A 57,671-nucleotide genomic window follows, 5' to 3' on the forward strand; every position below is an offset into this window, starting at 1 on the left:
ACTGGATGGTACCAAAAACCATGCATAATGATGGCAACTACGTCATCTCGCTGGGCAATGTCGTACGCTGGCTGGGTGCCAAGGCAGAGGAGCTGGAAGTCTCGATCTTCCCGGGCTTTGCTGCATCAGAAATCCTCTACCATGAAGATGGTTCGGTCCGCGGAATCCAGACCGGTGACATGGGCATTGGCAAAGATGGACAGCCAACCCATAACTTTATGCCGGGCTATGAGTTGCTGGCTAAATATACCCTGTTTGCTGAAGGCTGCCGTGGCCATTTGGGCAAGCGTCTGATCCAGAAATTCAACCTGGATAAAGATGCCGATCCGCAGCACTACGGCATCGGTATTAAAGAGCTATGGGAAATTGATCCTGCCAAGCACAAGCCGGGTCTGGTGATGCACGGTGCCGGCTGGCCATTATCAGAAACCGGTTCGTCTGGGGGCTGGTGGCTATACCATGCCGAAAATAACCAGGTGACGCTGGGCATGATTGTCGATCTGTCGTACAAGAATCCGCATATGTTCCCGTTTGCTGAAATGCAGCGCTGGAAGACTCATCCCCTGATTAGACAATACCTCGAAGGCGGCAAGCGGATTTCTTATGGCGCGCGTGCAGTCACCAAAGGTGGCCTGAACTCATTGCCAAAGCTGACCTTCCCGGGCGGCTGCCTCATCGGTGATGATGCGGGTTTCCTGAACTTTGCCAAGATCAAGGGTTCACACACTGCCATGAAGTCCGGCATGCTCTGCGGTGAAGCAGTGTTTGAAGCGATTGCCCGCGGTGTAGAAAAAGGTGGTGAAGTGGGCTATGCCCGTGCGGCTGAAGGCGAAGACTTCTTTGAAAAGGAACTGACTGCCTATACCGACAAGTTCAACCATAGCTGGCTGAAAGAAGAGCTGTACAGCTCCCGTAACTTTGGTCCGGCCATGCACAAGTTTGGCCAGTGGATTGGCGGTGCCTTTAACTTTATTGACCAGAATGTGTTCAAGGTTCCTTTTACCCTGCACGACCTGCTGCCCGACTTCAAGGCCCTGCAAACTGTAGAGGCAGAGAGCTTCAAGCCCAACTATCCGAAACCGGATGGCAAGCTGACCTTTGATCGTCTGTCTTCCGTCTTTGTATCCAACACGGTACATGAGGAAAACCAGCCGTCCCACCTCAAGCTGGCTGATGCGTCTATTCCGGTTGAGGTCAACCTGCCGAAATATGACGAGCCGGCACAGCGTTACTGTCCGGCCGGGGTTTACGAGATTGTTCAGGAAGAGACTGGACCACGGTTCCAGATCAATGCAGCGAACTGTGTGCACTGCAAGACCTGTGACATCAAGGACCCTTCACAAAACATCACATGGGTAACACCGGAAGGTGGTGGTGGTCCTAACTACCCAAATATGTAATAAGAAAAGCCCGCTTCATGAAGCGGGCTTTTTTATAGAGATTGATAACAGGTATATATTTTTATAGAAAAGATCAGGCTTTAACGATCAGTGAAGCTGCAATTAGCCACATAATCATACCAATTATAATATCCAGAATTTTCCATGCCTTGGGCTTTTCAAAAACGGGCTCCAATAATCTTGCACCAAAAGCCAAACTGAAAAAGAATATAAAGGATGCAGATACTGCGCCGCTGGCAAAGGCCATCTTATTACTATACTGGGATGAGATTGATCCGAGCAGAACCACGGTATCTAAATAAACATGGGGATTAAGCCAGGAAAAAGTTAAACATAACAGTATAGTCTGACGCAGAGAAGCAGTTTTCTGTTTTGAAGCATGTAAACCTTCCTGTGCTCTATAGGCCTGATAAAAACTGCGTAGTCCGTAACCAAACAGAAAAATGGCGCCAAACCATTTCATCGCCTGAATGAGACCTTCCTGCTGGCTTAAGAGATGGGCAAAGCCAAAAACACCAAGAGAAATCAGTAGTGCATCGGACAGCGCACAAACTAGAGCTACTGCAAATACATGCTGACGGAGCAACCCCTGTTTTAACACAAAGGCATTTTGTGCCCCAATCGCCATAATCAAGGAGAACCCTAAAACCAGGCCAGATAAATAACTACTCACGCACCATTAACCCTTACGTACCAGGTAATGATATTCCTTATGCTGTTCAGTATCTGTTAATTCTTCCTGAAGCAGTAGCTCGTGACCCAGGTGCATACAGAATTTCGGGATATCCCAAGAGGTTGAAGGATCAGTTGCGAATACCTCGACGACATCACCCGTTTTTACTTTTCGAATAGCCTGATGCAGCATCATTACTGGCTCTGGGCAACGTAACCCACGAGTATTTAACTGGATATCAGGCGTTAACGCAGGTTCAGACATGCTCTATCTCGAATGACATAAACCGCTCTATTTTAACATAAAGCGCTCAATACTCTGACTGATTTATTTGTAGGGTGCATTTTACTGGACCGTTTAAAACATATATACCAAAGCTATACATGCTTATAGTTTGTTACAGCCTTATAGCAATAGCACTGCACTGTTTTTTAGATTATTGCTAAGCTTATTATTCGCTCTTATTAATTGATTGTTCTTACCTCCCACTTTTCTCTATAGCAATAGCAGGAGTGAATAAGATGCTTCATCAGGAAATGCAAAAAATATTACAGGACTTGCAAAAGGTTCAGGCGAAACCGGCGGTCAGTATCTTTGTCAAAACTCACCGTACTTTTCCAGATAATGAAAAAGATCCGATTGCTTTAAAAAATCAACTCAAAGCTGCTGAAGATTGCTTGAAGAAAAAACATGGTGCAGAAATTACCCAGCAGGTCATGCGAAAAATTCACCAGGAGTTGAATGACTTCAGACCAAATTATAATCTTGATACGCTGGCTATTTTTGCCTCGCCGGAACAGGCGCATGTATTACGGTTTCCATTTGATACAGTGGAGCGTGTAGTAATCAATGATCAGTTTGCTGTACGTGATATTTTAAAAAGTCTATCTTCTGCCGTGCATTATTATGCACTGGTCATTACCCGTGAAAAGGGCCGTCTGATTGAGGCAATTGATGACAGGGTTATTCACGAATTTAATCCAGAAGATACTGATTTACTCGAAAATCTGCCTTATGGTGCTTTTCCGGTAGTAACTGACAGTTTGGCCACTACCAGTGCTGCTGAACGTTCTATAAATGAAGATAAATATCTCAAAGAGTTCTTGAATCACATTGACAAGAACCTGCAGGCAGTTTTAGGCAGACGTAACTTGCCTGTAATTCTGATCGGTGACAAACGTAATATCGGTTTTTATAAAGAAATTTGTGACCAGCCTAATGTAATAATCGCCACTGTTGATAATGTAACTTATCTGGATAACGGTGATGCTCAACATATTGTTAACAGTATTCAGCCTGCGCTACAGCACTACCAGCAGCAGCGGCAATTACAGGCACGACAGAATATGCAGTCCCTTTATGGCACCCCAAGAATTCGGACAGATCTCCAGGAAATTTATCGGGCAGCATTAGAAGGTAATACTGCAACGCTTTATGTGCGTCAGGGTCACACACTATCGGGCCAACTGGCTCCTGAACAGCAGAGCGTTATACTAAATGATGCAGGCGATATAGAACCCCAGACTAATGATCTTATTGATGACCTCATTGAACTGGTCAGGAAAAATAGTGGTCAGGTTATGTTTCTAGATCAAACCATGATGGAAGGTCATGACCCTCTGGTTTTGGCTACCCGTTATTAATTTGACGCCCCAGCCATAGTCCTTGAGGGCTATGGCTCTTTTGAATCTTTTTTATATAAAACCGGGGCTATTTTTAGATTTATCTATAAAAATTGGAATTTTTCTAAAATAAAACTTCTGACTCTGCCGTTTGCAACTTTTATCCTTTCGCTGATGTTTGTAGATGCACAGGTTTATTTTCTTCGGTATGATTAAATTACTTTTATTAGCTACCAAGAGTCTTTAGGAAAGATCATGCACGAGGAATCAGGCCCGTCGTGGGGTATGCGAGGCTTACGCAAATGGTTGGGCACCGCCCCCGGCACCCGCGATGAACTGTTAAAACTAGTACAAGATTCACGTCGTTTTTTGGAACCCGATACTGTCGCCATGCTTGAAGGCGTACTTGACCTGCCAGCCACTAAAGTTCGTGAAGTTATGACTCCACGTACTGCCATTATTAGCCTGCAGGAAGACGATCAGTTACTTGATATCCTGCATGTCCTGATTGAATCGGCACATTCGCGCTTTCCGGTATTTTCATCTGATCAGCCAGATAATGTAGTCGGAATTTTGCTGGCCAAAGACCTCCTCCCGTTTATGACCACGCCAACACCTAAAATTGATGTACGTGCACTCATGCGTCAACCGCTGTTTGTACCTGAAAGTGCACGCTCAGATCAGGTATTGAGAATGCTCAAGAATACCCAGACCCATATTGCAATTGTTATTGATGAATATGGCTCGACTTCTGGTCTGGTAACACTTGAAGATATTCTGGAAGAAATTGTCGGCGAAATTGAAGATGAACACGACAAGATTGATGAAGAAGCACAATATATTATTCCAGACCAGACACATAGCACAGCCAATGCATGGATTGTTCAGGCACTTACACCAATCGAACACTTCAACACAGTTTTAGATGCTGATTTTTCTGATGATGAGGTAGAAACTGTCGGCGGTTTGCTGCTACAGGAAATCGGTCTGGTGAGTGACCTGCAAGGTCAGGTGATTGAACTTGGAGACTGGGAATTCAGTATTGTAGAAGCAGATGCCCGCACTATTCATCTGATTCGAGCTGTACGTAAATGAGAGCATATTTTGACAAGCTGTTATCCACTTCAGAACAAAAAAAACAGCTCCCCCTTATTTTTCCTTTATTAATTTCTTTATTTGCCGGCGCTATTTTTAGCTTTGCGCTGGCCCCTTATTACTGGTGGTGGCTGGCGATACTCTCACCAGCACTCTTGTATGCGTCATTACGTCATCGCTCAGCCAAGCAGGCGTTTGTACTTGGCTGGGCCTATGGTTTCGGCTTATGGTTTGTTGGTGCATTCTGGCTGTTTACCTCAATCCATACATATGGCGATACCAATGCAATCCTCAGTGTACTGATGATTGCCATTATGGCACTGGTTATGGGACTGTTTAGTGCCTTGCAGGCTTGGGCTTATCGGCGCTTTTTCCCTGAAACTCCTCTCACTTTTGCACCTCTTTGGGTATTTTCAGAATGGGCCAAAACTTGGGTGTTTACCGGGTTTCCATGGCTATTCGCCGGATATGCCTTTACTGAACGCTTCCTAGACAGCTATGCCCCACTTTTTGGTGTGTTTGGGGTCTCTTTTGTTGTTATTACTCTGGCCTGTGCCTTGGTTGAAGTTCTAAATCGACGGGTATTCTGGGTGGTTCCCTCTACCGTGCTATTGCTGGGAGCTTGGGGTGCTGCACAGTTTCACTTTGTTGAACAGAAAGCAACCAAACCGCTATCAGTTTCCCTGATTCAGGGCAATATTCCACAGGACCTAAAATGGCTGACTGAATACCAGGCCAAAACCCTCATGATTTATGTAAATTTGAGCCGGACCGAATGGGGGCGTGACTTGATTGTCTGGCCGGAATCCTCGATTCCAATGTTCCAGAGTGATATTGAACCGTTTTTAAAAGCTATGCAGGCTCAGGCAGAAAAAACTGATACTGCCTGGGTAACTGGTATTCCCTATTGGGATTTGAAAGAATCCAAACAGACCGGTTATCCGATGTATTATAACAGTATTATGGCTTCTGGCAGTGAAGCAGAAGGTCTGTACAAAAAACAGCGACTGGTTCCATTCGGGGAATATATTCCGCTTTCAGGCTTACTCAGCTGGGTTTTACCAGGTGTACAAAATGATGTCATGCTCAGTGGTTTTTCCCGTGGTTCAAGCGAACAAAAACCACTGATGATTAAAAACCATCCCTTAGCATCAGCTATCTGTTATGAAATTGCCTACCCCAACCTGACTCGCCGCAACGCCAGCACCAGTGACTTTCTGGTGACTGTCTCGAATGATGCCTGGTTTACTGGTACAGCTGGACCTTGGCAGCATTTACAAATGGTTCAGATGCGGGCCAAAGAAAATGGACGCTGGTTTATCCGGGCAACCAATACAGGTGTAACAGCATTTATTGATCATACCGGTCATATAGTAAAACAGGCTCCAACTGATCAGGAGTTTGTACTGCGCGGCGAACTGCCGGCCATGCAAGGCCAAACTTGGTATAACCGTTTTAGTGACTGGCCGATTCTGGGCTTTTCACTTTTTCTTCTGGTCTTGGGCTGGATCTATCGTCCACGTAAAGTAGATGTTTCATTTAAATCGCGACGCTAAGGCCTTAAATTCTTATCCTAGATAAAAAAACCGGATTTCATCATCCGGTTTTTTGTACATTTTAAATAGGCATTAAAATCAAAGCTGAACACTCAGATAAGAAAGTATGACAGCCAGAACACTCATTGGCAGATGGCGATATAATTTGAGCATACACTGCTCCCAGCGATTGGGTATTTCCATTGTGAGCTCTACAGCACTAGTTTTTAAAGCAGCCCAGAAACTTAAAAAAATTAAAGCACCTATTAAACTGGTTGCGAAGAAACCCACCATAATCTGACTACTGCCCTCTACGGTTTGCCAGAAGTCTAAAATGAAATGGCTGACAGGTAATAAGCTCAGCACCAAAAGCACAGATTTAAGCATGGTTAAATGCAGTGAGTTTAAATTATCTGAGAATAAGACTGCTTTCATATTTATGACTCCCTGACATTTACTGTCTATAAATATATTATTCAATCTTTTTTTAAATAAGAAGTTTATTTTTATTCATGTTTCACTATTATTGTAACTATTCGATATGAAAATAATTCTTATTATTAACATTAAATAAAATCATATCATAAAATTAATTAAAAACAATTATTTAAATAATATTAAATATCAAGAATTATTATCACTTCACTTAATATTTACTGTCTATATTAAGTGAAGCTATTTATTTACTATTTATATTTTAAATTTAACCCCATCATTCTATTCCTTTCGCCATACTCATTTTATTTATACTCGTATTAAATATTATAAAACTTACGGCTGGTAATAAATATCGGCATCTGTACCTTCACCACCCTGTTTACCATCTGCGCCAAATGAATACAGGTCATAGCTACGGCCTTCTGAACCGGGAATTACATACTGGATATCATTATCCCAGCTATCTTTAGGGTAGCCCCCTTTTACATAACCTCCCGGTAGCCAGTTCTTGGCTGTCGCTGGCTGATTAACCAATGCATCCAGTCCCCCATCCTGCATTGAAGGAAATTGGCCATTATCGAGTTTGTATTGATCCAATGCCCCTGCTACACCTTTTAAGGTAATGACTGTGGTATCAATCTTGGCTTTTTCACCTCGTCCCATTACATTCGGTACAATCAGCGCTGCCAGTACACCTAAAATCACAATTACCACCATGACTTCAATCAGGGTAAAACCAGACTGACGGGTTCGATAACTCTTGTTCTGCATTAAAATTTTCTCACTTTACTTATAGTCTTTAAAAAAATTAAACCATATTGTTCATATTCACGATAGGTAACATCACTGCAATTACTATTACCAGCACAATACCGGCCATGAGAACCAGCATCAGCGGTTCCAGCAAAGCCAGTAACGTAGATATAAAAGTAGCCACTTCACGGTCCTGCATGGTAGATGCCCGCTCCAGCATGCGGTCCAACTCACCGGATGCCTCGCCACTGCGAATCATCTGTACCATCATTGGTGGAAAATAACCGGCACGTTCAAGCTGGGTCGCTAGGTTACCGCCTTCTGTTACTTTTTCTGCGGCAAGATTGACAGAATCCCGGATTACCCAATTATTACTGACCGCCGCACCAATTTTAAGCGCATCAACCAAAGGTACGCCGGAGCGGGTTAAAATAGACAGGGTACTGGCAAAACGGGCAGCATTGATACCACGAGCCAATTTACCAAAGAGAGGCAACTTCAGTACAAAGCGGTCAAAGGTATAATGGCCGGCTGAAGTCTTTAAAAAACGTATCAGCAGCATAATACCCACTACACTGATCACCAGTAAAAATGGCCAAGCCTGACGGATAAAATCACTGGTCTTCATTAAAATAACCGTAATGGCGGGAAGTGCCTGCTTGCTCTGATCAAATGTTTTTACAATATCCGGCACTACATAGGTCATTAATCCCATTACGATCGCAAATGACATCAGCATCAAGATAATCGGATAAATCATTGCCCCCTGAATTTTCTTCTGCATGGCAAAGCGGTTTTCTGTATAGTCGGCCAGCTGATCCAGAATTAGGTCCAGATGCCCTGAACGCTCACCCGCTGCGATGGTGGCAATATAAAGATCAGGAAAACGCCCAGACTGTTGTATAGCCTGAGCCAGTGAATGGCCTTCGAGCACCTTGGAACGTACCGACATCAGTAAATTCTGTACATGTACTTTTTCACTTTGTTTGCCTACAGCCCGAATAGCTTCTTCTAACGGAATTGCGGCCGCGACCAGCACTGAAAGCTGACGGGTCATAAGTGCCAGGTCATAGGCATTTAAGCCTTTTTTGCGCCATGATCTGGTCTGACCTTTTTCTTTATTTTCTACTGGTTCGACACTGACCGGAATCCATGCTTTATCACGCAGCTGCTGTCGTATCTGACGTGCGGAATCGCCTTCCAGTATGCCTTTTTGCTGCTTTCCCGAAGCATCCATTGCAGTAAATTGATATGCTGGCATTGTAGTTTTCTAGTTTTTCCCAAAATTTATCATCATTGCTGTTGCATCAGGCAATACAGATCATTCATATTCATGTTGTTGTCCGCTTGCTCACTGTAATATAACCGAGTCGATAGCATGACGCCATTTTATCTAAAACCTTTAACGAAATTTATATGCCTAGCTCGTCCCATAATAACTGCTGTATATACCGTGTCCGGGTAGCTGTACCTGTTCATCTCTATGATAGTTTTGACTATCTGCTTAGTGCCGAACAATACTTACAGGCAGAAGTCGGTGCGCGGGTAGCAGTATCTTTTGGACGGCAGAATCTGATTGGTATCATTGTAGAGAAAATCTCTCCCGATGTTATGCCTGATCCGCGTATCAAGCTTAAGACTATTACTGAGCTGCTCGACAAGGAAGCCATTATAGACAACAAAGTTTTAAGTTTGTTGACATGGTCTGCACAGTATTATCAATTTCCTTTGGGTGAGGTAATGCAATGTGCTCTACCCGGCCTGTTGCGTCAGGGTAAACCGCTAAATCTGCTGGCTCGAGTCTGGAAGGTGGTACAGCCTGATGCAGAACAGCTGCTCAAGCGTTCAATCAAGCAGCAAGATGCTTATAAGATTTTAAAATTACATGCAGCCGGTACAACAGAAGACATTCTGAATTTAAGTGGTGTTGAAACTGCCACCTTAAAAACTCTTGAAAAAAAAGAAATTGTTCGCTGTGAATTAACAGCAATAAATACCACGCCTGAACCGGTGCAGCTGGCGCAAATGCCACTCACACCCAATGAAGAACAGCACAAAGCAATTCAGCGTATTTTAAAATCATTGAAGAAATTTCAGGCCTTCTTACTTGATGGTTTGACTGGTAGCGGCAAAACAGAAGTTTATTTGCAGGTGATGTACGAAGTACTAAAACAGGGCAAGCAGATATTGGTTCTGGTTCCCGAAATCGGGTTGACACCTCAAACCATTTCCCGGTTTAAATCACGGTTTAATGTAGATATTGTACTATTACATTCTGGTTTGAGTGAATCCAAACGTTTGCAAGCATGGCAGCATGCCCAAACCGGCAAGGCTTCCATTATTCTCGGAACCCGTTCAGCAATTTATACGTCGTTGCCCCGGCTGGGACTGATTATTCTGGATGAGGAGCATGATCTGTCATTCAAGCAACAGGAAGGCTTTCGCTACCATGCCCGTGACGTAGCTCTCTACCGTGCCCATCTGGAAAACTGTCCGATTATTCTTGGCTCAGCCACACCCAGTCTGGATAGCTATCATCTGGTAGAACAGAATAAACTGACACGACTGGAACTTAACCAGCGGGCTGGCAATGCGGTCTTACCCAAAATGCAGTTAATAGATCTGAAAGTAGCCAAAAAACAGCATGGAATTAGTGAACAGCTCATCAAGCAGATTCAGCAGCGGCTGGACAAAAAAGAACAGGTGCTGGTTTTTTTAAACCGGCGTGGTTATGCGCCGGTACTGGTCTGTAATCATTGTGGCTGGCAGGCCAACTGCCCCCATTGTGATGCGCATTTTACTCTGCATACACAGCCCTATAATCATCTGCACTGTCATCATTGTGGTTCCATTCATCGTGTACCGGAAAGCTGTCCCGAATGTCAGCAAACGACCTTAAAAACGCTCGGGATGGGCACTGCCAAGGTTGAAGAAACCCTGACCGAGCTCTTTCCAGATTTTGATGTAATTCGTGTGGACCGTGACAGTACCAGCCGGGTTGGCCAATGGGACCGTATCTATCAGCGGATTCATCAAAGCCAGCCTGCTATTTTACTCGGTACCCAAATGTTAGCCAAGGGCCATCATTTTCCCTACGTGACCTTGGTTGCGATTCTGGATATTGATGCCGGACTGCTCAGCTTTGATTTTCGTGCGCCGGAACGTACAGCCCAGCTCATCATTCAGGTGGCTGGTCGTGCTGGCCGTGGAGACCGCAGAGGCGAAGTCTATCTGCAAACTTTAAGGCCTGATCATCCACTGTTAACTACATTGATCGAGAAAGACTACCGTGCTTTTGCCAAACAAGCACTCATTGAGCGCCAGCAGGCACAGCTGCCGCCTTATCGTTATACGGTACTGGTACGAGCCGACTCCAGAAACCAGCAATACAGTCAGGAATTTTTAGCTGAAATTGCTCGTAAGCTACGTGAACTTGCAGGTAGTCAGGTTGATATCTGGGGCCCTATCCCTGCCCCTATGGAGCGTAAGGCGGGTCGCTACCGGGCCCATCTGGTCCTGCTTTCAGCTGACCGGGCACAGCTGCATTTTTATTTACGGCAATGGTGGGTGATGGTAGTACAACAGCCACGACAGCATCAGTTAAAGCTGAGTATCGACGTTGATCCACAGGAACTCAGCTAGACAGATACGAGCGGCCTCTACAGCTTGGCAGTATTTTCAGGTTTAATAGTACAAAGAACAAAACAAACGCCCGGGATAAACTTATGTCTTTGATGTTATATATGACGATTTTTCTTGGAGCATCTTTAATCCTTGTAGCCCTGAGCAGACGTTTAGGCTTGACGTCAGTGCTCGGCTATCTGGTAACAGGCTTAATTCTGGGTCAAAGCGGATTTAATCTGATTGAATTCTCCCTGATTCAGAATTTTATAGTTTATGCATCGATTCTTCTTGTATTTTTAGTAGGACTGGAACTCAGGCCGCAACGCATCTGGTTGATGCGATCACACCTGATTAAATTGGGCGGTATTCAAATTGTTATCACTGCAGGGCTCATCGTAACCTTGGGAATAACTGTATTGCAGTTACCGCTGCTGAACAGTTTTATTGTCGGTTTTGCTTTAGCCCTCTCTGCCATGATTCTGGCCCTGCAGTTACAGACACAATATGAACAGCTTAATACCACTACTGGTCAATACACGCTTGCAGTTACTCTGGCACAGGCATTGGTCGCTATATTCCTAATTGCCTTATTACCCTTATTTACCCGTACTGAAAGTTCACAGCATGGGATTGCCTATTTTGCTGCAACTCTTGCAACTATTAGTGGCGTTTTTCTTTTTGGCCGTTATCTGATCCAGCCATTTTTAAATTATCTGGCCAAACAAAACAGTATCGAACTGATGGCCGCTACAGCCCTGTTTACCGTACTGGCCATTTTTCTTACCGTAGATGCTTTAGGGCTGCATGTGCTGATTGGTGCATTACTGGCAGGGATGTTACTGGCAGATACTCCTTTTCGACATGCGTTTGAAACCATGATCAAACCTTTTCGTAGCCTGATGTCCGGTTTTTTCTTTCTAAGTCTTGGTTTATATGCTTCATTCGCTGTGATTACACAGTCCCCAGTCTTTATTGTCTCTCTGGTTGCGGCCCTACTGATCATTAAGTCAATTGTATTAGCTATACTTGGACATTACTCGCGCCTGAACTGGAGTAATGCAAGTTTGTTGGGTTTAGGACTTTGTCAGAGCGGAGAGCTAACTTTTCTAGTGCTGTATGCGGCATTAAAAGAACAGTTAATTGGACAGGTTATAATGAACCAGCTAACCGCAGTTATTGTATTGTCAATGTTGCTCAGCCCATTTATCTATTTACTGGCCCAGCACATTATAAAACAGCGACCCGAACGAACCAGACAAGATGATGTTAATACTGAAGCCTCTCCAGCACTGATCATTGCCGGTTTTGGCCGTTTTGGTCAAATTATTGCCCGAGTTGCCCATCAGCAGCTGCTGCCCTTTACCATCATTGATAATAATCAGCCTGGAGCAGAGTTTATTGAAGCGTATGGCGGACGGTTTATTGAGGCAGATATTACTGATTCTCAAACCCTGCAACAGGCCGGTATTGAACAGGCCAAGATACTCGTTATCGCCATTGATGATGTAGAAGACTGTATGAATGCAGTACGCTATATACGGCTGAACTATCCTGAACTAAAACTATTGGTACGGGCTCGCGACCGCTATCACGTACATTTGCTACGTGATATGGGAATAGAACATTTCTGGCGGGAAACCCAGCTTTCTGCATTAGATATGGCAGAATATATGTTACATGCTCATGGTTTATCCTTAGAAGAAGCCCATGAGCAAGTAGATGCATTTCGCCAGCACGACTTAATACTGCTTAAACAGCAACAACGTCTTAATCGTGATGATCATAAAATTTATGAAACCCATGGCAATGCTTTAGCAGAGCTCAAACATTTGTTTGCCTATAATGAGCAGGTACAGGCAAGATATGAAGAATCTGATTTAAACCCGAATGTGGAAAATTATCGTAGTGATGTTACACAGGGTGGTCAAAATTAACTTGTATTTTAAAATAAAGACACCATAAAGACAGGGTTTGGAGAAATTTATGTCTGATTTACGTCAACGCTTCTATCTTGAGAATAGCCCTGTTCGTGGTGAAGTTGTTCATCTTGAAGAAGCCTTACAAACTATTCTGGCACAGCGTCCCTATGCACCCGCCGTACAACTGTTGATTGGCGAAATGCTAAGTGCGACTGCTCTGCTGGCCAGTACCCTGAAAATTAAGGGCCGTATCAGTTTACAAATTCAGGCTGCCGGTACTTTTAAATGGGCTATGGCTGAGTGTACTCATTTAGGTCAGGTCCGTGCCTTGGCTGAGTATGAAGAAGATCCACGTTTTGGCGAGGCCACAGATAGTAGTGTCGTACTCGGCTCTCTGGTCAATCCAGTGCTATTTATCAATATCGAACCCGAATTTGGCGAACGCTATCAAGGGATTGTACCGCTTGACCGTTCAACTTTGGCAGAATGTCTCATGCAGTATTATGACCTGTCTGCCCAGATTCCGACCCGGTTAGTGTTGGCCAGTAATGAACAGCGTTCCGGTGGCTTACTGATTCAGCTTTTACCACGTAATAGTGAAGAAGAACAGCAAATCGTGGATGAAGACTTATGGCCACGGTTAACCATGCTGACTGAAACATTAAAATCGGAAGAACTGACCGAACTTGGCGCCGAGGAAATACTTTATCGTCTTTATAACGAGGAGGACGTCCGCTTGCCTGAGGTTGAACATTTACGTTTTGGCTGTACCTGTTCAAAAGAGCGTTGTGCTGCTGCTCTGCAACAGATTGGCGTAAGTGCTGTGCGTGAAACACTAGAATTCCAGAATCCAATCGTAATGGACTGCCAGTTCTGCCAGGCACAGTATACTTTCACTGCTGAAGAAGCCTTGGGCCTGTTTGGCGAACATCTCAGTTAAAAATTACTAAGAATCAGAATTTTAAAGCCCTAATTCCTTAGGGCTTTTTTATTATTTTCCTTATTCGCTTACCTGTTTCTCACGCTTTAATATTGAAGTTCTTATATCTTTATCTAAAAATAAGTTTTTGATTAATAAATAAAAAATTTAACTTCCTCTATACCAAAGCTGGCTCAGATTTTATGACTGTCTTACTACTTTCTCCTTATCGCAATATCCTATTGATTTTTTAGTTGAAATTTTAAAGATGAGTCGTTATAAATTAGGCGTTTTACTCTAAAACAAGACTGAAAAAATTATTATTTTATATTTGGGGTTCATTTCATGAAGAAACTATTGTCCTGCATGGCTGCGGGGATCTTTTTTACAACGATCAGCACTTTAAGTTTTGCAAGCGCTGATCCTTTAGTCGGTAAATGGAAAACGGTAGATGACCGGACGGGCTATTCCCGCGCTGATGTAATGGTCAAGAAAAATGCAGATGGTACTTATACCGGCACAATCGTAGAAACTCGTGCAGTACCTGGCCGCCCAAAAATGGAAATATGTGAAAACTGTCCAGGTGATTTAAAAGGTAAGCCTTTTATTGGCCTTCCCTTTATTTATAACTTTAAACAGAATCCAAATAATCCATATGAATACATTGATGGTCGTGTACTTGATCCGATCGGAGGAAAAATTTATAAGGGTAAGGCCAAGGTCAATGCAAATGGCAAACACCTCACGCTAAGAGGCTACGTAGGTGTATCCGTCGTAGGCCGTAGTGTGACTTGGGTTAAATACTAGAATATTTAATTGAAACTTAAATCAAAAAGCTCCAGTTCTCGGGGCTTTTTTTGTCACGCTTTGAAACAATATAACTAATGCTTTACTCTGGCTTTTTTTTATACAACTCCAATAATGAATTAAAACAGATAAATGAATAGACGTAGAGCTGATCTATGGAAAAAAATTATTATGAACAATTGGGTATCTCACGAGATGCCAGTCCTGAAGAAATCAAGAAAAGTTATCGAAAACTGGCCCGTAAATATCATCCTGATGTCAGTAAAGAAGCAGATGCGGAAGCACAGATGCAGGCCATTAATGTTGCCTATGATACGTTAAGTGACCCGGAAAAGAAGGCTGAATATGACCAGATGCTGGATCATCCACAAGGCTTCTCTGGCTTTAATCAGAATGCAGGTCAGGGTGGCTTTGATGGCAGCCGTTTCTATCGGCAAGGTTTTTCTCAAGGAGATGCTTCAGATTTTAATGGTTTTGAAGACCTGTTTGGTCGTTTTGGTACAGGATTTGGTGGAGGCCACTATCAGTACCAGCGCGAGCCTCGTAGTTATCGTGGTGAAGACCAGCACGCCAAGATCGAAATTGATGTAGAAGTCGGCTATCAGGGAGCGACCCAAAATATCACTTTGCAGATTCCGACTGTAAATGCATATGGGGAACCAGAGGTACAGCGCAAAACCTTACAGGTTAAAATACCTAAAGGTATGAAAGAAGGCCAGCAAATCCGCCTAAGCGGTCAAGGTCAGCTCGGTATTAATGGCGGCGAGAATGGCGATTTATATATTGAAATACAATATCGTGATACTGACCGAATCAGAGTAGATGGTACGGATGTTTATTATACCGTCAATGTTACTCCTTGGGAGGCTGCACTAGGCAAAGCGATTACCGTAAATACACCAGCCGGTTCATTGAATGTAAACCTGCCTAAAAATGCCCAGTCTGGCCAACAACTTCGCCTGAAGGATAAAGGAATTCCAAATAAAACACCGGGCCATCTTTATCTTATCTTGAACATTGTAGTGCCACCAGCAACCACTGCACAGCAACAGCAGGCTTATGAATCTCTGGCTGAAGCATTCGTATCTTATCAGCCTCGCGCTTATTAAGGAGCATGGAAAATGGCGATTATTCATTACCGTGAAGTTGTATATCAGGGCCAACATGACTCTGAAATTATTGACGAACAATCTATGCTAGATCTTGAACATTTTGCTCAAGTGTGTGGACAGAGTCAGGAATGGGTTCTGGAATTGCTCGAATACGATATCTTACCAGTACGCTCTCAGCAATCTTCATATCAGTTTCTGGGCGAAGATGTAGCTCGTGCCCGTAAGGCTTACCGTTTACAGCGTGATTTTAATGCCAGTTTATCTGCAGTTGCAGTCATGCTGGATCTGATTGATGAAGTTCAGCATTTACGCAAACAGATTGGCATATTTAAACCCAAATAGCTGTATAACTTGGGCCAGATAAACTATAAAATTTAACTCTGGAGTAGAGAAAAATTAATCGACCGATTTACGTAATTTAAATCTGGCCCGTTTTCTCTGCTGCTGTGCTGAATGATACCTTTCTTCATCGAGTAACCAAGACAGGTTTACATTACGCTGATGATGCTGCTGAGCCAGCAGATCCAGAATACTGCGCTCTCCCCGCCCCAGCAAATGTCGCCGGTAAAATAGATAAATTAGCAAGACTGTGCAAAATAGCATGGCTACCAGCATGAGCCAGAACCCGTTCTCTACACTAAGTCCCGGCATATATTCAAAGTTCATTCCATAAATACCGGTTAATAAGGTCAAAGGCGCAAAAACAGTTGTAATAATCGCCAGAATCCGCATATTTTCATTGGTCTGGTTGGAAATAGCAGAGAAATGTAGGTTAATGGCACTTTGTATGGAGTTTCGAAGCCGGGTAGTATGCTTTTGTACCCGTTCAATGTGGCCAGTTAGATCATCCAGTCGAATCAATAGGATATCCTGAGGATCAACCAGATCTTCTCCCATTAGATGATGATAGTTCTGAACAATTTCATCACGGATTTCCTGCATAGCCTCAATTTGTTCTTCACAGAGATTTTCAATTTGCTGAAATAGAGTCATTTCCTGAAATAATTGATGCCACTGTTTGAAACGTTTTCTGCCCTGCAGCAACTCACGCTGCCAGTATTCAACCCGCCGTGTTAATGGCATTCGGATATCGAGATAGTTATCGATAATGCTACATAAAAGACGTAATGCCAGATCAAAAGGAGAGGTGGCGAGTTTTTGTGGTTTTCCAGGATCATCAATATTGCAACTGAGGCTGGCCTGAAGCCGGTGGATAAAGACTTCCAGTATAGTATTGCCTTTTTCCCGCACTGTAATTAATAGATCAGGGTTAAAAATAAAACTGACTGGCGTGGTAGCCAGACCAAAAGCACTTTCCTGCGGTTCCAGTCCAAGATCAATATTTTTGATCTGGTCATCTGGCGTAACCAGTTTTCTAAGGATCAGTAAATTGTATTCTTCAGTACTATCGAAAGTACATGGATGCTCTACGTTTAAAATATCTTTGACATGATATTCAGACAGGGATAGCTGTGAAAGCTCATGAATTTTATTCTGCCAGTCTTTAACATGATTAATTACATCGTCACGGGTCGAATCAATCCAGATAAACTCAAGCTCGTGGCCTTCTTCGGGTTGATGACTCACAAAAATGCACTGTTCGCTCAGATGTCGATAGAAATAATAAACCTGCATACCTGATAATTATTATAAAAATTTACATATGCATCATGACATAAAAAAAGCCTGCATCAAGCAGGCTTTTCTTTTCATTTCAAATTGATAACAAACTTAGTTAGAAGTTTGCTCAATATCTTTCATCGTCAGTTTAATACGGCCACGGTTATCTACATCAGCAACCTGAACTTTCACTTCCTGACCTTCTTTAAGAACATCAGTCACGTTAGCAATACGCTCATTTGAAATTTGTGAAATATGTAACAGCCCATCAGTACCTGGCATGATATTTACAAATGCACCAAATTCAACAATACGGATAACTTTACCGTCGTAGATCTTGCCTGGCTCAACCTCAGCAGTTAAGGCCTGAATCTTGGCAATTGCAGCGTTCGCAGCAGCTTTAGTTTCACCGAAAACACGAACGGTACCATTATCTTCAATATCAATTGCAGCTTTAGTTTCTTCAGTAATCTGACGAATTGTCGCGCCGCCCTTACCAATAACATCACGAATCTTGTCTGGATTAATTGTAATCACAGCAAATGTTGGAGCATGCATACTAATTTCAGGACGAGCACGAGAAATGACTTTATTCATTTCATTCAAAATATGCATACGACCAGTAAATGCCTGATTCAGGGCAACTTCCATGATCTCTTCAGTAATACCTTCGATTTTAATATCCATCTGAAGGGCAGTAATACCATTAGCAGAACCGGCTACTTTAAAGTCCATGTCACCTAGGTGATCTTCATCACCCAAGATGTCAGAAAGTACAGCGAAACGTTCTCCTTCTTTAACCAGACCCATTGCAATACCTGCAACTGGAGCTTTTAATGGTACGCCTGCATCCATCAGTGCAAGTGAAGCACCACAGACAGAAGCCATAGAAGATGAACCGTTTGACTCGGTAATATCAGATACTACACGTAGAACATACGGGAAGCGGTCAACCGGTGGAAGTACAGCCTGTACACCACGACGCGCCAAACGTCCGTGACCAATTTCACGACGCTTAGGACCAGATTCACGGCCAGTCTCGCCTACTGAATACGCCGGGAAATTATAGTGCAGCATGAAGTTGTCAGTTTTGGTCCCTGACAGTGTATCAACCATCAACGCATCACGGGTATTACCCAGTGTTGCAGTAACCAGAGCCTGAGTTTCACCACGGGTAAACAATGCTGAACCGTGAGCACGTTCCAGTACGCCAACCTGTACATCAAGTGCACGTACAGTCTTAGTGTCACGACCATCGATACGTGGTTTACCTGACAGGATATTGTCACGTACGGTACGATATTTCAGCTCTTCGAACAGTTCATTTACTTCGTCAGCAATACCAGTCTCGTCATTTTCAGGAACAAACTGTGCAATAGCTTCAGCATGTAAGGCATCAAGAGCTGCATAACGCTCCTGTTTTACAGCAATTGTATATGCTTCAGAGATTTTAGCTTCAAAAGCAGTTTTTAGCTGTTCAAGCAGTGCATCATTTTTAGTAGGTGCAACCCAAGTTGAGTCAGTTGCGCCTGCTGCTGCTGCAAATTCTTTAATTGCCTGAATAGCAATCTGCATTTCATCATGACCGAAGAGTACTGCGCCCAGCATCTGGTCTTCTGAAAGCTCTTTGGCTTCAGACTCCACCATCAGTACCGCAGTTTCAGTACCAGCAACCACAAGGTCAAGATCACTTTCTTTTAACTGTTCATGGTTCGGGTTAAGAATATATTCGCCGTTAATTAAACCAACACGTGCGCCAGCGATTGGGCCACGAAATGGTGTACCGGCAATTGACAACGCAGCTGAAGTACCCAGCATGGCAGCAATATCGGCATCCATGGTCTTGTCAGAAGAAACAACGGTCGCAGTTACCTGAATTTCGTTGTAGTAACCTTCTGGAAACAATGGACGAATTGGACGGTCGATCAGACGTGAGATCAGAGTTTCAGCTTCAGATGCACGGCCTTCGCGTTTACCGTAGCCGCCCGGGATACGACCAGCAGCATATTGTTTTTCTTGATAGTTTACAGTCAGTGGAAAAAAGTCCTGACCAGCTTTGGCAGTCGGTTGAGCAACTACAGCAACCAGTACAGAAACACCACCCATAGTGATCAGCACGGAATTCGCCTGACGTGCTACACGGCCAGTTTCCAGTACAACCTGATGCTGACCAAATTGAAATTCTTTACGGACAATGTTAAACATCGACATATATTTTAATATCCTGATTTTATTCTAGTGGAGGCCCCTAAGGTTTGACATTCATATCATTCCCGACAGCAATGATAAATGACAAAGCTTAGAAGCCGCACCTCACTAGTTTTAAACACAAAAGAAGGGACGAACTATTCGCCCCTTCTCACTTTAACCTGCAAAAGCAGATACACTTTCATTCTCAGCAAACGAAAAATCGATCATTCGACTTACCGAAAACAAAATAGGAATTGCCAGATTAACGGCGCAGACCTAGAGCAGCAATCAAATCGCTATAACGTGTAGTGTCTTTACCTTTAAGGTAATCAAGCAGCTTACGACGCTGGTTAACCATACGGATCAGACCACGACGGCTGTGATGGTCATGTTTATGAGCTTTGAAGTGAGTCTGTAAATCATTGATTTGAGCAGTCAGCAAAGCTACTTGAACTTCCGGTGAACCTGTGTCGTTTTCAGCACGAGCAAATTTAGCAACAATCTCTGCGCGATCTTGATTTGTTAAAGCCATTCGATTTCTCCGAGATGCTTTGAAAAGAGTTTTGATACCTACCAGTTTGACCGAGCCAAACTGACTGCCGTGCATCACTACAGCAAGCGTCATATTTTAAGCGAAAAACGCTCTAATTGCAAAAATTGCAGGCTGTTTTTCTGATTTAACCCTTTACCCTGACCGATTTATGATTTTTCTCCGCCTTAAATTTTTTATGAATATCTCTTATGTTTTATAAAATTGAAACTCACAGAATCCCTTAATTATTTTAGTACTTTATTAAACTTTTTAAAGATAATATATTTTGCCAATTCTAAAAATAATTATTTAAAAAAAGCCCAAGCTAGGCTTGGGCTTTTTTTGCGCTGTAGTTTCTTCTTTTCTCGTTATTATTCTTTAATTTATAGTTGTTCTTAACTTCTTTAAGCCAATGTTATTCTGAATGAATTAATAATGTCCTGTATATAATTGTATATTTCCTTATGTGTAATATTTTGTCAGATCTAATTATGTATAAAAGTCGTATTTTACGTATCAATATGTAAGCTAAAACCTACAAATGAGTAAATTTTATCTATTGGTGTATTTATGGTTGAGTCCCTTTGACATTTTAACAGGCAATAAAAAAGCCTTGTAGTCTCTCCCAAAACTACAAGGCTTAGCGGCTGTAAGTTTCCTCTTTTTCACTTACTTCATGCAAGTTCGCTGTCATTCGACTGATTATAGTTATAATGCGATTATTGCTTAGCTTTCCGTGCTAGGCTTTTTATGTGAAGCCATCATCTCAGAAACTCTGCATTAGCTCTAGGCGCTAATTTCTCGAATTGATGTAAGCAAAAACTTACAAGAAGGCTTATTATTAACTTTTATTTCACAAACTTAGTTTTCTATTAATTTTACTAACCAATCCACTTTTACGGGTGGTTTTTACTGTTAAAGACTGGACAAATGCTTCCGGGTCTACTAGTAAACTCACTACTTTCTTAGCTCGAGTAATGGCTGTATAAATCAGTTCCTGACTTAACAAGTTTTTCGCTGTCTGGTCTAATATGACTGCGGTATGAGTAAATTCTGAGCCTTGTGACTTATGGATAGTCAGCGCAAACGCTGTTTCAATATTTTTAGGTAGCCGTGTGGCAGCCACCCATTTGTTCAGACTGGGAAAATAAACTTCAAACTGGTCAGGATGCTCCCGATGTCGAACACAGATACCGATATCACCATTTGAAAGCCCCAGCTGATAGTCGTTATAGGTCATCATAACTGGACGGCCAATATACCAGTCACCGACTGCAATTGTTTTCAAAGCCTGATTCAGCCACTGTTTAGCATACTGATTAAGTTTCTCAAGCCCTAATGCCCCGTGTCGGGTAGCTGCAAGCAGTCGGTAATGGTCAAATGCCTGAACCAGAGGTTTGACTGTATCCTCAGAAGTTTCTTCTGCCTGTAAATAATTTTTAAGTGCTTTAAGATAAGGTAAATAACCCTGCATCAGTTTTTCATAAAATTCTGTCCAATTCAGGCTTTGAGCTGAAGCAGGCAAGAATTCAAGTTGTACCTGATCCTGCATATCATGACTTAATGTAATAGCTGAAAGTTGGTCAGCCGGTACAATCTGTTGCTGGAAATAATCCAGAATCTCTGTATGAGGTTTTCCAGCTTGAAACTGCTGGATAAACTTGGCCATTTTTCCAATAAGTGCATCTTCTGTAAAACGACGGCTATTTACCAGATGGACCCGATGTTCCGCCAAGGCAGGAATCTGTTGCAGGTCAGCAAGAACCGAGCCTACTTCAACTGAGGCTAACTGCTGAGCATCTCCAAGTAAAATAAGCCGGCAGTGATCTGGTATAGCCTCAAATAGTAAGGTTGCGAGTTCCAGGTCAAGCATAGAAGCTTCATCAATAACGATAACATCATAAGGTAACGGCTGCCGGCTATGAAAACGCGGTTGCTGGTTTTGACCCAGCCCAAGCAGCCGGTGAATGGTTTGAGTAGTCTGCATTTGCAGGCTCTGTGTGATCAAACCAGATTCCAGCAGTTTAGGATCTTGAAAAGAATGGCGTAGTGCTTCCTGCATACGCTGGGCAGCCTTTCCCGTAGGCGCTGCCATAGCAATACGAATATCAGGAATAGCCTGGTTAAGAACCGCGATAATACGTGCCAGTGTATAGGTTTTGCCTGTTCCCGGTCCGCCAGTAATAATACTCAGTATTTTTCCGGCAACCATTGTCAGGGCAGATTTTTGATATTTATCTTGTAACAGCCCCGAATAGGCTGTCAGGTCAACCGGAGGAATCTGCTGCTGCCACAGGCGTTCAATCTGCTTTGCCAGTCGGGTTTCCAAGGTCCAGTAGCGGTACAAGTATAATGAGCTACCATCAAATATAAATGGCGCAACCGGCAAGTGCTCCTGCTGCTCAAATCCTACTAGATTATTTAAAACCTTGACCTGATCCTCGGTAGCTTCAATACAGCTATTGCCCTGCTGAAGAGTCTCGAGAACCTGGACAATTATATTAGTAGCATTTTCATGTTTTTCACCGTCATGAAAAGGGGTCTGTGCAATAAAACTGCTCCATGTACTGATCCATTGCTGTTGGGAGTTTTCATGAAGCTGTTTATTTTCCACACAGTTATCCTCATAGTTATCTACAGAGTTATAAACAAATTTATCCACAAGTTAAGTTTTTGTTTATAAAATATTTCAAATAACTTATTAAGCAATTTTACTCATTTTATCTTCAATAAAATAACCTAATAAAGCATCAAGTCGCAGGATAAATTCTGTACTGGGTTTCCAGTAATACACGCCATGATCCGGTTGACCGTTCATGCCACGCAGATAGAGATAGCTTGCTCCGCCCAGATCCCGGCTGATCTCGTAATTTTGCATCTGTATACTCAGATAACGATGCAGTGCAACCAGATAAAGACCAGCCTGTAACCAATAACTTGAATGTGACATACTGGCTCGGATTGAGGCATGATTATAGTCTGACTGATCACTACCCAGAAAATTACTCTTATAATCGGCAATATGATACTGATGACCATCAAAATAAACCAGATCGATGGAACCATTCAGATAACGCGCGGATTCGGCAGGATTTAGTTCAGGCATATCAATCCCGTATTCAGCAAATAGCTGGTGAATTCGCTGAATTGCCAGTACATGATCTGAAAGTGCCAGACAAAATGGAAATTCAGCCAAATGCTGTTCCGGTTGTAAATGCTTTAACTCAAAACCTGCGTGTAACGGAGTCCCAAGTACTTGTTGGAGCCACTCTGCCAGCCAGTTTAACAGTAGCTGTTCATCTTCTGCCTGTTCGGGAAAATCCCGCTGATATTTATCCCGTAATTCATTCCACAGTCCACTATAATCATTTTTAAAACGGCGGCGGATTTCCAGTATCCAGTCTGCCGGCTCCTGAAAATCAATATGCTCAAAAATCTCATGCAGGAAATTACCAGCTACAGTACCCATCGGAAAGTTCTGTTTGATCCAGCTTAAGGGCTGGGTTGCCGGTAAGTACGCTTTATCTACTACATGCAACTCGTCTTCGGCACTTTCTGGTCGCTTTACTTCATTTGCAAGCGGATCAAAGATTTTTCTAGTTTTGAGATGCTGCGCCAGATAGCTAAAGCTGGTTTTGGCCCGAGGATAAAAACGCTGCTGGGGCAGATTCAAGGCTTGGACACTGATTTGCTTTGAGACCGAACTGGCAGAAACTTTTGCCGGTAGCTGCTCTAGAAGCGGCTCATCCATGCAGTGAGGATGTACAAAAGGTTCTGCCCGATTACGCCAGAAAGCCAGGCTGTGCCTGGCTTTACCTTCAGTATCTTGCAGCATGGCATAAACACGGTGACTGGCGCGGGTTAAGGCAACATACCAGAGACGACGGTTTTCTGCTGCTGCACGTTCCTGATGCTGGTTTACTGCATTTTCATCTAGCAGGTTTTTGTCTGCTACCGCAATAACCCGCTGCTTTTCAAGCTGACCTGTTACAGGGTTTAACTGCTCAACTGTAGAGAAATTCAGGGTTTTATTCATTTCCTTAAATGCTTTGTCAGCACCCAGCAAAAATACCACCTTAAATTCTAGTCCCTTTGACTGGTGAATGGTCATCAGTTGTACACCTGCTTCATTAGACAGGCGTCGTTCCAGTTCCCATTCTCGTTCGCTTGGTGACTGTAACTGTTTAAAATACCAATAATACAGATTCTTGGCACCCGGATAAATTTCGCTATGTTGGCTCAGTACTTCGGTTAAATGCCGCAGATTTACCACAGCCCTTTCGTTATCTTTACTGGCAATGGCTACCAGTTTCTGCCAGACCTGAAAATGTTGCAGACAGTACTGCCAGGCACTCAGGAAACCACGTTCCAGCCATAATTCACGGATATCATCAAACTTGTGTATAAAACTGCTCAAACCGTCAGTGCGCTGCTCCAGCTCGACCAGACTTTGCAAATTAAAATCGAGTAACCGGCTCAGTAAAGCCCGTTTAACCTTACCCTCATCATACGGATGCATGATAGCCGTCAGCAGTGCTCCAACATCACGGGCCACTTGGCAGTCAAATACGCTACGCTTAGAGGGCCGGTTAACCCGGATACCTAAAGACTCTAAAGCATACTGGGCTTTGTCTAGCCCATCATGATTCTTGGACAGGATAGCAATATCATTTTCATTTAAAGGACGCTGACCGCCTGACTCGTCAAATAACAACTCTCTGGCTATACCATGATTTAATAATTGACGAATCTTCCAGGCAACCTGTTCGGCCTCTTTGTTTTTATCGCCAAGCTGGACCCAGCGTAGTGGACAGTAGTTTTTACGCTGCTGGTCGGTCAAAGGCGGATGTTGACGTGCTCCTGCCTGAATCGGAGTATAAATAACCTCTTCACCAAAGTTGACTTCACGTTGAAATAGCGCATCGACCACTTCTACCAGTTCAGGAACTGAACGGTGGTTTTGTCTTAAGGTATAGAGTTTACCCTGTTTGATTAAAACATCCTGCCGGGCCTTGATATAAGTCAGCATGTCTCCGCCCCGGAAACCATAAATTGCCTGTTTTGGATCACCGACCATAATCATACAGCTGTGCTGATGTCGCTGTGGATGCCGCCAGATACTGGCCAGCATATTATCTTGATCCTGATTGGTATCCTGAAATTCGTCGACCACAATCAGAGGATAACGGGCTTGGACATACACTGCAAAACGCTGGCCTTGTTCACCCTGCAAAGCCTCAGCCAAAGTCCGGATTTGCTGTGAAAATGTGGTTTCCCCACGCTGCTGCAGTAATTGTGGAAGGCGCTTACGCACTTCCTGACTAATATAAAACTGTAAATAGGTATCTAACCGGGAAAGATCAGTTTTTAAATTGGCTACACATTCGCAAAACCGGCGCAGTCCTTGGATAATCTGATGATTTTCAAAATATTCCAGTACCTCGGCAGCACATTTGTTCAGAACCTTTTTTGTGGCCAGATCTGTAATACACTTAAAGATATCGGTCCAGTGCGCTGCAAATAAGGCATAAGAACGCTGGGTATGTAAAGCCTTAATAAAATCTGGCAGATTCTGACACAGCGTTGTTTCCATTAACTGCTCAGTCCGCCATTTTTTTCCGACTATACTATTGTGCTGTCCATCTGCCCGATAATAATCGGCCAGCCCTTCTACTAAAGATAGATCCAATTTTAATAAGAGATCCAGCTCCGCTTCAAACTGTTCCAAATCCATGACTGGCGCGGCAACAGGCATAAACTGGGCTGAAGAGAAATTCAGGCTGTTTTCTACAATCGCCAGATAACCGTCAGTATTTTTGAGCTGTTTGCTTAACAGTAAATAGTCAATCAAGGGCTGCGGCTGAGCTTGAATCCACTCTCTTAAAATGTCATGGACGATTTGCTGACTATAGGCCTTAGCATCTTCAGTTAACTGTGCCCCTTCAATTTTGCCACTTTCAAAGGCAAACTCACGCAGCAATTTTTGGCTAAAACTGTCCAGCGTACTGACAAACAGTTCATCCAGCTGGTCTATGACCAGTTTAAGTCGTTCACAGACATAACCAACCTGTGTCGAAAATTGTTTACAGAGCACCTGATACAGGGGATCTTTTTCCTGTTCTGCCTTATACAACATTTCAATTTCTGTCAAATCCTGACAATCATTAAAATATTGATAGGCTTCTACCAGACGGCTACGAATCCGGCTTTTTAGTTCAGCTGCCGCTGCTCGGGTAAAAGTGGTAGCAATAATCTGGTTGGGGAGATATTTCTCAATAAGAATACGCACTATCAGGCTAGACAGGGTATAAGTTTTTCCTGTGCCAGCCGAGGCCTCGATCAGATGCAGGCCAGAGAAACACATATCAGCAATCGGATATTCCGAAATAGCCTGTGGCTCATTCATGTTGTTTCAACCCGCTGATATTCAAAAATAGGTGCATATAACTCATAAGAGAAAGTTTTACAGCAATGCTCCAGTAAGGCAGTGGCGTCCTGTTCCTGCAAGATAAACTGCCAGTCACGGTGGAGCCGTACCGCTTCATTTTCTGTTGCGGAAAATGAACCGTACTGATGGGTTTCATTCCAGTCTTTTAACAGCGTATCAAAATTATTAATGACTTTCTGGCCAGCTTCATTTTCAGTCCATTCATGCTTTTTACCCTTTTCAGCCACACTTAATATCAGGGCAGCCGGTAAAACCAGCGGCTGGCTTTGGCCATATTGCCAAGCCTTAAACCAAGGATCAAGCAGCTTTCGTGCTTCCACTGAACAGACACCCGCACAGATTACAGTCTGGTCACTGAAGACGACCACACGCTGTAATTTCCGGCTTGTCTCTTCTGACTGGTTCAGATAAGCCAACCATAAAAGATATTCAAGCCAGACTTTGGCCCGGCGCTTAGCCCGTGCACTAGATGGCTCCATACTGACCCAGTCAGTCATAGCTGCTTGAGGAATATTAATCTGCATATGCAGTTCAGCACTGACCTTCCACATCTGCTGGGTGACTGGAGTGACCTCGGGTGCATAACGTTGCAGACGAGCCTTTAAAGTTTCCTGTTCAGCCAGGCTGATCTGCCAGGTACTATGTGCCACTTTTCCAACCGGTAGCTGGTGCATCAGTATTTGTGGCTCTTTCACACTATTCTGCTGATAGAGAAAATCTCGAATAGCATAGCGGCCTAATCCATCCAGTATTAAGGGTTCATGCTGGGCTGCACTTTCACTCGAACTCAGATTTTCAATCCCTAAGGTCTTTAAATACAGTCGCGCTGGAAAGATGACATCTTGTATCCATTGCTGGCTATGGAGAACCTGAATATTTTCAGTATTTAGCGGGTATGGTATGTTTGCCCACGGCTGGCGTTGTCCACGCGCCTGTAGTAAGTACTGTGCCACATTAAACCATTGATCCTGATAGCGGATCAGCTTTTCAGTGGCAAAACCAGCCGGGTCAAAAGGTTGCAGGTGATGAACGTGATAAAGCTGCTCAAGCTGTCGGGGTACTTCAATCCCATTTAGGGAAATTTTTTGGTCTATCACCTCATCGGGCTGTTCAGAAGCGACAATCAATGCCAGATGCTGTACAAATTCCTGCAGGGTACTCGATGGCTCACGTACTTCCCCGTCATTAACATCAAAGCCATTATAAAACAGCCATAAATTTTCCTGAGCTAACAGTAATGCATCTAGAAATGCACCCTGATCATCTTCCAGTCGTGAGCGGTCGCCCAGCTGTGGACGCAGTATATCCATCAGGTCAAAAGGTAACCGCTGGCTGCGACTTGGAAACGTGCCACTGTCCAGGTTTAGCATAACTACCAAGCGGTACGGTAAAGGCCGGATTTGCCCGATCTGGCTAAAGGTAATCTGGCCGGTAGGTTCCGCCTGCTCAATCTGGGCATCGAGCGCTGTATTAATTTCTTCAATGAGGTATGCCAGGGGTAAACAGATACCGCGTAAATTTTGCTCTTCTTGCTCACTATAAAAGTTGGCCAGTGTCAGCATTCTAATCTGTTTATGAATAATTTCGCGTACCGGTTTCAGTGCAGTAACGCCCTGTTGTTCAAATTCTGCAATATCTTCATTTAAACGCTGCAACCAGCTCTCAACTACTACTCGTTCTCCCAGCTCATGGCACAGTAGCCAGTCCCGGCGCTGGTCAAAGTCTTGATAAATTTCGATCAGCTTCGCGATCAGCTCAAAGTCACTCGGTTGTACCTGGGCAAAGCTTAGGGTTTCATTAAAAATCGTATGGTCAGGAATAGCAATGCCCAGTGCCAGCCGGTCTAGTGCAAATCTGAATGTAAAACGGAAGTCCTCATCATGCCGGCTCAGGCTATATTGTAAATGCCGGGCATCCAGTCCGCGTTTAAAGCCGGCTGCAGCCAGCAGGACCAGCATACGTTCACTGCGATTGACATCCAGTCCGTAACGCTGTTGGGTTGCTGTCAGATTTAACCAGTCTGAAAATTCTTGCAAGGTGAAGCGGCCACGCACCAGCTGAATTCGTTCCAGAACTGCGCGCCAAGCATTACTGGCATCAAGTTGTGCCACACCGGCAATTTTAATAGGCAGATGAACCTGCCGCTCTCTGGTGGCTGCCTGAAAAATATTAGAATCAGTGCTAGATGTACTGTATTTAGGGGCAACAGCAAAAACACTGCGAATTAAAGGTTCAAGTTCTTTTAGATTAGGTACCAGCACTAAAACATCGCTAGGCCTACGCTGCTGGTCTTTTGAGCTTTGCGAGAGCCAGTAAGTCAGCTGGTCTTTTAAGACTTCAAGCTGACGCAACGAAGAATGACAGACATGAATCTGGATAGAATCATCTGTTGCATTTAGTGGATATCGATGTTTCTGCGGTTCTGCCAGATACAGGATATCTGACTGTAATTTACCCAGCAGATTATCAGGAAACTCGTCAACAAAAGCATCTACCCATTGTCCTTCTTCCCCTGAGGATAAACTCGACAGCAATGAAAAATGGTCACGTGCCTGCTTGCCGAAACGGGTCAGCAGCGGATGACGCGACTCTCTGACTTCCGCATTAAAATGCAGAGTGAAATCCTCAAAAAACTTTTTGATATCGACATCGGTTGCCTGCGGATTTTTACTGATAAAACGCTCTTTCACGCGCAGGTCATAACGCTTTTTCCAGACCGGATCGACACTGTCTGCCCAGTATTCCTGCGAAGGGTTGTAGTGCAGAATGAAGACATCAATATATTGTCCCAAACGGCGCAAAAACTGTAACTGGATCGGTGGCAGATCCAGCAATGTAAATACCACCAGTTGCTGAGGCAAACGTTTAAGCGCCTGCTTGCGCGTTGCTTCCTGTTCCAGCTGTTGCCAGAACTCGGCATCAATTTCCTGCATCAGCTCGAAGTCTTCATGAAATACTTCCTGCCAGAGCCAACGCTGCCAGCCTTCCAGTTCATGTGCTTGGTTCAAGGTAAAGGCAGAGATTTCAGTGCCTGTTGTATAAAATAATGCTTCGATATCAAGTGGCTGGTTCCGTCCCCAGGCTTTTAGCCAGTTGGTTGGACAACGACAAACTTCTGTACACCCTTTTTTAGTACAATAGCCACGGTAAACCATATAGTTGCTGAACAGGCTAGAGACCTGCTCAGCTACCCAGTACAGCATGCCTTGTTTCTTGAGCTGCCGGATGATACCCGGTTCAAGTCCTTCGGCGGTATCGTAAATCCGGCAAATAATCGGATATAGGGGATGCTGCTGATCTAGCTGTAATCTTTCAGCTTCAATAAAAGGGCCCAAGGCCTGATAAACCCGCCACTTCATAATCAGGCGCGGAATATTGGCTTTACGGACCTTATCTTTATCAGCCAGTACCTGCTGATAGGCATACCATTGGAAACCGCGTATACGCTGGTGAAACAGCTGGTTGGCACTAATGCCCTGTTCTTCAGCCATTTTCTGGGTCAGCCACTGCTCGATAGCTGGAGTCGGTACCACAAAGTGCTGGGTTTTCAAGACTTCAAGCGGATGTACTGCCGGCTGGCCCAAGGTAGAAAGCACCCCGTGTACCAATACGTCAATACGCTGGCTTTGAATAACATGAATCCCCATATTCTTTTTACCCTAATAACAAATATTCAAGTTCTGTGCACAAAATCACAAAGATAATTCACTGTACAACATCTGCTGGCCATGTCACTTTTAAATCATCCATGGGTACAAAATTTCTTTGAAATACGTATCTTAATAGTGATTCAATTGGAAAATTAACACTTCACTGAATAAGGTATTCATATAATGAAAATAGACAAGATTCCTGATGCCATTGATCCTACCCTGAATTTAGAACAGATTCGTCAAGAATGTCTGGAACTGGTCAAAAAACGTGCTTACGTATCCGCCGGGGCGGCCGTAATTCCAATTCCTTTTTTTGATGTCGTGATTGACATCGGTATTTTATCGCAATTATTGCCGGAAATTAACCATCGTTTTGGTCTGACCCCTGAACAGATCAGTGTGTATGACGCAAAAACCAAACAAATTCATTGGAATGAGCTGCGTAAACGTGGCGTAGAATTTTCTGGCTTGGTAGTTGCCCGTACTGCGGCAAAGCAGTCATTAAATGGAATGGTCGGTAAAGTATTGACTAAACAGGTGACCAAATTTATTCCGCTCGGTGGTCAGATTGTTGCAGCAAGTCTGGGTTATATTATTATGAAGAAGATAGCCGAAGCACATGTTGAGGAAAGCTATAAAATGGCTAAAAATATTCAGCAGAAAATACAAAAAGCTTAAAAATAATCTCTATAACTCAATATTAAAAAACTACAGGCTGACTAATCAGCCTGTAGTTTTTTCAGAATGCCTTCGAGTACCTGTATACGAGCGGCTTCTTTATTATTCGTCGCAATTACCTGCCAAGGTGCCCATGCAGGACTGGTCCGCTCAAACATGTCAGCAGCAGCTTTTAAATATTCATCCCATTTTTCGCGGTTACGCCAGTCTTCATCTGTAATTTTAAAACGTTTATGTGGTGTATCGGCACGGGCCTGAAAGCGCTTGGCCTGCTCGTCTTTACTGATCGCCAGCCAGAATTTGATCACCAGAGTCTGACTGTCAGTTAGGTCTTTTTCAAAACGGTTAATCTCATCGTAGGCTCGTTGCCACTCTGCCGGTTTGGCAAAACCTTCTATACGCTCGACCAGTACCCGGCCATACCAGGAGCGGTCAAAAATCATAATATCTTCATGTTCATCTAGCTTGTTCCAAAAACGCCATAAGTAGGGTCGGCGCAGCTCGTATTTTTCCGGGGCAGCAATGCTATAAATTGTATATTCACGTGGGTCCAGCTTTTTAACAATCCGTTTAATGGCTCCTCCTTTACCAGCTGCATCCATGCCTTCAAAAACGATTACCACCTGACGTTCATCATGACGTAGTGCCGTTGCAACCTGACGACTTAATTCCTTTAAACGACTCTTATACTCATTTTCTGCCAGTTCTTCATTTTGGGGCTCCAGCAATAGTTGCGGAACAGCTGCCTGTTTCCAGTTAGCTGCTCCATTGTCCTGATGGACTGGCAGGCGTTGCATAGCTTCTAATATAGATTGCGCAAACTGCTGGTCACGGATTTTTTCATCCTCTCCATCAATGATCAGCCAGTCATCAGTAAAACGCTGACGTAACTTTTGCAGAGTCTCATACTGTTTTTTATTGCGCCAGTCCAGCCCATGCAGGCGGTGCCAGTGCAATTCTGAAGCATCGATATTGTCCAGACGCTTTTGCAGATTTTTCCAGGGCAGATCAAACCAGACTTTAACAACCTCGACATGATTATTCTGGAGGTTCTGCTCAAAGGCACGCATATTTTCGATATAACTGTCATACATGCCTTGGTCAAGCGGTTCAGAAACATGCATAGCTGTTGCCAGCAGGTCACTGTACCAGTTCCCGAACATCGCCACAATCTGCCCTTCTGCAGGTATGAAACGACTATATGGCTGCCAGAAAGCCAGCTTGGGGGTCAATAGATGTGGAGGATCAGCCTTGACCTGCAGATAACGTGGATCCACCCATTCACGAAGCTGCTTGACTGCCTCGCCCTTACCAGCCAGCTCAATGCCACTTACCAAAATGACCAGACTTTTAGCCTGCGGTGTTCCCCGGCTTTCCCGCAGGGCATACTGGGCATCGATCAGGGCAAGTGATAACTCATCTTCATTCATCAGTTTAAAAGATCTTTTTTCTTGTCCGGCCATGCGTGCCTCATCATTTCTGTTTTGTTCAATATACTGTGATTTACACTAGCGCCCTGAAACTTAATGTATTATTTGTTTCACTTTATTTAGCGCATCTTTTATAGATTGACTGACTATTTTTTAATAAGTCCAGAACAATGTTGTCATAGCACCTGATTTAAACTCTGGCTATGCTTTTCTTTTTTTATATTTAAACTGGGTTATGTTATCTCATGTCTAAACTCGACGCCCTTGACCAGCTTTTAAAACAATATAATGACTTAAGCTATCATCAGGATCCTGCTTTAAAAAAACGTTTATACGAGGCTCAAGCCTGGCTTAAAGCCCGAATCCAATCTACGCATCAGGGACTTTTTAGTCAGCCACAAAACCAGCTGATGGCTACATATTTTCTAAATCGTCTATATGGCGGACCAGAATTTGATGATCTGGCTAAACAGATTGAACGCTTACTCAAGTATGCACATAAAGCAGAGAAGCTATTGCCTGAAAATGCCATCAGAACCGGATTGAAATCCGTCAGTCTGGCAGTATTGGCAATGCAGCTTGATGAACAGGTGGCTGCACAGCTTCTTGAAGACTACCCGGCTGAGGAGCCTATTAATGATGAAATGATGCGTCTGAAATTAATCAAATTAAATCAGTCAGATGCGCGTTACCATCAACTTGATTTACTTGATGAACTGGGGCTAAATCTTGATAAATACATGCGTTCTTTTGTTATGCATACTGCATTCAAAATGTGTAAAGGCGTAGCGCAAAAATACCAGTTCCAGCTGATGTACGATTTTATTGGGGAGGGGTTTGTGGCTATGAAACCCATGAAATCAGCTGCTGCTTTCATTCATAGTTTTACCGAAAAAGAACGGAAAATCATCGACAATGTTCATTCAGGTAAGGCAGATCCGTTTAAAATATAATCTGTGCTAGAAACCGGATAAAAGATAACTCAACAGATTTTTTCTGTATATTATTCCGAGCAATTACAAGATGAACGCTGTAAAAATAGCGAGAATCTGTCATCATGCAATCTACTGCAAGATTTATTATTTCTGTGTTCAGGAGTGACTCGTATGTCTAATGAAAACCCTACATCCAGCCCAGCCACTGAGTCGGTATCCAATACAGAGAAAGTCAGTCCGTTCTTAACCGAGCCTTTACCGCAAGGTGCACCTCAAGGCCAGCAGCAATCCCTACAACAACAGCTGACTGATGCTTCAACCAATACACAGGTACCTAAATATAACCTGCCACGTGGTGCCAATACCGGCAACGTAGGTGAAGTGACTCACTTTGGCTATAAGAGTGTACGTGCTGAAGACAAGGCACAAAAGGTTGCAGAAGTATTTCATTCGGTCGCCAGCAAATATGATGTCATGAATGACCTGATGTCTTTCGGCATTCATCGCTTGTGGAAGCGTTTTGCAATTAACATGTCAGGTGTGCGTCGCGGCCAGCATGTACTAGATATTGCAGGCGGCACAGGTGATCTGGCTAAAGTTTTTAGCCGTGAAGTTGGCCCTACTGGTCATGTTGTTCTGTCTGATATCAATGAATCCATGCTCAATGTTGGACGCGACCGTCTGCTAGATGCGGGTTGTACTAATGTCGATTTTGTACTCGCTAATGCTGAAACACTGGAACCATTTGCAGATAACAGTTTTGATCTGCTGACTATCAGTTTTGGCCTGCGTAATGTGACAGATAAAGATGCAGCGCTACAAGCCATGTACCGCGTACTTAAACCGGGCGGCCGCCTGCTGGTTCTGGAGTTTTCTAAACCGGTATTTGAGCCTTTTTCAAAACTTTACGACCTATATTCATTTACTGCCCTGCCGCTTATGGGCAAACTGGTTGCAAATGATTCTGAAAGCTATAAATATCTTGCTGAATCCATTCGTATGCACCCGGACCAGCGTACACTTAAAACAATGATGGAAAATGCCGGATTCCAAAACTGTGATTACCACAACCTGACGGGTGGTATTGTTGCGGTACACCGTGGATTTAAACTTTAAAAGGTAGAACGGTATGTGGTCGATTTTAGCACTGGGTGCTATCGAGCGTGTCATTCATCACTGGATTGAGCTGGATTCGCTGACACGTATTCAGCTTAACCAGCTACAAGGCAAAATGCTAAGGGTTGTAATTGCTTCACCGCAGCTGTCTGTAGATATCTGCTTCGATGAAGATGAGGTGCGACTGGAACCAACCATTACCGGGCATCCGGAGCAGTCTTCTGTTTTTGAACAGCGTCCTTTTGATCCAGAACATGCTTTTAGTGAAGCGACAGCAACCTTAAAGGTTGAAAATATAGTTGAACTGGCCAAACTTTTTCTGGCAGAAGAGATCGGTAATATTCCGGTACAAGGTGATTATCGCTTGCTACAGGAGTTACAGCGTATTATTCAGCAGGCCGAGCCTGATCTGGCAGCACATCTTTCCCCATGGATAGGTCCGGCCTTGGCACATGAGCTCGGCAAACTCCAGCTTGCACCTAAAATTTTAAAGCGTTCAATGCAAAGTCACTTCTTTTTTGCCGAAGATGCACTCAAAGAAGATAGCGGGCTATTTGCAGGCCGCTGGGAAATGGATGAGCTACATCACTCTACCCGGCAACTTAACCAGAATATTGACCGTCTAGAAGCACGTCTTCAGCAGCTTCAAGCTCAGCTTTTGTCTCAATCAGTCCAAAAACAAGACTAGGTAACACTCTCTATGATTCCGCACGTTACACGTTTATTCGAACTCTGGCGTATCGCAGCCCATTACAGACTCGACACCCTGGTTCCCGCGGAAGAAATACCTGTCAAAGCCCGTCCTGTACTAAATTTAATCCGCCTGCATCCGGCTGCATGGTCGAGTAAAGAACGTAAAAACCCGCTCAAGCTAAAAGAAGCCCTAGAAGACATGGGGCCATTAGCAATCAAGCTGGGACAACTGCTTTCTACCCGTCGCGACCTGATACCACCCGAGATTCTGGCACAGCTGGTGCTGTTACAGGACAGAGTCAAGCCCTTTCCAGTTGAGGTGGCTAAATCAAGAATCCAGCAATCCCTGAGAGCTGATATATACACCCTGTTTGCGCGTTTTGACGAGCAGCCGCTGGCTGCTGCTTCAATTGCCCAGGTACATACAGCTGCCTTGCACGATGGCCGTGAAGTGGTTGTTAAAGTAACCCGGCCCGATATCCGAGTGCAGATTTTACAGGATTTTGAAATTTTGGCCTGGCTAGGTCATTGGCTGGAAAGCCGGATTGAAGCAGCACGTGCCCTGCATTTATCTGAAATTATCCAAGATTATCGCCAGATTATCCTGAACGAACTCGACCTTACTCTGGAAGCTGATAATACGCGTCGCATGCGTCATTATTTTACTGGCTCTAGCATGATGTATGTACCGGAAGTCTATATGGACAGCCCGGATGTAATGGTTGCAGAGCGTATTACGGGCGTTCCAATCTCAGATACGGCCACCTTTGACCGTATGGGGATGGACCGGGCCGATCTGGCTGAAAAGGGATTAACCATTTTCTTTACCCAGGTATTCCGTGACAACTTTTTCCATGCTGACATGCATCCGGGCAATGTCTTTGTGGAAACTATCAACCCGCAGAATCCACGCTTTATCGCACTGGACTGCGCGATTATGGGTGAACTCTCCAAACATGACCAGATGACTGTCGCACGAATGCTGCTGGCCGTGATGAACAATAATTTTATGCAGCTAATCCAGATTGTGCATCAGGCGGGCTGGATCCCTCCAGGTACGGACCAGGATGCGCTGGCTCGTGAAATGCGCCGTACTGTCGGGCCAATGGTTTCCAAGCCAATGGATCAACTGGACTTTGCTGGCATTCTTATTCAGGTGATGGACATCGCCCGCAGGTTCCATCTGGAAATTCCACCGCAACTGATGCTTTTGCTTAAAACATTAGTTCACGTGGAGGGTTTGGGCACTGACCTGTATCCACAGCTGGATATCTGGAAACTGGCCAAACCCATCCTGACTGACTGGATTAAGGTAAATATGCATCCCGTCAAGAATATTAAGGAAATAGGTCAGCAAATTCCAGACCTGCTACTGGGTGCACAAGATTTACCAAGCTTATTGACTGATAGTCTTAATGGACTAAAAAACCAGTCATCCTGGCATGAAAAGCAACTGCGTGAGTTACAGGGTATGCGCCTGCAAATGGAACACCAGCAGCGACGTAGCTGGATTTTCGGCAGCCTCATAGCTATTTTTCTCAGTATAGCCATCATTGCGCCATGGTATTTATCGGTTTTGCTTATTGCGTTTGCCAGCTTCTTAGCCTTATGGCGGGTAGTAAAATAATTTTTATTAAAGGCAGTGGCGTTAACTAACGCAACTGCCTTTAATACATTTCTAATTCTATCTGAGTTAAAAGCTAAATTTTTTCTGAAAAATTCGATTTACTTTAATCTTAAAAAATTATTCTTCTTACAAAAGGTAGTGTAATAAACAACAATAAGAAACATAAAAACTTAATCTCTCTATTTTTATATAGAAGTAGAATATAATTTATTCTGTTTTGATATTTTTTATTAGAGTTATTCATAATTATTTTTAATTCACTTTCTACTAGGATTTAACAAGATGTTTAATAAAATAGTAAAATATTCACTACTAGCGATTAGTATTTCAACATTACTTAGTGCGTGTGGTGGTGGCAGCAGTGATAATGGAAAAAGTAACAATTTTACTCCACAGACCTTTTCAGGTGTAGCAGTTGATTTTTATTTAAAAAATGCCACTATTTCTTTTGATAACTGTAATAATGTTAGTGTTCAAACAGATGAGACCGGTAAATTTACTTTTACCACCCGGGAAAACTGTAATAACTCTGCCTTGACTATTACGGGTGGTACAGATATGGGTACAGGCTTACCATTCACCGGTACACTAAAACTAAAAAAATCAGATTTTCAAACTTCTGCAGCTAGAAATATTGTTGTAAGTCCATTAACTTCACTTGATTACTATTTAACTCAAGCCGGGCAAACTGGTCAGTTAAATACTATCCTCACTAATCTGGGCATTCAGGATAATCTGACAGCTGACAAACTAAGCAGTTTTGATCCGGTAAAAGATGGAACAGCACATACTGCTGCTGCTACTTTTATCTTACAACAATTGATTAATCAGGCAGAAAATAGTCTTAAAACTTTAAGTAATGCTGATGGCAATCCGGTTATCGATCAGGAAGATAAACAACAAGCAACCCAAATTGCTTTTGCAGCAGTAATTGATGTTTTAAAAACACCGAATCAACCACTGTTTATGAGTAATTCAGTCGAAATTAATCCGGCTGTTATGGGAGCTGTTGTTAATAAAATAGTAGAAAAGGCAAATACTGCTATTAATGACCCTAATGTCCAACTTGATGAAACAGTAGTTGATCAAATTAAGGATAATATTACTGCAGTATCAGTAATCCTAAATGATTTGTTAGCAACCGCTTCGAGTGGTACTAATCTGTTAACACAGGTTCAAGCACCTGAAATTCAGAATAGTCTAAAAGAAAATCTAATGCTACCAAACTATGGTGGCTTTAAGTTAGCTGGCTATTCTGTACAGCAGATTCAGAATTCGTCCAGTACAGCTCCACTTAACTTGAGTTTAAGCAATATTGATTCTGCATTTGGTGTTGACTTTAAACTGAACTATGCAAAATCAGAACTAAGCGATAACTTTAAAGTCGGCTTCAAAATTAGTGGTAAGCGTGCCGGACAAACTGAAAACCTTAATGCGATTGTTGACCGTGTGTACCTTACATTTAATGCGGAAGGTACAGTAAAATCAGCTACAATTCCTAAGGGCACTCAGGTTACGCTTAACTCAACATTGCAAGGCCTAAATCTGCTACAGATCACTACAACAAGCGACATTACTGTCAATAATAATGGCGCTATTTCTCTGATTGCTTTGCTTGAAAAAGCAGATCTTGATGGAAAGAATAGTCAATTGAAGGACTATTATAACCGTTACAAAGCTCAATTACGTACAGGTGATATGCTAGAAAGCAGTGCGTTTATCCTTCCTACTAATTATAATTTTGACCCGACCTTTAATTTAGATCGAGCCCCCATTACAATTAGCAATAAGAGCTTTGAAGCACCAGTACTTACAGGTTACTTTAAGCTAAATTAAAGAATAATTTGAGGGTCAGCTTTTGCGCTGGCCTTTTTTATATTTTTCCATCTTGTGTTTGAGTAAAAATATGAAACTAAGAATAACTGCGCTTGCTGTTGGCTGTATGCTGGTCACGATCACATATGCTGCGCCGAATGATTTATTTTTACAAGCTCGTGAGCTTAAAGATACATCATCTCCACTGAAAGTCACTTTAGGTGCAGATGCAGTAAATGACACCATTGATATATTTGATATCCGTGAAAGTGAAGGTGGCAGCGGTGATCAAGGAGATTATCGCGGCGCTCACATTCAGGCTGACTATCAGCTTAATCCGCAGTGGGGCTTGGAAGGCCGCTATCAATATCGTGAAATTGACTACGATCCAGATACTAATAAAATTCATACAGCACTTTTAGGTGTTCACTATACACCGGAATTGAATCTATCTAGTAAAGATGCGGTAATGTTTCGTGCTAGTATCTGGACTAACCAGTCTGATGATCTTAACAAAACCTCAGCAACCAGATTTTATGGCCAGAGCTTTGAAAAAATTAAGGTTAATAAACCACAGGATTGGCAGTTTCAGCTAGACAGCGTTTTTTCACGAAAACTTGATCCAATGAACCAGATTAATGCTTTTGCAAGTTTGGGTTATAGTCAAGTAGAAGTTGACAGTCTTAACTTTCGTTCACGCTACCGTGGCTGTCTGGTTGATGTAGCCGTACAGTCTGATAACCAGTATAGAGGCAATCTGGCTCAACCTTGTGTCATTGATGGGCTGCTGGTAAACCAGCTTGAAATCAGTGGAAATGCAGAAGAGTACGGTATTGATGTTGATAAAGATCTAAATTATGACAGCATTTACGCCAGTATCGGGGGTTCATGGAACTGGCGTTATAGACAGTTTGAAAGTCAGCTAGGTTATCAGTATCAACGTTTATGGCGTCAGGATATTGATAACCGAGCCAAAGATTTTGGTAATACAGCTATTAAAGATAATCACACTTTAGGTTTAAAGCTGAGTTATGACATTACGCCAAAAGTAAAAACTTTTGTACAGGCTGAACTGTACCAACACAATTTTGTAGGGCAGATTCCATTTTTATATAATGGTATAACTGCATCGCGTCTGGACCGTCGTTATGGCTTAGCTACTTTAGGAGTTACTTTCCACGGATTTTAACCAAATGGGCCATGACATAAAATCTTATGGATTGGCTCATGTGTATTTATTTAAATCTCTATTTTAAGATAAATTTTTTTACAAAAATAATTTAAGTTCTATTCGGCTCTTTTAATTTAATACTTTACCGTTTATCGAAAATAATTTTTAAATTATAAAATAATTTCATTAAAAACAATTATTTGAACTACTAAAGATTTTTTTTACATTAATCTTCCTAAATTAGGAATTATTTAAAAATGTAATTAGGCATGAGTTGCTGTTTTTTTAATCTTTTTTTTTGCTATAACTATTTAAATTAAAAATTACAACACCGAAGGAAGAACTACAATGTTAACTAGAACGATAAAACATTCATTACTGGCAGTAGCGGTCGCAAGCCTTTTAAGTGCCTGCGGTAGCGATAATGATGACAATAATTTTAGCCCACGAACGGTATCAGGTACTGCAGTAGACTTCTATCTAGCGAATGCGACTGTAACTTTTGATGACTGTAATAATAGTAACAATGGTAATTCGGTTACCACCAATGCTCAAGGCCAATTTAGCTTTAACACGACAGCTGCTTGTAATAATTCTGCTATTACTATTACAGGTGGCACTGATACAGCTACTGGTCTTCCGTTTACAGGCACACTGAAGCTTAAAAAGACCGATCTACAAAATACTGCAAGCAACAAAGTTGTGGTCAGCCCCCTTACTTCTCTTGACTATTACCTGACCCAAGCAAATAGAGCTAATCAATTAAGTACAATATTAACCAACTTGAGAATTGATACCTCTTTAGTTAATGCAAACAATATTTCTAGCTTTGATCCGGTAGCAGATGGTGATGCACAAACTGCAGCAGCTAGCTTTATCCTACAGCAACTAGTTACGCATATTGAAGACTCATTAGAAGCAATCAATACGCCTGATGGTGAAAGTGCAATTAGTACTGAAGATGCGACCCGGATTGCTTTTGAATCTATACTTGAACATATTAATGATCAACCAATGTTTGCGAGTCAGTCAGTACAGATTAATGCAAATTTATTAACTGCAATTCTTGAAACAGCAGTAGATAAAGCACAGGATGAAATCACTAACCCCGATGTTGAAATTGATACAGGCATTATTGATCACATTCATACAAATATCACCGCTGTTTCAGAAATACTGAATAATGTTGTTCAGAATGCAGACTCTGGTGAAGCCTTATTGGATGCTATTCAGTCCCCTGTAGTCCAAGATCAATTACAAGAGAATCTACTTTTACCCCAACATAATACTTTTAGCCTTGCAGGCTATAACATAGACCAGTTAAGAGCATCTAGAGCAGATAATCCCCTCAACATTAACTTGAGTAATTTTGAGAATGTACTTTCAACTAACTTCAAACTGGACAACCTCAAGTCTTCAGAAGCAACGGATACATTTAGGTTAGGTATACAATTACTTGGCCAAAGTGGTAATCGGACAGAAAGCTTATATGCCATCTTAAATAATGTGCAAATTACTTTTGATCAAAATGGAAATATTGATTCTGTTTACGTTCCAGCGGGCAGCTCGTTTGCCATCCGCTCTTCTCTGGCCGGTGTTGATGTAGCAGATGTGACACTCAATAATGAAATTTCACTGGATTCAAATGGAGAAATTTCACTGATAGATTTAGTGCGTAACCATCCTGGTATTAATAATTACTATAATCGCTACAGAGAAAAACTTTCTACAGGTGACACTGTACAAACAATATTATACGTGTTACCAAGTACTTATGCGCTTAATCCTAGTTATAGCATGGCCTCAGGAGAAATCACAGTGGGCGAACAGAACTTTAAGGGAGCGGCTGTTATAGGTTATTTCAGATTGAATTAGCCTGTATTAATTCTTTTTAAAAGGCTAGCCACTGGCTGGCCTTTTCTGTTTACATATATTCAGTTTATTACCAAAGTTTATATATATTTTTGATGTGCCTTAAACTCGCTATTTTTACCTTAAAATTTTTATTTTACGCCATAGGATTAAACATTCATGGCGTCTAATCCTGTCGTTTTTTTCTTGGATAACGTTCTTATCTTCCGTGCTTTGCCGTACACTATAGCCTCATAAAAATTCCTGCCGGTCTTTTCACCGGTTCCATCTTTTATTGCGGTGATGTATCCATGAATAATTTGCAGTGGCTCGATGAAGTAAAATTTAACGATCAAGGTTTAGTACCTGCTATTGCACAGCATCATCAGACTGGCCGTGTTTTGATGGTGGCATGGATGAATCGCGAAGCTCTGGCACTTACTGCTGAAAAAATGCAGGCTGTGTACTACTCACGTTCACGTCAGAAACTCTGGCATAAAGGTGAAGAGTCTGGACATTTTCAGACTGTATATGAAATCCGTCTGGACTGTGATGCTGATGTGATTGTTTTGCAGATTGAACAGCATGGAGGAATTGCCTGCCATACTGGACGTGAATCCTGTTTCTATCGAAAACTTACAGCCAATGGCTGGGAAATTGTAGATACCCAGCTCAAAGATCCAGAGCAGATTTATAATAAGAAAACACAGAATACACATACAGCAGTGATGTCTGCATCAAATGCTGCATCCGAACAGGTAGAGATTTTATCTTATCTGGGCGGGATGATGCGTGAGCGTAAAGCAGCTGATCCTGACTCATCTTATGTCGCCAAACTCTACCATAAAGGTTTAAATAAAATTCTGGAAAAAGTTGGTGAAGAAAGTGTAGAAACCCTGCTTGCAGCAAAAGATTTCGCTGCATTAAACAACCAGGACAATCGTAATGATCTGGTCTATGAGATAGCAGATCTCTGGTTCCATACTATTGTAATGCTCGGTTATTTTGATCTTGAGCCGCAATTGGTACTCAATGAACTGGCACGTCGCCAGGGTTTATCCGGACTGGTTGAAAAAGCCAGCCGTCAACATTAAGGCGTTTTGTGTCTATTCAAGAAAAACCTCAAGCCACTTATGAGCAGGCTGTTGCCATAGACAATGCCCGTCTTGGCCAATCCTTTAAAGTGATTGCCTATGCAGGAACAGGTAAAACCACAACCTTACAGATGATCAGCGATGCCATGCCACAAAGGCGTGGCATGTATCTGGCTTTTAACAAGGCAATTGCCGCTGAAGCACAGCAAAAATTTCACCGTAATGTCGACTGCCGTACTTTTCACTCGCTGGCTTTTCGTAGCGTACCGCGTGGTGTGACTGATAAACTGCGTCTACCACGTTTGAGTCCCAGTTTTATTGCTAAAGAATACCGGCTACAGCCTATTACATTACGTCGTTTAATGGGCGGACGCTATGAGAAGTATGTACTCATGCCCAGCCGTCTGGCGAGTCTGGTTGCCAATGCAGTCAGCTTTTTCTGTTCAACCAGTTCGCAATATCCGGCACCACGGCATATTCAGGCTCCAAGCTGGTTACATGCAGATGATATTATTATTCTACAGCAACATCTGTATCCTGCGGTAGAACGGCGCTGGTTAGAATCAATTGATCCCAATCATCAAGCAGGTATCGGGCATGATATTTACCTGAAGCTTTGGGCCTTGTCTGAGCCGTATATTCCAGCTGACTATGTCCTCTTTGATGAAGCTCAGGATGCTGATCCGCTGATGCTTGGAATTTTACTTAAACAGAAAAGTACCCAGGTTATTTATGTGGGAGATGCCCATCAGCAAATTTATGCCTGGCGCGGTGCTGTTAACGCCATGCAGCAGCTTCCCTTACCAGAATCCCGTCTTACCACCTCATTCCGTTTTGGAGACGAGATCGCACAGGTAGCGAACTATCTGCTGGGTGCATTAGATGAGACTGTGCCCCTTCTTGGAAACCCTGAGCTAAAGTCGAGCGTAGTTAACAAGCCTCATATTAAAATGCGGGATGCTATCTTATGCCGGACCAATGCCCGGGCGATGGAGCTGCTATTGGCCGGTTTAGTACATGGAGATAAAGTCAGTTTACAGGCTGACCATCTTAAACTGAATCGTTTTGTCGATGCAGCCAGCCTGCTTAAACAGGGCAAGCGAGTTACCGATGTGCCTGAACTGGCTTGGTTTAATTCCTGGCATGATGTTCACGAATATTGCGAAACCAATGAAGGAAGTGATATTAAACCGCTGGTCAAACTGGTGGATGATCATGGTACGGATCCACTCAAGAGGGCACTAGCCAAAATTACCCCGATTGAGCAGGCCGATTATGTAATTTCAACTGCACATAAGGCAAAAGGGCTGGAGTGGAACCGTGTCCATATTGAAGATGATTACCAGTTTAAAATAAATGGACTGGAACATAAAATCAGTGATGAAGAGCTAAGATTACTATACGTCGCATGTACACGTGCTAAAGTGAGCTTAAATATTCATCATATCTATGACCTGATCCAGCAGCTTAAGCTCAAGGCTCCTCAAAGTTTGCGCCGCTCTGTGGGTTAACTCATGCCGGGGGCATATGAAACTCAAGTCTGTCCGTTTAAAACATATCAGCCATTTTACTGACCTACAGCTGGAACTTGATGAGCAGCCACTGACTCTGATCATTGGTGATCAGGCTTCTGGCAAAACATCGATCCTTAAAAATATCTATCAGGCACTGACCTGGTTTCCTGCACGCTTAAAAGATCTCAGAACTGCAGGCGTAGTTATTCAGGACCAGGATATCATGCATAACCGGCTACAGGCCAAAGTCGATATACAGGTGAGTCTACCTGCCGAAATTGGTAACCTGGCTGAAAGTAGTAATATTCAAGCCACAAGCTCGTCTCTGTGTTCATGGCAATTGTATAAAACTCTTAATGCTCAAGGTACAGGTATCAGCAAAGTTGAAACTGTGCAGCTTGAGCAGATGGTCATGCTGTACCAGCAGGCCATCAGACAGGATCCAATGCTGGGTTTACCGCTAATAGCCTATTACCCGGCAGAGCGTTTTACCAATGAAACCAATTTGCTGAGCAAAAATATTCCGACCATTTTTCAAGCGGCTTCAGCATACGATCTGGTATCAGTACCCTTCACCACCTTTATACGCTTTTTCGAATGGTTACGTGAAGTCAGTGATGTTGAAAATGCCCGGACTACCCAGCTTTTTCATGAGCTGCTCAAGCAACATCATGCATCCACTATAGAGTTCCAGCATGGACTCTCCCAGCTTCAGACACAGCTCTATGCACCTTGTCTCAGTGCTTTAAAACATAGCCTTCAGACAGTCATACCACAATTAACCGAGATTTATCTGGAGTATCAGCCCAAATTACAGCTGATGGTCGTCTATGCAGGAAAAACGTTGATGTTCCAGCAGCTCTCCAGTACTTTAAAAACCTGGATCGCCCTAGTCGGAGATATAGTACGCCGCCTTTGTTTATTAAACCCGCTAAGTCTATATCCATGTCTTGAAGGAGAAGGTATTTTGCTGATTGACAATGTAGATGCACATTTAGATTTGCAAAGCTCGCACTACATACTTGAAGGTTTGAAGCAGGCTTTTCCAAGGCTACAAATTATTGCTACTGCCAGCCAGAGTGAGCTGCTGGACACCAATACCTTATGTGGGCTGCGTTTAGACAACAGGCAATTATATAAAAAGCCAGAAAGTACCACCTGGACTGGCTTCACTACTCTCTATCAGGACTTAGAGGGTCAAGAAACATTATCTGATTCAGCAAATACAAATGAGGCAGCGTGCTCGGCTTTGCCCCAGATTGTTGAGCTGATTAAGCAACTTTCAGCTACAGAATACGAAGAGCTTTTACGTTTGATACAAAACGGTTCCCATTCACTCCCTATATCTGATGCTGATTATAAATAAACCTGGTAATGAAACTATTAAACAGGCAATTGCCTTAGCAATAAGAAAAAAATCTTGGGATCACGAATGAGTCGCGTATAATAAACAGGCGTAACACACAAGTCTTTGATGTTGTTATTTTCGTGTAATAAAATCAAATTTTACGTAATTTTTTATAGTAAGATTATTGATCGTTTTGCTATAGCATTTTACAAGTTGCGCAATACAACTTGTCCTTTCTGATTTACATACAAGTTTCGGCTTTCAAGATTTAAAGCTTTGGATATCTCATTGATCTCCTATAAACCCTTGAAAGATAAGGTTCACCTTTAGGTCTCGACCTAATCATGACATGGATACGAGTGTGCTATCGATTATTATACTGCTCCCTTTAATACTTGGCACCACCCTTGTCTCGTGGCTGAAGAGATTCTCGCGCGGGGTAACAGCTTTAGGAGCGATTGGAGTCAGTTTAACCAGTTTTAGCTTATTACTGACTCACGCAAAAAGTATTTTAAATGGTCAGGTTTTTTCAGAAAGCTGGCCTTGGCTACCCGAATTGGGACTGAATCTGAGTTTGCGTCTTGACGCACTAGGACTGATGTTTGCCTTGCTGATTACCGGTATCGGCACCTTAATTTATATTTATGCCTATTACTATCTTAGTCCTAAAAACTCCCTCAGCAAGCTCTACAGTCTACTCATGCTGTTCATGGCAGCCATGCTGGGCATCTCTTTATCTAATAACCTGATTCTTCTGGTGACCTTCTGGGAACTGACCAGTATTTCATCATTCCTGCTGGTCGGTTACTGGAGCAATTATGAAGCCGCCCAGCGTGGTTCACGTATTGCACTGACGATTACCGGTATGGGTGGACTGGCAATGCTCGGTGGTTTTGTTCTGCTTGGACATATTACTGGCACTTATGAAATTGACCAGATTTTAACTATGCGGGAGCAGATACAGCACCATTCTCTTTTTGTACCAGTCTTATTACTGGTTCTACTCGGTGCATTTACGAAAAGTGCCCAGTTTCCCTTTCATTTTTGGCTACCTAATGCCATGGCAGCACCTACCCCAGTTTCGGCCTATTTACATTCGGCCACTATGGTGAAAGCTGGTATCTTTCTACTGGCCAGACTGGCACCTATTTTTGTGGGGGCTGCGCTTTATCATAATATTGTTACCTTTATTGGCCTGTTTACATTAACCATGGCAGCTTTTTTTGCCATTTTTAAAGAAGATCTAAAAGGTCTATTGGCCTACTCTACCATCAGCCATTTGGGGCTGATTGTTTGCCTGTTAGGTATCGGCTCACCGCTGGCTGTTGCTGCTGCTATTTTCCATATTATTAACCATGCAACGTTCAAAGCTGCATTGTTCATGATTGCTGGAATTATTGATCATGAATCAGGCACTCGTGATTTACGCAAATTAAGTGGTCTCTGGCAATTCCTGCCATTTACCGGCACCTTAACCATGATTACCGCTGCAGCAATGGCTGGTGTCCCCCTGACCAATGGTTTTTTGTCTAAGGAAATGTTCTTTACAGAGCTACTGGCTAATCTCTCAGGCCCTGTTGCAATAATTTTTGGCATCATGGCGACCCTAGCCGGAATATTTGCAGTTGCTTACTCTGTCCGGCTGGTTCATGGTGTGTTCTTTGATGGACCGATAAGTAAAGCAGTACCAAACCGCTCACCACATGAACCTCCATTTGGAATGCGGGCACCTGCGTTACTGCTGGCCATCTTATGTATTTTAGTAGGTATAGCTCCAGCCTTACTGGTTGAAGATATTATTAACTCAGTTACACGTGCCAGTTTAATGCAACCAGGATTTGAAGATGCTCATTTGGCCATCTGGCATGGGTTCAACTTGCCACTGGTTATGAGTATCATCGCTCTGGCCGCCGGTGCAGGACTATACTTTAGCTTAGCCAAAAATGGTCGCATCCGCTCAATTGATCTGGACCCGAAACTTGGAAAATTACAAGGCCGGGTACTGTTTGATCTTTTTCTAAAATACCTACTAATCAACTCACGTCGACTTAAACGCAAGACTGAATCAGGGTCATTACAGAATTATCTGCTCTGGATCATCTTATTCAGTATCGCACTGGTAATGACGCCTTTATTTAATCAGGGCTTGACTACTGGAGCACGCGAACTTACTCATGCACCTGCTATTGCTATCGTTTTATGGCTATTACTGTTTTCATCCTGCTGGATGATGCTGTGGTTTCATCATGAGCGTATCAAGGCAGTCCTTATCAGCGGTGCTATTGGCCTAGTCGTCACCATGGTGTTTGTGGGACTTTCGGCACCTGATTTGGCATTAACCCAGATTACAGTCGATGTAGTGACCACCGTACTTTTACTGATGGGGCTGGGTTTGCTGCCTCAGCTTACACCATACGAATCAAGCCGGACACGGCGCTGGCGTGATGCTGTGATTGCCATTGTAGCGGGCTTGGGTATTGGCTGGATTACCTGGTTATTATTAACCCGTGACCATGAATCTATTTCATGGTTTTTCCTCCAGCAGTCGCTGCCGCTTGGAGGCGGATCAAACGTAGTGAATGTCATCCTGGTTGATTTCCGTGGCTTCGATACCTTTGGTGAAATTACTGTTCTGGGTATTGCGGCAATTGGTGTGCTCTGTCTGATGGATGGTATGCGAGCACATGGCACAACCATGACTCAAGGCCTGACCTTCCGGTTTAACCCTTCACCGTTGATGTTGCGCTCTACAGCATCTTGGGTATTGCCTCTTGCCCTGGTGGTAAGTCTGTATATCTTCTTACGCGGTCACAATTATCCAGGTGGTGGTTTTATTGCCGGGCTGATTACCGCAATGGCCTTAATTATTCAATACATAGCCTTGGGTCAGGACCAGACTGAACAGATGCTTAAAGTCCGCTCCGGGCGCCTCTACGAAGTCTGGATTGGTGTGGGTCTATTAATTGCAGGTCTGACTGGCATTGCTGCCTGGTTCTGGGCACGGCCATTTCTTACCAGTGCTCACATTTATATTTCTCCACCTGTTCTAGGTGAACTGCACTTAGCTTCTGCTGCGGCATTTGATGTAGGTGTATATGTAACTGTTGTCGGCGCTACCATGCTGATGATTTCTGTATTAGGCGACTCCAGACATTCCAGTATGTCAGGACCGATGCCAAGGGAGTAATTATCCATGATCAGTTTAGAATTCTTACTTGCCTCTGCGATTGGTCTACTGGTTGCTACAGGGGTCTATCTGTTATTAAGAGCGCGTACCTTTCCCGTGGTTTTAGGCCTGGCAGTTATTGGTTATGCCGTTAACATGTTTTTGTTTGCAACTGGTCGTATTCAGCTTAATGCTCCGGCAATTTTGTCACAGACTGTAAGAGTCACAGATCCATTGCCTCAGGCACTGGTATTGACAGCTATTGTGATCGGTTTCGCGACAACTGCTTTTATTGTACAGCTGGCTCTGCGTAGTCGCTATGAATCAGGAACTGACCATGTCGATGCTAAGGATGACCCGTCACCCAATCTTGATGCGCGCGGGGATGAGCCATAATGTCTGATTTCTTAAGTTTCTGGCATGCTCATACGCCAATTTTCAGTATCTTGATTCCGTTATTTACAGCAGTTCTCTTATTGTTGTTGGGAAATCCGGGCTCAGGAGAGTTAGCGCAAGACTGGCGTCAGCCTTGGCGACGCGGTATCAGTTACTTTTCTGCACTTGCCGGGTTTGCTACAGCCATCAGCTATTTTATACAGGCCAGCCAAGGCACCATTACTGTTTATAATTTAAGTGAATGGGCCGCCCCCTTCGGCATTATTCTGGTTCTTGACCAGTTATCTGCCATGATGCTAGTGCTTACCTATACCCTGGCGGTGCCTCTGCTCTGGTATGCCAGCAAGGACTGGGATACCCGTGGACGTTATTTTCATGCCATGGTTCACTTCTTGCTGATGGGGCTGTGCGGTGCATTTCTAACGGGTGACTTATTTAACCTGTTTGTATTCTTTGAAATACTGCTCATGGCCTCTTATGTACTGCTGCTACATGGTCAGGGGAAAGCACGTTTTCAGCTTGGGGTACATTATGTCACGATTAACCTGTTGGCTTCTGCCCTGTTCCTGATTGGACTTGGAATTATTTATGGCAGTGTCGGCAGTCTGAATATGGCTGATGTAGCGCGAATTGTACCTTCATTACCTCCAGATCAGCATCAACTGGCAGTTGCGGGTAGCCTGCTTCTGTTTGCCGTATTTGCCATTAAGGCGGCGTTACTTCCGGTCGGATTCTGGCTGCCTAAAACCTATGCTGTAGCCACTACACCCGTTGCCGCACTATTTACTATTATGACCAAAGTGGGTATTTATGCCATCCTGCGAGTAAATGGCACTATTTTCGATGATTATTTTGCCCAGACTGCACTTAAAAGCTGGCTTCTACCACTTGCTATTATTACTGCTATTTATGGCACTATCGGAGCAATCGGTGCTGAACGCTTACGACGCTTCGTAGGCTTCATGATTGTATCTTCAATTGGTACTCTGCTGATTGCCATTTCGATGTTTAATACCGAAGCCTGGTCTGCGGCTCTTTATTACCTGGTGCACAGTACTCTGATTGGTGCTGCTTTTTATCTGCTGTGTGGCTGGATAACTTCGCAACGTGGCGAGTTTAAAGATCATCTGGATGTGTCACCAAAAATGAAACAGGACAAGACCATTGCTCTGGTTTACCTGATCATTGGTATGATGATGGCTGGCTTACCGCCATTTAGCGGCTTTTTTGGCAAGCTATTTATTTTGCAGGCAACCGCTAATCATCCGCAGCAGGGAATTATTATTGCAAGCCTGCTGATTGTCAGCCTGCTCAGTATTATTGCTTTTGTCCGGGTCGGCTTCATCCTGTTCTGGCGAGCCACTACACCAGAAATGGACCCACGTGAAATTGCTTTCGAAGCGTATAAGGTTTTACCTGAAACAGCGCCAGTACGTAATGATAAAACCTTGTACCTGTTACTTCTGCTTCTGATCCTTTATGTGGTTTTTGCTGCACCGATCCAGCGCTATAACCATAATACGGCACTGCAGATTCAAAATGATCAGGCTTATGCAGATACGATTTTAAAACGTGGTCTGCTTAATCAGGTCATCAGTGTTAAACCTTACGATGCCAGTTATGTACCAGAAACAAAATATGGCGGCGAGAATAAAGACCGGAATGCCAATCTGATTCCATTTATGATCAGTGAAAATACACTAGAAGGTGGACACATCTCGGAATATAAATGGCGACAAATTCAGCAACAGCATAGTCTGGAACCTGCTGTTCCGGAAGATGCACAGCTTAAACCCATGGAGCCTTAATTAATGAAGAAATCCATGCATAAAATACCTGTTTTAGAGTGGTGTTTTCCACATCCCTTTGTTTCAATACTGGTAGGTTTAAGCTGGCTCATGCTGGCACATAGCGCCGATGCCGCCAACCTGGCCATGGCAGTTTTACTGGGTATTGTTATACCGAAACTGGTTCAGCCCTTTATTATTCGTACACCGGATATTCACTGGGGTATGGCCTTAAAACTGTTTTTTGTAGTGTTGTGGGACATTGTTACTGCCAATATCAAGGTAGCCATTTTAGTACTTGGCCCCTCGCGCAACCTCAAGCCAAAATGGTTTAGGGTACCGCTAGAGAGTGATCACGAACAGGTTAACAGCTTGCTGGCGATGATTATTACTACCACCCCTGGAACAGTCAGTGCGGGCATAGACCAGGAACGTGGCGATATTTTGGTCCATGCCTTAAGTGCCGAAAGTGAGGAGGAAGAAATTGAAACTATCAAGCAACGCTATGAAGCTCCTTTACTAATCATCTTTAATGTCGAGCCAGCTCAAGGAGAAATCGAATGATCTTACCTTATGCACTAGGAATCTGCCTGATCGCGATTATGGTCTCGATGTTAATGTGTCTCTACCGCCTGGTTACAGGCCCATCCATAGTTGACCGGCTACTTGCACTGGACACATTTTTCCTGAATGCCACCTGTCTGGTAGTTGTACTCGGAATTTACTGGATGAGCACTTCCCTGTTCGAAGGAGCACTGCTGGTGGCCATGCTGGGTTTTGTTTCTACTGTTGCGCTTGCCCGTTACTTTACCAGTGGCCATGTAATCGACTAGGAGAACGAAATGCAAGAACAGTTCATTATGGAAATACTGGTTTCTTTTTTCCTGGTGGTTGGCTCATTTTTTATGGTGGTTGGGGGCATTGGCATGGTGCGTTTACCCGATTTATTTATGCGCCTGCATGCCCCGACCAAGTCCAGTACTTTGGGCTTAGGTAGCTTCTTAATTGCCAGTATCATCTTCTCGGCATTCCATGGCCGCTTTGGTTTTGCTGAGATTTTAATCACCTTGCTGGCTTTTATCACAGCGCCTGTTTCCGCTAATTTGATGGCACAGGCTGCGCTCCATCTGCGTTTACGCTCTAGAAGTGGTGATGTACCCGAGGCACTGGACCGACCCTTGCCTTGGGAAGGTTATCGACGCCGGGTAACCAAAAGGATTAGAGAGAGTCGAAGAGGAAGAAAAAACACCCCAGATTCTTGATGATTCTATTTCAGAATATTAAGGATCTGGCTGAATCATCAGGTCATAATCAAGGATGGTACTTGACCTGAGATCAGTTACTCACATATTAAATAGATTATTAAAATTTATAACCACATTCTGAGCTTTTAATTTCCAAGCATGTATTGCTAGATAAAGATTAAAATATTTATGGAATCAATCATTAAATAATTGATATAAAGTTCAGCCCAATAATTAAAGAGCCTAATTTATAAACTAAAATTTTCATTTCTGGCTTAACAGAAGCCACCTTTTATAGAATACGAGTAAAACCTGTAATAAAAGAACTTTTTTAATTCTTCACGTTCAAACTTTTTATTTCATATTAAATGATCAGTGATAAATATCAGGTCAGATTTTCACTCTAATAGCGTAATAAATAATTTAAATAAAATAAATTTTTCAATTAAAAAAAAGCGGACTTTAAAGCCCGCCTTTTTACCAAAAATTTTTTTAAAAGAATTCAGAATAGAAATTACTCTTCATCTTCTTTACGCTCAGGCAGGTCTTTCACTGCCTCAGCAATCAGCCCAAACATATAGTTGCCGTAGGCATTAGTCTTGTCGTAATGGAAACGCAATCTTGGTGTAATGCGTGTCTTAATACGACGACTCAATTCCTGGCGCAGAAAACCTGAAGCCTTATTTAGAACTTCAAGTGTCTGCTGATGTGCCTGTTCATTCTGGTCATCAGATAACTCACGACCCATGACTGTGACATACACATCGGCATAACCTAAATCTGGGCTCACTTTCACGGCCGAGATGGTCACTAGACCACCCAGACGTGGATCTTTCAGCTCTTGGCGGATCAGCTCAGACAGCTCACGCTGTACACTGTCGCCCATACGCTTCAGACGTTGACTACCCGCCATTAAAGACTCCGTTTGATTTGCTGAACATCATAAACTTCGATTTTATCGAGTTCCTTGATGTCATTATAACCTTTAACTGCCAGACCACATTCGATACCCGCACGAACTTCGTTTACGTCATCTTTATAACGACGTAAAGATTCTAGTTCGCCCTGGAATACTACAACGTCATCACGCAGGACACGGATCGGTTTATTACGATAAATCGTACCTTCCATGACCATACAGCCGGCAGCAGCACCAAACTTGCTTGAACGGAATACTTCACGAACCTGAGCTACACCCAGAATCGTTTCACGATGTTCTGGAGCCAGCTTGCCGCTCATTGCATCTTTTACATCATCGATCAATTGATAGATCACGCTATAGTAACGGATATCAATTCCATCAATGTCAGCTTTCTGACGTGCTGTGTTGTCTGCACGAACATTAAAGCCGAGTAGTACCGCTTCAGAAGATTCAGCCAGTGTCACGTCAGATTCAGTAATTGCACCTACACCTGAACCAATGATACGTACTTTTACTTCATCTGTAGCCAGATCGGCCAGCGCCACATGCAAGGCTTCTAAAGTACCTCGTACATCTGTCTTCAGTACCACGTTTACTACAGGCACATCTTTCTTGCCCATAGATGCCATGATATTTTCCAGACGCATTGCACTTTGACGCTCAAGACGTTTTTGGCGTTCACGGTCCATACGGGCATCAGCAACTTCACGGGCTTTTTTCTCGTCATTCACCACAAGAACTTCATCACCCGCCATTGGCGCTTCTGGTAGACCCAGAATTTCTACCGGAATTGAAGGACCTGCAGATTTAATCCGTTTACCGTTTTCATCTGTCATGGCACGTACACGGCCATAAGATGCACCGGCAAGAACCAGATCACCGACATTAAGCGTACCATTTTGTACCAGGATCGAAGTAACTGCACCACGGCCCTTATCGACACGCGCTTCAATAACCACACCTTGCGCTGCACCTTCTTCAGAAGCTTTGAGCTCCATCAGCTCTGCCTGAATCTGGATCAAGTCAAGTAACTCATCAATCCCTTCACCACTATGTGCAGAAACTTTGGCAACTGGTACATCACCACCCCATTGTTCAGGCACGATTTCTTTAGTGGTTAATTCATTCAGTACGCGGTCCGGATCAGCCGATTCTTTGTCCATCTTGTTGATTGCAACAATAATCGGTGTTCCTGCAGCACGTGCATGATCAATTGCTTCTGCAGTTTGTGGCATGACACCATCATCTGCTGCAACCACCAGCACAACAATATCAGTCGCCTGTGCACCACGTGAACGCATTGCGGTAAAGGCAGCGTGTCCCGGAGTATCCAGGAAAGTGATAATTCCCTTGTCGGTTTTCACATGGTAAGCACCGATATGCTGGGTAATTCCACCTGCTTCACCGGCAGCCACTTTCGAGCGACGGATACGGTCAAGCAAAGATGTTTTACCATGGTCAACGTGACCCATAATTGTCACGACTGGAGGACGTGTAGTTTGAGCACCACGAGCCTCTTCAGCAGCTTCTAGCAGGTTATCTTCCGCCTGTGTATCAGAAACAAGTACCGGATTATGGCCCATTTCTTCTACAACCAGGGCAGCAATTTCCTGATCAATTGCCTGGTTCTGAGTTACCAGTTCACCCATTTTCATGAGTGACTTGATCACTTCACGTACTTTAACTGCCATTTTCTGTGCAAGATCAGCCACCACGATGGTTGAACCGATCTCAACATCATAAACCTGCTTTTTAACCGGTTTTTCAAAGCCATGTTTGTTGGCCTGACTGGTTTTTAAACCACGTTTATGCTGGTTCTGGTTAAATGACTGCTCTTCTTGACCACGACGACCACCTTTTTTCGGTGAACGTGTATTATTGGTATTGGTACCACGCTTGATTTCACGGTCTTCTTTAGCAAATGAATCTTCATATGCCTGACCAACGAGACCTGCCGCGAGTGGAGAATCATCTACAACACGAATAGTTTTGGTGGCATCTTCATTTGAATATTTAGAAGCCATCTGGCGCATTTGTTCAAGCGTACGCTGTTGTGCCTCTTCAGCAGCCTTGCGACGCGCAGCTTCTTCAGCCGCTTTTAATTGTGCTGCCTGCTCTTCACGTGCTTTACGCTGCTCTGCAGTCTCGGTTGGCTTGACTACCGGCTTAACAATCGGCTTATTGGTTGAGCGTTTTTTCACCACCACTTCAGCTTTTTGCGGGCTTTTCGCAGTTTCCTGCTTAGCTGCTGCACGCATTGCTTCCAATGTTGCATTCGCTTTATTTTCACCACTAAGTTTTTGCCCGTCATTTTCCTGACGCGCTGCCTGTTCAGCTTTTTGACGTGCAATCATGTCAGCACGTGCCTGCTCTTGCGCATCAGCTTTAGCGCGCGCTTCAGCAGCAATCTGTTCAGGGTTCGGCTTAGTAAAAGTATGTTTTTTACGTACTTCTACATTAATCGTTTTCGCCTTACCTGAGGTACTGGCCACTTTAGCCGTACTAGTTGTTTTACGTTTCAACGTGATTTTTCCTACGCCACTATCCGCTTGCCCATGTACTTTTTTGAGATGACTCACTAGTACATCCTGCTGCTCGGTAGTAATAATATCTTCAGCCTGACGCTGTGGTAAGCCTGCATCGCGAACTTGCTCTAGGAGCTTTTCTACAGGACGACCTACGCTGAGCGCTAACTCTTGAATCGACTTGTCCGTCATATATTTCCTCCTAGTTAAACCATGATTCACGCGCTTTCATAATGAGCTGACCCGCACTCGCGGCATCCAAACCTTCAATATCAGCAATATCGTCAGTTGCCTGATCGGCCAGGTCATCTACAGTCACTACACCACGAGCGGCAAGTGAATAAGCAATCTCTCGTGTCATCCCTTCCATATTCAGAAGTTCTTCACTCGGATCTTGAATATTTTCCTGCTGTTTTAACGCATCCGCTAAAGCAGCTTCTTTGGCACGGCTTTGCAACAACTCGACCAGTTCGGTATCCAGCTCGATTTCATCGAAGGTTTCTGCCGGTACATAAGCCACTTCCTCAAGTGAAGTAAAGCCCATTTCAACCAGTGCCATCGCCAGGTCTTCTTCAATATCCAGACGTGAAACAAACATATCCAGATATTGCTGTGCCTCATTCTGCTGGCGAGCACGATACTCGTCTTCCAGCATCATATCCAGCTTGTAACCGGTAAGTTCTGAAGCAAGACGTACATTCTGGCCCTGTGAACCAATTGCACGTGCAAGCTGGTCACTGGTCGCAAAAATGATATCAGCACTATGTGTATCTTCATCCAATACAATTCCAGAAACATCAGCCGGCTCTAGGGCACTGGCAATATACTGGGCCGGATCATCAGACCACACTACAACATCAATACGCTCACCGTTGAGCTCCTGCTGAACAGCCTGGATACGTGTACCACGCATACCAATACATGCACCTACCGGATCAATACGGTGGTCATTGGTTTTTACGGCAATTTTAGCACGAACACCAGGTTGACGTGCTGCTGCTTTAATCTCAATGATTTCTTCAGAGATTTCAGGAATCTCTTTTTTCATCAGGGCAATCAGCATTTCAGGCTTGGCACGCGAAAGTAGAAGCTGAGCGCCACGGCCTTCACGGTTTACACTGTACAAAATGGCATTGATCCGCTGTTTTGGACGCAAAATCTCTTTAGCGATCATTTCTTCACGCGCCAGATAAGCTTCTGCATTATCTCCCAGATCAATGATGAAGCCATCTTTAGTCTGCTTCTTCACTTCACCGTAAATCAGCTCGCCTACTTTAGACTCATAAGCATCCGCAATGAGCGCACGCTCTGCTTCACGAATCTTTTGTACAATAACCTGTTTGGCAATTTGAGCTGCGATACGGCCAAATTCAATTGACTCGACTTCCAGCTCCCGAATATCGCCAATTGACCATTTTGCTGGGTCTACATCGGAAATCGCATCTTGACATGCCGGCATTTCATGGTCTTCGTCTGCAACCACTTCCCATTGACGGAATGTACGATAATCCCCAGTCTTACGATCAATTTCAACACGTAAACGTGCTTCTTCTGCGGTGGTACCTTCGTAGAATTTTTTCTTCGTCGCTGCAACAAGCGCCTGCTCTAAAGCTTCGAAGATCGCTTCCCGACTAACACCTTTTTCATTACTGACCGTTTCAACAACGGTAAGAATTTCACGGCCCATAAGTCACCTATTAAATTGAATTCTTCTTAATGGAATTAATTTAGTCCTGATAGATCAAATTTGCTTTATCGATATTGTTGCTATCGATTTCGAGCACCTTGCTGCCTTCTACTTCTACCTGAATCTGTTCTTGCTCCAGGTCCACACTCACCAGTTTAGCTTGAAATTTACGGCGGTTATCAACAGCACTAATCAGACGTAGAGCCACCTGCTGACCAATATAAGCCGACATCTGTTCAAGCTGGAAAAATGGGCGATCCCATCCTGGTGAAGAGACTTCAAGTGAATATTCACCTGAGATTGGATCATGCACATCAAGAATTGCGCCCACT

Annotated in this window: 43 protein-coding genes (1 of these 43 only partly in view); 27 read left to right on the plus strand and 16 right to left on the minus strand. The window is 43.4% G+C overall.

What is annotated here, in order from left to right:
* Nucleotides 1-1,400: electron transfer flavoprotein-ubiquinone oxidoreductase (locus B3R63_RS00010; protein WP_286727432.1), on the plus strand; the 1,400-nt coding region annotated here is incomplete at its 5' end.
* Nucleotides 1,401-1,473: 73 nt separating this feature from the next.
* On the opposite strand, the gene B3R63_RS00015 is transcribed toward B3R63_RS00010, so the two are convergent.
* Both B3R63_RS00015 and tusA read right to left on the minus strand, forming a co-directional pair.
* Complete coding sequence (locus B3R63_RS00015; protein ID WP_017400679.1) at nucleotides 1,474-2,073, minus strand: LysE/ArgO family amino acid transporter; 600 nt, start codon at nucleotides 2,071-2,073, stop codon at nucleotides 1,474-1,476.
* Nucleotides 2,074-2,079: 6 nt separating this feature from the next.
* Complete coding sequence (gene tusA, locus B3R63_RS00020; RefSeq protein ID WP_005023146.1) at nucleotides 2,080-2,337, minus strand: sulfurtransferase TusA; 258 nt, start codon at nucleotides 2,335-2,337, stop codon at nucleotides 2,080-2,082.
* Nucleotides 2,338-2,594: 257 nt separating this feature from the next.
* Here tusA and B3R63_RS00025 point away from each other — a divergent pair, with 257 nt between their 5' ends.
* From B3R63_RS00025 to lnt, 3 genes are all read left to right on the plus strand, one after another.
* On the plus strand, nucleotides 2,595-3,716 hold the full coding sequence (locus tag B3R63_RS00025; RefSeq protein WP_286727433.1) for a hypothetical protein: 1,122 nt from the start codon (nucleotides 2,595-2,597) through the stop codon (nucleotides 3,714-3,716).
* A gap of 234 nt (nucleotides 3,717-3,950) precedes the next feature.
* A complete protein-coding gene (locus tag B3R63_RS00030) occupies nucleotides 3,951-4,790 on the plus strand; it encodes an HlyC/CorC family transporter (RefSeq protein ID WP_005016900.1) in 840 nt (279 codons plus the stop codon).
* Complete coding sequence (lnt, locus tag B3R63_RS00035; protein WP_286727435.1) at nucleotides 4,787-6,346, plus strand: apolipoprotein N-acyltransferase; 1,560 nt, start codon at nucleotides 4,787-4,789, stop codon at nucleotides 6,344-6,346. Before B3R63_RS00030 ends, lnt begins: the two co-directional genes overlap by 4 nt.
* Before the next feature lie 78 nt (nucleotides 6,347-6,424).
* Here lnt and B3R63_RS00040 read toward each other — a convergent pair whose 3' ends face one another.
* The 3 genes from B3R63_RS00040 to gspF form a co-directional block, all read right to left on the minus strand.
* On the minus strand, nucleotides 6,425-6,760 hold the full coding sequence (locus tag B3R63_RS00040; RefSeq protein ID WP_005405666.1) for a hypothetical protein: 336 nt from the start codon (nucleotides 6,758-6,760) through the stop codon (nucleotides 6,425-6,427).
* Between the two features lie 336 nt (nucleotides 6,761-7,096).
* Nucleotides 7,097-7,534 carry a type II secretion system major pseudopilin GspG gene (gene gspG, locus B3R63_RS00045; protein ID WP_005023137.1) on the minus strand — a complete coding sequence of 146 codons (438 nt, stop codon included), beginning with the start codon at nucleotides 7,532-7,534 and terminating at the stop codon, nucleotides 7,097-7,099.
* Between the two features lie 37 nt (nucleotides 7,535-7,571).
* Nucleotides 7,572-8,777 carry a type II secretion system inner membrane protein GspF gene (gspF, locus tag B3R63_RS00050; RefSeq protein WP_101160415.1) on the minus strand — a complete coding sequence of 402 codons (1,206 nt, stop codon included), beginning with the start codon at nucleotides 8,775-8,777 and terminating at the stop codon, nucleotides 7,572-7,574.
* Between the two features lie 155 nt (nucleotides 8,778-8,932).
* Between gspF and B3R63_RS00055 the strand changes: the two genes are divergently transcribed.
* From B3R63_RS00055 to B3R63_RS00080, 6 genes are all read left to right on the plus strand, one after another.
* Nucleotides 8,933-11,158, plus strand: a complete 2,226-nt coding sequence (locus B3R63_RS00055; RefSeq protein ID WP_286727442.1) for a primosomal protein N' — start codon at nucleotides 8,933-8,935, stop codon at nucleotides 11,156-11,158.
* Between the two features lie 83 nt (nucleotides 11,159-11,241).
* Nucleotides 11,242-13,074, plus strand: coding sequence for a cation:proton antiporter (locus tag B3R63_RS00060; protein WP_286727443.1), 1,833 nt, complete (start codon nucleotides 11,242-11,244; stop codon nucleotides 13,072-13,074).
* A 49-nt stretch (nucleotides 13,075-13,123) separates the two neighbouring features.
* Nucleotides 13,124-13,999 (plus strand): Hsp33 family molecular chaperone HslO, encoded by an 876-nt coding sequence (locus B3R63_RS00065; RefSeq protein ID WP_005016915.1) that lies wholly within the window; start codon nucleotides 13,124-13,126, stop codon nucleotides 13,997-13,999.
* A gap of 324 nt (nucleotides 14,000-14,323) precedes the next feature.
* Nucleotides 14,324-14,785 carry a DUF2147 domain-containing protein gene (locus B3R63_RS00070; protein WP_005016918.1) on the plus strand — a complete coding sequence of 154 codons (462 nt, stop codon included), beginning with the start codon at nucleotides 14,324-14,326 and terminating at the stop codon, nucleotides 14,783-14,785.
* Between the two features lie 155 nt (nucleotides 14,786-14,940).
* A complete protein-coding gene (locus tag B3R63_RS00075) occupies nucleotides 14,941-15,894 on the plus strand; it encodes a DnaJ C-terminal domain-containing protein (RefSeq protein ID WP_005405721.1) in 954 nt (317 codons plus the stop codon).
* A gap of 12 nt (nucleotides 15,895-15,906) precedes the next feature.
* Entirely contained in the window at nucleotides 15,907-16,239 is a 333-nt protein-coding gene (locus tag B3R63_RS00080; RefSeq protein ID WP_034671095.1) for a chaperone modulator CbpM, read from the plus strand.
* 54 nt (nucleotides 16,240-16,293) lie between these two features.
* On the opposite strand, the gene B3R63_RS00085 is transcribed toward B3R63_RS00080, so the two are convergent.
* The 6 genes from B3R63_RS00085 to B3R63_RS00110 form a co-directional block, all read right to left on the minus strand.
* Nucleotides 16,294-17,532 (minus strand): magnesium transporter CorA family protein, encoded by a 1,239-nt coding sequence (locus tag B3R63_RS00085; protein ID WP_005405997.1) that lies wholly within the window; start codon nucleotides 17,530-17,532, stop codon nucleotides 16,294-16,296.
* 96 nt (nucleotides 17,533-17,628) lie between these two features.
* Nucleotides 17,629-19,722: a polyribonucleotide nucleotidyltransferase gene (gene pnp / locus B3R63_RS00090; RefSeq protein WP_171287476.1), complete on the minus strand. Its 2,094-nt coding sequence runs from the start codon at nucleotides 19,720-19,722 to the stop codon at nucleotides 17,629-17,631.
* A 247-nt stretch (nucleotides 19,723-19,969) separates the two neighbouring features.
* Nucleotides 19,970-20,239, minus strand: a complete 270-nt coding sequence (gene rpsO / locus B3R63_RS00095) for a 30S ribosomal protein S15 (protein WP_005016930.1) — start codon at nucleotides 20,237-20,239, stop codon at nucleotides 19,970-19,972.
* Between the two features lie 853 nt (nucleotides 20,240-21,092).
* The gene (gene recD / locus B3R63_RS00100) at nucleotides 21,093-22,853 is read right to left on the minus strand and encodes an exodeoxyribonuclease V subunit alpha (protein ID WP_286727444.1); all 1,761 of its coding nucleotides are present in this window, start codon (nucleotides 22,851-22,853) and stop codon (nucleotides 21,093-21,095) included.
* 87 nt (nucleotides 22,854-22,940) lie between these two features.
* On the minus strand, nucleotides 22,941-26,645 hold the full coding sequence (locus tag B3R63_RS00105) for a UvrD-helicase domain-containing protein (protein WP_286727445.1): 3,705 nt from the start codon (nucleotides 26,643-26,645) through the stop codon (nucleotides 22,941-22,943).
* A complete protein-coding gene (locus B3R63_RS00110) occupies nucleotides 26,642-30,334 on the minus strand; it encodes an exodeoxyribonuclease V subunit gamma (protein ID WP_286727447.1) in 3,693 nt (1,230 codons plus the stop codon). Before B3R63_RS00110 ends, B3R63_RS00105 begins: the two co-directional genes overlap by 4 nt.
* Nucleotides 30,335-30,520: 186 nt before the next feature.
* Between B3R63_RS00110 and B3R63_RS00115 the strand changes: the two genes are divergently transcribed.
* Nucleotides 30,521-31,018, plus strand: a complete 498-nt coding sequence (locus B3R63_RS00115; protein ID WP_286727449.1) for a hypothetical protein — start codon at nucleotides 30,521-30,523, stop codon at nucleotides 31,016-31,018.
* A gap of 41 nt (nucleotides 31,019-31,059) precedes the next feature.
* Here the strand turns inward: B3R63_RS00115 and B3R63_RS00120 are convergent, their stop codons facing one another.
* Nucleotides 31,060-32,481, minus strand: a complete 1,422-nt coding sequence (locus tag B3R63_RS00120) for a polyphosphate:AMP phosphotransferase (RefSeq protein ID WP_286727451.1) — start codon at nucleotides 32,479-32,481, stop codon at nucleotides 31,060-31,062.
* 212 nt (nucleotides 32,482-32,693) lie between these two features.
* Between B3R63_RS00120 and B3R63_RS00125 the strand changes: the two genes are divergently transcribed.
* From B3R63_RS00125 to B3R63_RS00200, 16 genes are all read left to right on the plus strand, one after another.
* Nucleotides 32,694-33,401 (plus strand): FFLEELY motif protein, encoded by a 708-nt coding sequence (locus tag B3R63_RS00125; RefSeq protein ID WP_286727452.1) that lies wholly within the window; start codon nucleotides 32,694-32,696, stop codon nucleotides 33,399-33,401.
* A 153-nt stretch (nucleotides 33,402-33,554) separates the two neighbouring features.
* Entirely contained in the window at nucleotides 33,555-34,499 is a 945-nt protein-coding gene (ubiE, locus tag B3R63_RS00130; protein ID WP_034683429.1) for a bifunctional demethylmenaquinone methyltransferase/2-methoxy-6-polyprenyl-1,4-benzoquinol methylase UbiE, read from the plus strand.
* A gap of 13 nt (nucleotides 34,500-34,512) precedes the next feature.
* Complete coding sequence (locus B3R63_RS00135) at nucleotides 34,513-35,187, plus strand: ubiquinone biosynthesis accessory factor UbiJ (RefSeq protein WP_005023103.1); 675 nt, start codon at nucleotides 34,513-34,515, stop codon at nucleotides 35,185-35,187.
* Nucleotides 35,188-35,199: 12 nt separating this feature from the next.
* On the plus strand, nucleotides 35,200-36,819 hold the full coding sequence (locus tag B3R63_RS00140) for an ABC1 kinase family protein (protein ID WP_286727453.1): 1,620 nt from the start codon (nucleotides 35,200-35,202) through the stop codon (nucleotides 36,817-36,819).
* Nucleotides 36,820-37,101: 282 nt separating this feature from the next.
* A complete protein-coding gene (locus B3R63_RS00145) occupies nucleotides 37,102-38,655 on the plus strand; it encodes a hypothetical protein (protein ID WP_286727454.1) in 1,554 nt (517 codons plus the stop codon).
* A 70-nt stretch (nucleotides 38,656-38,725) separates the two neighbouring features.
* Nucleotides 38,726-39,823: a hypothetical protein gene (locus B3R63_RS00150; RefSeq protein WP_265768894.1), complete on the plus strand. Its 1,098-nt coding sequence runs from the start codon at nucleotides 38,726-38,728 to the stop codon at nucleotides 39,821-39,823.
* A 330-nt stretch (nucleotides 39,824-40,153) separates the two neighbouring features.
* Entirely contained in the window at nucleotides 40,154-41,680 is a 1,527-nt protein-coding gene (locus B3R63_RS00155) for a hypothetical protein (RefSeq protein ID WP_265768893.1), read from the plus strand.
* Between the two features lie 287 nt (nucleotides 41,681-41,967).
* The gene (gene hisIE, locus B3R63_RS00160; RefSeq protein ID WP_286727456.1) at nucleotides 41,968-42,750 is read left to right on the plus strand and encodes a bifunctional phosphoribosyl-AMP cyclohydrolase/phosphoribosyl-ATP diphosphatase HisIE; all 783 of its coding nucleotides are present in this window, start codon (nucleotides 41,968-41,970) and stop codon (nucleotides 42,748-42,750) included.
* Between the two features lie 8 nt (nucleotides 42,751-42,758).
* On the plus strand, nucleotides 42,759-44,261 hold the full coding sequence (locus B3R63_RS00165; protein ID WP_286727457.1) for a UvrD-helicase domain-containing protein: 1,503 nt from the start codon (nucleotides 42,759-42,761) through the stop codon (nucleotides 44,259-44,261).
* A 16-nt stretch (nucleotides 44,262-44,277) separates the two neighbouring features.
* Nucleotides 44,278-45,630 (plus strand): ATP-binding protein, encoded by a 1,353-nt coding sequence (locus B3R63_RS00170; protein WP_286727458.1) that lies wholly within the window; start codon nucleotides 44,278-44,280, stop codon nucleotides 45,628-45,630.
* A 331-nt stretch (nucleotides 45,631-45,961) separates the two neighbouring features.
* Complete coding sequence (locus tag B3R63_RS00175) at nucleotides 45,962-48,799, plus strand: monovalent cation/H+ antiporter subunit A (protein ID WP_286727459.1); 2,838 nt, start codon at nucleotides 45,962-45,964, stop codon at nucleotides 48,797-48,799.
* Nucleotides 48,800-48,805: 6 nt separating this feature from the next.
* Nucleotides 48,806-49,174: a Na+/H+ antiporter subunit C gene (locus tag B3R63_RS00180; RefSeq protein ID WP_005016960.1), complete on the plus strand. Its 369-nt coding sequence runs from the start codon at nucleotides 48,806-48,808 to the stop codon at nucleotides 49,172-49,174.
* On the plus strand, nucleotides 49,174-50,982 hold the full coding sequence (locus B3R63_RS00185) for a monovalent cation/H+ antiporter subunit D (RefSeq protein ID WP_286727460.1): 1,809 nt from the start codon (nucleotides 49,174-49,176) through the stop codon (nucleotides 50,980-50,982). The genes B3R63_RS00180 and B3R63_RS00185 overlap by 1 nt, the downstream gene beginning before the upstream one ends.
* Before the next feature lie 3 nt (nucleotides 50,983-50,985).
* On the plus strand, nucleotides 50,986-51,525 hold the full coding sequence (locus tag B3R63_RS00190) for a Na+/H+ antiporter subunit E (protein ID WP_005405911.1): 540 nt from the start codon (nucleotides 50,986-50,988) through the stop codon (nucleotides 51,523-51,525).
* A complete protein-coding gene (locus tag B3R63_RS00195) occupies nucleotides 51,522-51,794 on the plus strand; it encodes a monovalent cation/H+ antiporter subunit F (protein ID WP_005016968.1) in 273 nt (90 codons plus the stop codon). Before B3R63_RS00190 ends, B3R63_RS00195 begins: the two co-directional genes overlap by 4 nt.
* A 9-nt stretch (nucleotides 51,795-51,803) precedes the next feature.
* Nucleotides 51,804-52,223, plus strand: coding sequence for a Na+/H+ antiporter subunit G (locus B3R63_RS00200; protein ID WP_005016970.1), 420 nt, complete (start codon nucleotides 51,804-51,806; stop codon nucleotides 52,221-52,223).
* Nucleotides 52,224-52,719: 496 nt separating this feature from the next.
* On the opposite strand, the gene B3R63_RS00205 is transcribed toward B3R63_RS00200, so the two are convergent.
* The 4 genes in view from B3R63_RS00205 to rimP are tightly spaced (at most 40 nt apart) and all read right to left on the minus strand, a layout consistent with a single transcriptional unit that may run on beyond the window.
* The gene (locus B3R63_RS00205; protein WP_005016973.1) at nucleotides 52,720-53,118 is read right to left on the minus strand and encodes a ribosome-binding factor A; all 399 of its coding nucleotides are present in this window, start codon (nucleotides 53,116-53,118) and stop codon (nucleotides 52,720-52,722) included.
* Nucleotides 53,118-55,844: a translation initiation factor IF-2 gene (infB, locus tag B3R63_RS00210; RefSeq protein ID WP_005016978.1), complete on the minus strand. Its 2,727-nt coding sequence runs from the start codon at nucleotides 55,842-55,844 to the stop codon at nucleotides 53,118-53,120. The genes B3R63_RS00205 and infB overlap by 1 nt, the downstream gene beginning before the upstream one ends.
* 10 nt (nucleotides 55,845-55,854) lie before the next feature.
* On the minus strand, nucleotides 55,855-57,339 hold the full coding sequence (nusA, locus tag B3R63_RS00215) for a transcription termination factor NusA (RefSeq protein WP_005016980.1): 1,485 nt from the start codon (nucleotides 57,337-57,339) through the stop codon (nucleotides 55,855-55,857).
* 40 nt (nucleotides 57,340-57,379) lie between these two features.
* A protein-coding gene (gene rimP / locus B3R63_RS00220; RefSeq protein ID WP_005016981.1) for a ribosome maturation factor RimP crosses the window boundary here: on the minus strand, nucleotides 57,380-57,671 show its 3' portion. The gene runs 233 nt beyond the window's last position; the window shows 292 of its 525 coding nt (coding positions 234-525); its start codon lies beyond the right edge, outside the window; its stop codon occupies nucleotides 57,380-57,382.

This window comes from Acinetobacter sp. UBA1297 (genome assembly GCF_002307755.1).
GTDB lineage: Bacteria > Pseudomonadota > Gammaproteobacteria > Pseudomonadales > Moraxellaceae > Acinetobacter > Acinetobacter radioresistens.

Bases quoted from the DNA above. Each gene is read 5' to 3' on its own strand.
- tusA (WP_005023146.1), bottom strand. From the start codon at position 2,337: ATGTCTGAACCTGCGTTAACGCCTGATATCCAGTTAAATACTCGTGGG.
- B3R63_RS00025 (WP_286727433.1), top strand. From the start codon at position 2,595: ATGCTTCATCAGGAAATGCAAAAAATATTACAGGACTTGCAAAAGGTT.
- B3R63_RS00030 (WP_005016900.1), top strand. From the start codon at position 3,951: ATGCACGAGGAATCAGGCCCGTCGTGGGGTATGCGAGGCTTACGCAAA.
- lnt (WP_286727435.1), top strand. From the start codon at position 4,787: ATGAGAGCATATTTTGACAAGCTGTTATCCACTTCAGAACAAAAAAAA.
- B3R63_RS00040 (WP_005405666.1), bottom strand. From the start codon at position 6,760: ATGAAAGCAGTCTTATTCTCAGATAATTTAAACTCACTGCATTTAACC.
- gspG (WP_005023137.1), bottom strand. From the start codon at position 7,534: ATGCAGAACAAGAGTTATCGAACCCGTCAGTCTGGTTTTACCCTGATT.
- gspF (WP_101160415.1), bottom strand. From the start codon at position 8,777: ATGCCAGCATATCAATTTACTGCAATGGATGCTTCGGGAAAGCAGCAA.
- B3R63_RS00055 (WP_286727442.1), top strand. From the start codon at position 8,933: ATGCCTAGCTCGTCCCATAATAACTGCTGTATATACCGTGTCCGGGTA.
- B3R63_RS00060 (WP_286727443.1), top strand. From the start codon at position 11,242: ATGTCTTTGATGTTATATATGACGATTTTTCTTGGAGCATCTTTAATC.
- B3R63_RS00065 (WP_005016915.1), top strand. From the start codon at position 13,124: ATGTCTGATTTACGTCAACGCTTCTATCTTGAGAATAGCCCTGTTCGT.
- B3R63_RS00070 (WP_005016918.1), top strand. From the start codon at position 14,324: ATGAAGAAACTATTGTCCTGCATGGCTGCGGGGATCTTTTTTACAACG.
- B3R63_RS00075 (WP_005405721.1), top strand. From the start codon at position 14,941: ATGGAAAAAAATTATTATGAACAATTGGGTATCTCACGAGATGCCAGT.
- B3R63_RS00080 (WP_034671095.1), top strand. From the start codon at position 15,907: ATGGCGATTATTCATTACCGTGAAGTTGTATATCAGGGCCAACATGAC.
- B3R63_RS00085 (WP_005405997.1), bottom strand. From the start codon at position 17,532: ATGCAGGTTTATTATTTCTATCGACATCTGAGCGAACAGTGCATTTTT.
- pnp (WP_171287476.1), bottom strand. From the start codon at position 19,722: ATGTTTAACATTGTCCGTAAAGAATTTCAATTTGGTCAGCATCAGGTT.
- rpsO (WP_005016930.1), bottom strand. From the start codon at position 20,239: ATGGCTTTAACAAATCAAGATCGCGCAGAGATTGTTGCTAAATTTGCT.
- B3R63_RS00105 (WP_286727445.1), bottom strand. From the start codon at position 26,645: ATGAATGAGCCACAGGCTATTTCGGAATATCCGATTGCTGATATGTGT.
- B3R63_RS00110 (WP_286727447.1), bottom strand. From the start codon at position 30,334: ATGGGGATTCATGTTATTCAAAGCCAGCGTATTGACGTATTGGTACAC.
- B3R63_RS00115 (WP_286727449.1), top strand. From the start codon at position 30,521: ATGAAAATAGACAAGATTCCTGATGCCATTGATCCTACCCTGAATTTA.
- B3R63_RS00120 (WP_286727451.1), bottom strand. From the start codon at position 32,481: ATGGCCGGACAAGAAAAAAGATCTTTTAAACTGATGAATGAAGATGAG.
- B3R63_RS00125 (WP_286727452.1), top strand. From the start codon at position 32,694: ATGTCTAAACTCGACGCCCTTGACCAGCTTTTAAAACAATATAATGAC.
- ubiE (WP_034683429.1), top strand. From the start codon at position 33,555: ATGTCTAATGAAAACCCTACATCCAGCCCAGCCACTGAGTCGGTATCC.
- B3R63_RS00135 (WP_005023103.1), top strand. From the start codon at position 34,513: ATGTGGTCGATTTTAGCACTGGGTGCTATCGAGCGTGTCATTCATCAC.
- B3R63_RS00140 (WP_286727453.1), top strand. From the start codon at position 35,200: ATGATTCCGCACGTTACACGTTTATTCGAACTCTGGCGTATCGCAGCC.
- B3R63_RS00145 (WP_286727454.1), top strand. From the start codon at position 37,102: ATGTTTAATAAAATAGTAAAATATTCACTACTAGCGATTAGTATTTCA.
- B3R63_RS00150 (WP_265768894.1), top strand. From the start codon at position 38,726: ATGAAACTAAGAATAACTGCGCTTGCTGTTGGCTGTATGCTGGTCACG.
- B3R63_RS00155 (WP_265768893.1), top strand. From the start codon at position 40,154: ATGTTAACTAGAACGATAAAACATTCATTACTGGCAGTAGCGGTCGCA.
- hisIE (WP_286727456.1), top strand. From the start codon at position 41,968: ATGAATAATTTGCAGTGGCTCGATGAAGTAAAATTTAACGATCAAGGT.
- B3R63_RS00170 (WP_286727458.1), top strand. From the start codon at position 44,278: ATGAAACTCAAGTCTGTCCGTTTAAAACATATCAGCCATTTTACTGAC.
- B3R63_RS00175 (WP_286727459.1), top strand. From the start codon at position 45,962: ATGGATACGAGTGTGCTATCGATTATTATACTGCTCCCTTTAATACTT.
- B3R63_RS00180 (WP_005016960.1), top strand. From the start codon at position 48,806: ATGATCAGTTTAGAATTCTTACTTGCCTCTGCGATTGGTCTACTGGTT.
- B3R63_RS00185 (WP_286727460.1), top strand. From the start codon at position 49,174: ATGTCTGATTTCTTAAGTTTCTGGCATGCTCATACGCCAATTTTCAGT.
- B3R63_RS00190 (WP_005405911.1), top strand. From the start codon at position 50,986: ATGAAGAAATCCATGCATAAAATACCTGTTTTAGAGTGGTGTTTTCCA.
- B3R63_RS00195 (WP_005016968.1), top strand. From the start codon at position 51,522: ATGATCTTACCTTATGCACTAGGAATCTGCCTGATCGCGATTATGGTC.
- B3R63_RS00200 (WP_005016970.1), top strand. From the start codon at position 51,804: ATGCAAGAACAGTTCATTATGGAAATACTGGTTTCTTTTTTCCTGGTG.
- B3R63_RS00205 (WP_005016973.1), bottom strand. From the start codon at position 53,118: ATGGCGGGTAGTCAACGTCTGAAGCGTATGGGCGACAGTGTACAGCGT.
- infB (WP_005016978.1), bottom strand. From the start codon at position 55,844: ATGACGGACAAGTCGATTCAAGAGTTAGCGCTCAGCGTAGGTCGTCCT.
- nusA (WP_005016980.1), bottom strand. From the start codon at position 57,339: ATGGGCCGTGAAATTCTTACCGTTGTTGAAACGGTCAGTAATGAAAAA.